Source organism: Tsuneonella sediminis (assembly GCF_051912845.1).
GTDB lineage: Bacteria > Pseudomonadota > Alphaproteobacteria > Sphingomonadales > Sphingomonadaceae > Tsuneonella > Tsuneonella sediminis.
The window spans coordinates 1,105,996-1,161,350 of record NZ_JBNCBU010000001.1 but is presented as its reverse complement, the minus strand read 5'-3'; the positions used below and the strand labels follow the sequence as shown (position 1 = coordinate 1,161,350).

General features: G+C 68.0%; 53 protein-coding genes. 27 read left to right on the top strand and 26 right to left on the bottom strand.

All coding sequences use genetic code 11. The annotated features are described in order from the left end of the window. Positions 1-72 precede the first annotated feature (72 nt). Both ACPV3N_RS05920 and ACPV3N_RS05915 read right to left on the bottom strand, forming a co-directional pair. Positions 73-537: a response regulator gene (locus tag ACPV3N_RS05920; protein ID WP_440115670.1), complete on the bottom strand. Its 465-nt coding sequence runs from the start codon at positions 535-537 to the stop codon at positions 73-75. Positions 538-669: 132 nt separating this feature from the next. Further along, a complete protein-coding gene (locus ACPV3N_RS05915) occupies positions 670-1,824 on the bottom strand; it encodes a GNAT family N-acetyltransferase (protein WP_440117450.1) in 1,155 nt (384 codons plus the stop codon). 107 nt (positions 1,825-1,931) lie between these two features. Between ACPV3N_RS05915 and ACPV3N_RS05910 the strand changes: the two genes are divergently transcribed. Next, positions 1,932-3,095, top strand: coding sequence for a fatty acid desaturase family protein (locus ACPV3N_RS05910; protein WP_440115668.1), 1,164 nt, complete (start codon positions 1,932-1,934; stop codon positions 3,093-3,095). Positions 3,096-3,162: 67 nt separating this feature from the next. Here ACPV3N_RS05910 and ACPV3N_RS05905 read toward each other — a convergent pair whose 3' ends face one another. From ACPV3N_RS05905 to ACPV3N_RS05875, 7 genes are all read right to left on the bottom strand, one after another. Next, positions 3,163-3,468, bottom strand: a complete 306-nt coding sequence (locus tag ACPV3N_RS05905) for a hypothetical protein (RefSeq protein ID WP_440115667.1) — start codon at positions 3,466-3,468, stop codon at positions 3,163-3,165. A gap of 14 nt (positions 3,469-3,482) precedes the next feature. Further along, entirely contained in the window at positions 3,483-3,725 is a 243-nt protein-coding gene (locus ACPV3N_RS05900) for a hypothetical protein (protein ID WP_440115665.1), read from the bottom strand. Between the two features lie 65 nt (positions 3,726-3,790). Further along, complete coding sequence (gene lptG / locus ACPV3N_RS05895) at positions 3,791-4,888, bottom strand: LPS export ABC transporter permease LptG (RefSeq protein WP_440115663.1); 1,098 nt, start codon at positions 4,886-4,888, stop codon at positions 3,791-3,793. Between the two features lie 9 nt (positions 4,889-4,897). Continuing rightward, positions 4,898-6,136 (bottom strand): LptF/LptG family permease, encoded by a 1,239-nt coding sequence (locus tag ACPV3N_RS05890; RefSeq protein WP_440117448.1) that lies wholly within the window; start codon positions 6,134-6,136, stop codon positions 4,898-4,900. 111 nt (positions 6,137-6,247) lie between these two features. Next, entirely contained in the window at positions 6,248-6,607 is a 360-nt protein-coding gene (gene clpS / locus ACPV3N_RS05885) for an ATP-dependent Clp protease adapter ClpS (RefSeq protein WP_440115661.1), read from the bottom strand. A 172-nt stretch (positions 6,608-6,779) separates the two neighbouring features. Continuing rightward, complete coding sequence (locus ACPV3N_RS05880) at positions 6,780-7,589, bottom strand: phasin family protein (RefSeq protein WP_440115659.1); 810 nt, start codon at positions 7,587-7,589, stop codon at positions 6,780-6,782. A gap of 109 nt (positions 7,590-7,698) precedes the next feature. Further along, the gene (locus tag ACPV3N_RS05875) at positions 7,699-9,561 is read right to left on the bottom strand and encodes a PHA/PHB synthase family protein (RefSeq protein WP_440115657.1); all 1,863 of its coding nucleotides are present in this window, start codon (positions 9,559-9,561) and stop codon (positions 7,699-7,701) included. Positions 9,562-9,680: 119 nt separating this feature from the next. Here ACPV3N_RS05875 and ACPV3N_RS05870 point away from each other — a divergent pair, with 119 nt between their 5' ends. The 5 genes from ACPV3N_RS05870 to ACPV3N_RS05850 all read left to right on the top strand — a co-directional run bounded on the left by ACPV3N_RS05870 (position 9,681) and on the right by ACPV3N_RS05850 (position 12,944). Continuing rightward, entirely contained in the window at positions 9,681-10,880 is a 1,200-nt protein-coding gene (locus tag ACPV3N_RS05870; protein WP_440115655.1) for an LL-diaminopimelate aminotransferase, read from the top strand. Between the two features lie 89 nt (positions 10,881-10,969). Continuing rightward, complete coding sequence (locus ACPV3N_RS05865) at positions 10,970-11,521, top strand: LuxR C-terminal-related transcriptional regulator (protein WP_440115653.1); 552 nt, start codon at positions 10,970-10,972, stop codon at positions 11,519-11,521. A gap of 29 nt (positions 11,522-11,550) precedes the next feature. Next, positions 11,551-11,889: a hypothetical protein gene (locus ACPV3N_RS05860; protein ID WP_440115651.1), complete on the top strand. Its 339-nt coding sequence runs from the start codon at positions 11,551-11,553 to the stop codon at positions 11,887-11,889. 18 nt (positions 11,890-11,907) lie between these two features. Beyond that, positions 11,908-12,420, top strand: a complete 513-nt coding sequence (locus ACPV3N_RS05855) for a hypothetical protein (RefSeq protein ID WP_440115649.1) — start codon at positions 11,908-11,910, stop codon at positions 12,418-12,420. Next, positions 12,360-12,944 (top strand): JAB domain-containing protein, encoded by a 585-nt coding sequence (locus ACPV3N_RS05850; RefSeq protein ID WP_440115647.1) that lies wholly within the window; start codon positions 12,360-12,362, stop codon positions 12,942-12,944. Before ACPV3N_RS05855 ends, ACPV3N_RS05850 begins: the two co-directional genes overlap by 61 nt. Here the strand turns inward: ACPV3N_RS05850 and ACPV3N_RS05845 are convergent. Further along, entirely contained in the window at positions 12,941-14,155 is a 1,215-nt protein-coding gene (locus ACPV3N_RS05845) for a UbiH/UbiF/VisC/COQ6 family ubiquinone biosynthesis hydroxylase (protein ID WP_440115645.1), read from the bottom strand. The two genes, ACPV3N_RS05850 and ACPV3N_RS05845, sit on opposite strands and share 4 nt — an antisense overlap. 28 nt (positions 14,156-14,183) lie before the next feature. Here ACPV3N_RS05845 and ACPV3N_RS05840 point away from each other — a divergent pair, with 28 nt between their 5' ends. Continuing rightward, positions 14,184-16,277: a protein-disulfide reductase DsbD family protein gene (locus ACPV3N_RS05840; protein WP_440115643.1), complete on the top strand. Its 2,094-nt coding sequence runs from the start codon at positions 14,184-14,186 to the stop codon at positions 16,275-16,277. Here the strand turns inward: ACPV3N_RS05840 and ACPV3N_RS05835 are convergent. From ACPV3N_RS05835 to ACPV3N_RS05820, 4 genes are all read right to left on the bottom strand, one after another. After that, the gene (locus ACPV3N_RS05835; RefSeq protein ID WP_440115641.1) at positions 16,207-16,803 is read right to left on the bottom strand and encodes a hypothetical protein; all 597 of its coding nucleotides are present in this window, start codon (positions 16,801-16,803) and stop codon (positions 16,207-16,209) included. The two genes, ACPV3N_RS05840 and ACPV3N_RS05835, sit on opposite strands and share 71 nt — an antisense overlap. Beyond that, a complete protein-coding gene (locus ACPV3N_RS05830; RefSeq protein ID WP_440115639.1) occupies positions 16,800-18,299 on the bottom strand; it encodes a S10 family peptidase in 1,500 nt (499 codons plus the stop codon). The genes ACPV3N_RS05835 and ACPV3N_RS05830 overlap by 4 nt, the downstream gene beginning before the upstream one ends. A 55-nt stretch (positions 18,300-18,354) precedes the next feature. Further along, entirely contained in the window at positions 18,355-20,550 is a 2,196-nt protein-coding gene (uvrB, locus tag ACPV3N_RS05825) for an excinuclease ABC subunit UvrB (RefSeq protein WP_440115637.1), read from the bottom strand. A gap of 61 nt (positions 20,551-20,611) precedes the next feature. Beyond that, positions 20,612-21,211, bottom strand: coding sequence for an ankyrin repeat domain-containing protein (locus ACPV3N_RS05820; protein WP_440115635.1), 600 nt, complete (start codon positions 21,209-21,211; stop codon positions 20,612-20,614). A 150-nt stretch (positions 21,212-21,361) separates the two neighbouring features. Here ACPV3N_RS05820 and ACPV3N_RS05815 point away from each other — a divergent pair, with 150 nt between their 5' ends. The 7 genes from ACPV3N_RS05815 (at position 21,362) to ACPV3N_RS05785 (ending at position 27,695) form a co-directional block, all read left to right on the top strand. Further along, the gene (locus tag ACPV3N_RS05815; protein WP_440115634.1) at positions 21,362-21,904 is read left to right on the top strand and encodes a DUF3617 domain-containing protein; all 543 of its coding nucleotides are present in this window, start codon (positions 21,362-21,364) and stop codon (positions 21,902-21,904) included. Positions 21,905-21,948: 44 nt separating this feature from the next. Further along, positions 21,949-22,734, top strand: coding sequence for an esterase/lipase family protein (locus ACPV3N_RS05810; protein WP_440115632.1), 786 nt, complete (start codon positions 21,949-21,951; stop codon positions 22,732-22,734). A gap of 114 nt (positions 22,735-22,848) precedes the next feature. Continuing rightward, complete coding sequence (locus ACPV3N_RS05805; protein ID WP_440115630.1) at positions 22,849-24,276, top strand: circularly permuted type 2 ATP-grasp protein; 1,428 nt, start codon at positions 22,849-22,851, stop codon at positions 24,274-24,276. Between the two features lie 16 nt (positions 24,277-24,292). Beyond that, entirely contained in the window at positions 24,293-25,237 is a 945-nt protein-coding gene (locus ACPV3N_RS05800; protein WP_440115628.1) for an alpha-E domain-containing protein, read from the top strand. A 14-nt stretch (positions 25,238-25,251) separates the two neighbouring features. Further along, positions 25,252-26,067, top strand: a complete 816-nt coding sequence (locus ACPV3N_RS05795; RefSeq protein ID WP_440115626.1) for a transglutaminase family protein — start codon at positions 25,252-25,254, stop codon at positions 26,065-26,067. A gap of 64 nt (positions 26,068-26,131) precedes the next feature. Continuing rightward, complete coding sequence (locus ACPV3N_RS05790; RefSeq protein WP_440115624.1) at positions 26,132-26,890, top strand: proteasome-type protease; 759 nt, start codon at positions 26,132-26,134, stop codon at positions 26,888-26,890. Between the two features lie 172 nt (positions 26,891-27,062). After that, complete coding sequence (locus tag ACPV3N_RS05785) at positions 27,063-27,695, top strand: response regulator transcription factor (RefSeq protein ID WP_440115622.1); 633 nt, start codon at positions 27,063-27,065, stop codon at positions 27,693-27,695. A 3-nt stretch (positions 27,696-27,698) separates the two neighbouring features. On the opposite strand, the gene ACPV3N_RS05780 is transcribed toward ACPV3N_RS05785, so the two are convergent. Both ACPV3N_RS05780 and putP read right to left on the bottom strand, forming a co-directional pair. Continuing rightward, entirely contained in the window at positions 27,699-28,376 is a 678-nt protein-coding gene (locus ACPV3N_RS05780) for an extensin family protein (protein ID WP_440115620.1), read from the bottom strand. A gap of 35 nt (positions 28,377-28,411) precedes the next feature. Continuing rightward, a complete protein-coding gene (putP, locus tag ACPV3N_RS05775; RefSeq protein ID WP_440115618.1) occupies positions 28,412-29,887 on the bottom strand; it encodes a sodium/proline symporter PutP in 1,476 nt (491 codons plus the stop codon). A gap of 85 nt (positions 29,888-29,972) precedes the next feature. Between putP and ACPV3N_RS05770 the strand changes: the two genes are divergently transcribed. Both ACPV3N_RS05770 and ACPV3N_RS05765 read left to right on the top strand, forming a co-directional pair. Further along, on the top strand, positions 29,973-30,515 hold the full coding sequence (locus tag ACPV3N_RS05770; RefSeq protein ID WP_440115616.1) for a PAS domain-containing protein: 543 nt from the start codon (positions 29,973-29,975) through the stop codon (positions 30,513-30,515). Between the two features lie 4 nt (positions 30,516-30,519). Next, complete coding sequence (locus tag ACPV3N_RS05765; protein WP_440115614.1) at positions 30,520-33,939, top strand: CheR family methyltransferase; 3,420 nt, start codon at positions 30,520-30,522, stop codon at positions 33,937-33,939. A 3-nt stretch (positions 33,940-33,942) separates the two neighbouring features. Here the strand turns inward: ACPV3N_RS05765 and ACPV3N_RS05760 are convergent, their stop codons facing one another. Together ACPV3N_RS05760 and typA are read right to left on the bottom strand one after the other, a co-directional pair. Next, positions 33,943-34,299 carry a response regulator gene (locus tag ACPV3N_RS05760; protein ID WP_440115612.1) on the bottom strand — a complete coding sequence of 119 codons (357 nt, stop codon included), beginning with the start codon at positions 34,297-34,299 and terminating at the stop codon, positions 33,943-33,945. Positions 34,300-34,367: 68 nt separating this feature from the next. After that, the gene (gene typA, locus ACPV3N_RS05755; RefSeq protein ID WP_440115610.1) at positions 34,368-36,197 is read right to left on the bottom strand and encodes a translational GTPase TypA; all 1,830 of its coding nucleotides are present in this window, start codon (positions 36,195-36,197) and stop codon (positions 34,368-34,370) included. A 261-nt stretch (positions 36,198-36,458) separates the two neighbouring features. Here typA and ACPV3N_RS05750 point away from each other — a divergent pair, with 261 nt between their 5' ends. Together ACPV3N_RS05750 and ACPV3N_RS05745 are read left to right on the top strand one after the other, a co-directional pair. Further along, a complete protein-coding gene (locus tag ACPV3N_RS05750; protein WP_440115608.1) occupies positions 36,459-39,131 on the top strand; it encodes a TonB-dependent receptor in 2,673 nt (890 codons plus the stop codon). A gap of 116 nt (positions 39,132-39,247) precedes the next feature. Next, positions 39,248-39,706, top strand: coding sequence for a DUF805 domain-containing protein (locus ACPV3N_RS05745; RefSeq protein ID WP_440115606.1), 459 nt, complete (start codon positions 39,248-39,250; stop codon positions 39,704-39,706). 58 nt (positions 39,707-39,764) lie between these two features. Here ACPV3N_RS05745 and ACPV3N_RS05740 read toward each other — a convergent pair whose 3' ends face one another. After that, positions 39,765-42,275, bottom strand: a complete 2,511-nt coding sequence (locus tag ACPV3N_RS05740; RefSeq protein ID WP_440115604.1) for an ABC transporter permease — start codon at positions 42,273-42,275, stop codon at positions 39,765-39,767. A 10-nt stretch (positions 42,276-42,285) separates the two neighbouring features. Beyond that, positions 42,286-42,981 (bottom strand): ABC transporter ATP-binding protein, encoded by a 696-nt coding sequence (locus tag ACPV3N_RS05735; RefSeq protein WP_440115602.1) that lies wholly within the window; start codon positions 42,979-42,981, stop codon positions 42,286-42,288. A 66-nt stretch (positions 42,982-43,047) separates the two neighbouring features. On the opposite strand from ACPV3N_RS05735, the gene ACPV3N_RS05730 reads away from it, so the two are divergent. The 4 genes from ACPV3N_RS05730 to ACPV3N_RS05715 are packed head-to-tail and all read left to right on the top strand — an operon-like array spanning position 43,048 to position 46,473. After that, positions 43,048-43,731, top strand: coding sequence for an arylesterase (locus ACPV3N_RS05730; RefSeq protein WP_440115600.1), 684 nt, complete (start codon positions 43,048-43,050; stop codon positions 43,729-43,731). Continuing rightward, positions 43,731-44,333 (top strand): DNA repair protein RecO, encoded by a 603-nt coding sequence (recO, locus tag ACPV3N_RS05725; protein ID WP_440115598.1) that lies wholly within the window; start codon positions 43,731-43,733, stop codon positions 44,331-44,333. The genes ACPV3N_RS05730 and recO overlap by 1 nt, the downstream gene beginning before the upstream one ends. Beyond that, positions 44,330-45,388, top strand: coding sequence for a 3-isopropylmalate dehydrogenase (leuB, locus tag ACPV3N_RS05720; protein WP_440115596.1), 1,059 nt, complete (start codon positions 44,330-44,332; stop codon positions 45,386-45,388). The genes recO and leuB overlap by 4 nt, the downstream gene beginning before the upstream one ends. Then, positions 45,385-46,473, top strand: coding sequence for a glycosyltransferase family 2 protein (locus ACPV3N_RS05715; protein WP_440115594.1), 1,089 nt, complete (start codon positions 45,385-45,387; stop codon positions 46,471-46,473). Before leuB ends, ACPV3N_RS05715 begins: the two co-directional genes overlap by 4 nt. 3 nt (positions 46,474-46,476) lie before the next feature. On the opposite strand, the gene ACPV3N_RS05710 is transcribed toward ACPV3N_RS05715, so the two are convergent. Beyond that, a complete protein-coding gene (locus tag ACPV3N_RS05710; protein WP_440115592.1) occupies positions 46,477-47,751 on the bottom strand; it encodes a glycosyltransferase family 39 protein in 1,275 nt (424 codons plus the stop codon). Between the two features lie 188 nt (positions 47,752-47,939). On the opposite strand from ACPV3N_RS05710, the gene ACPV3N_RS05705 reads away from it, so the two are divergent. From ACPV3N_RS05705 to apaG, 4 genes are all read left to right on the top strand, one after another. Further along, a complete protein-coding gene (locus ACPV3N_RS05705; RefSeq protein ID WP_440115590.1) occupies positions 47,940-48,152 on the top strand; it encodes a hypothetical protein in 213 nt (70 codons plus the stop codon). 146 nt (positions 48,153-48,298) lie between these two features. Beyond that, on the top strand, positions 48,299-49,522 hold the full coding sequence (locus tag ACPV3N_RS05700) for a trans-sulfuration enzyme family protein (protein WP_440115588.1): 1,224 nt from the start codon (positions 48,299-48,301) through the stop codon (positions 49,520-49,522). 165 nt (positions 49,523-49,687) lie between these two features. Continuing rightward, positions 49,688-51,031 (top strand): PAS domain-containing HWE histidine kinase family protein, encoded by a 1,344-nt coding sequence (locus ACPV3N_RS05695; protein ID WP_440115586.1) that lies wholly within the window; start codon positions 49,688-49,690, stop codon positions 51,029-51,031. 39 nt (positions 51,032-51,070) lie between these two features. Continuing rightward, positions 51,071-51,481, top strand: coding sequence for a Co2+/Mg2+ efflux facilitator ApaG/CorD (gene apaG, locus ACPV3N_RS05690; protein WP_440115584.1), 411 nt, complete (start codon positions 51,071-51,073; stop codon positions 51,479-51,481). Positions 51,482-51,538: 57 nt separating this feature from the next. Here the strand turns inward: apaG and ACPV3N_RS05685 are convergent, their stop codons facing one another. Beyond that, entirely contained in the window at positions 51,539-52,342 is an 804-nt protein-coding gene (locus ACPV3N_RS05685) for a lipid II flippase Amj family protein (RefSeq protein ID WP_440115582.1), read from the bottom strand. Between the two features lie 178 nt (positions 52,343-52,520). Here ACPV3N_RS05685 and ACPV3N_RS05680 point away from each other — a divergent pair, with 178 nt between their 5' ends. After that, positions 52,521-53,312, top strand: a complete 792-nt coding sequence (locus tag ACPV3N_RS05680) for a LysR family transcriptional regulator (protein ID WP_440115580.1) — start codon at positions 52,521-52,523, stop codon at positions 53,310-53,312. Here ACPV3N_RS05680 and ACPV3N_RS05675 read toward each other — a convergent pair. The 4 genes from ACPV3N_RS05675 to ACPV3N_RS05660 all read right to left on the bottom strand — a co-directional run bounded on the left by ACPV3N_RS05675 (position 53,299) and on the right by ACPV3N_RS05660 (position 55,222). Next, positions 53,299-53,919, bottom strand: coding sequence for a GNAT family N-acetyltransferase (locus ACPV3N_RS05675; RefSeq protein ID WP_440115578.1), 621 nt, complete (start codon positions 53,917-53,919; stop codon positions 53,299-53,301). The genes ACPV3N_RS05680 and ACPV3N_RS05675 overlap by 14 nt on opposite strands. A gap of 76 nt (positions 53,920-53,995) precedes the next feature. After that, positions 53,996-54,220, bottom strand: a complete 225-nt coding sequence (locus tag ACPV3N_RS05670; protein WP_440115576.1) for a hypothetical protein — start codon at positions 54,218-54,220, stop codon at positions 53,996-53,998. Between the two features lie 98 nt (positions 54,221-54,318). Further along, on the bottom strand, positions 54,319-54,531 hold the full coding sequence (locus ACPV3N_RS05665; protein ID WP_259962023.1) for a cold-shock protein: 213 nt from the start codon (positions 54,529-54,531) through the stop codon (positions 54,319-54,321). A gap of 253 nt (positions 54,532-54,784) precedes the next feature. Further along, positions 54,785-55,222, bottom strand: a complete 438-nt coding sequence (locus ACPV3N_RS05660; protein WP_440115574.1) for a hypothetical protein — start codon at positions 55,220-55,222, stop codon at positions 54,785-54,787. Between the last annotated feature and the right edge of the window lie 133 nt (positions 55,223-55,355).

The window sequence follows — 55,355 nt, the reverse complement described above, 5'->3', positions numbered from 1 at the left end:
ATGTTCCAGCGCCGCGCCGCGCCGCGCCGCGCCGCGCGACCGGCCAGGCGGTCCTCTCTGCCGGCCGCCGGGTCAGCCTGCCGCGGACGCGGCGCTCGGATCGTTCTTGGTGAGGGCTTCGCGCAGCCGGGCGACGAGGCCGTCGCGGGGCGGACGGCAAAGCGCGTCGACAAGCTGGGCATGGTCGTACGGCTTTTCGAGCACCGGGCCGAGTTCGGCGATCTGCGGAGGAATGTCCTGCGGCGCTCCGGTTGAGAACACGATTTTCGGGGGTCGGGGCCCGACCGAGCTGACAAGTTCGGCCAAGGCCCAGCCGTCGTCGCGGTCGGCAAGATGAACGTCGAGAACCAGTCCGTCGGGCTTGTTCTTGCGCAAAGCTGCCAGCGCATCGGCGGTGGTGGTGCAGATCGTCACGCTTTTCGCGCCCGCATCGAGCAGCGCCCCCTCGAGCGCGACGGCGATCGTCGCATCGTCCTCGACGAGGAGGACATGCCCGAGCTTGCGGGAACCCTTCTTGCTGGCTTCCGACCTCGCCACGTCTTTCCTGCTTTCTTCGCGGTCCGGCCCATGCGGCCACCCGTCAAGCTGCGAACGGAGCAGCCGCTTGCCGGGTTCCCGGCACGACACGCGATCGGCGGTCGGCGTGGCGTGCGCGCCACACGGACCGGCTCAGAGTGCCTTGCCGTATATCACGTATTCGCGGTTGACGTGGCTGTCGATAGCATCGGCGATCGCTATCATTCCCTGGTTGTCCTCGAGGATCCAGCCGATCTCGCCGCGGGTCGCACCATATCGCGTGACCGCCGCCCGCCTGATGTGCTCGATCATCATGAAAGCCAGCTGGCTCGCCATCCGCGACGACTGGAGCTTCTTCTTCACCCCCATCAGGGGGACGCGCATCGTTCGGACCCTCGGCCTGCGCAGCCACCACAGGAGCTTCGCCCAGCCGAAGGGGAAGAGGCGGCCCTTGAGGGGTGCGATCGCCTCGTTGAGGTCGGGGAGGGTCATCATGAATGCGACCGGCTCGCCGTCGTATTCGGCGACCATGATCAGGTCTTCGAAGACGATCGGCCTGAATTTCCTGCCCGCGTAGGCGATCTCGGCCTCGGTAAACGGGACGAAGCCCCAGTTGTCCGACCAGGCATCGTTGAGAATCTCGAGGATCAGGCGGGCTTCCTCGTCGAATTTCGCCTTCTCGACCTTGCGGATGCGAATGCGCTCGTTGCGCTCTCCGGCCGCGATGATCCGCTGGATCAGCGGCGGGAAATCCTTCCGGACGTCGAGCTCGTAGGTCAGGAGCGACTTTGCAGGCTCGTAGCCGCCGATGCTTTCGATCCAGTCGGCGTAGCGGCGGGGCTGGTGCCCCATCATGACCGTCGGCGGATGATCGTGCCCGCGCACGAGCTGACCGGGTTCCTCCCAGATCGACATGCTCAGCGGGGCAAGGACCCGCGTCGTCCCACGCTCGCGCAGCCAGGCCTCGGCGCGGGTGATCAGGGCGTGGGCCACGCCCTCGTCCTCCGCCTCGAGCAGGCCCCAATTGCCGGTACCCGGCCCCATGCCCTGTTCGGCCGGCTGGGCCAGCGCGAGGCGGTCGATGTGCGCCGAGATGCGCCCCACGACACGGCCGCCTTCGCGCGCGAGCATCAGTTCGACGTCGGCATGGGCGAAAAACGGATTGCGGCCCGGGGTGACGAGTTCGACCGCCTCGGTCCGCAGCGGCGCGACCCAGTTGGGGTCCGATCCATTCAGTCGATAAGCGAGATCGACGAATTCGCGGCGGTCGCGCTTGCTGGCGACGGGCGTGATCTCTATCTGGCGCATCAAGCGTACCTGACCTCGTTCATTTCGCATTTGCCGCAAATCCGCTATCGCGCGGCAGCAGTCGGCGCCGCCGGATAGGCCGCGCGCACGGTTCGGAAAAGCAGATTATGACCACATCGACCTCCACCACGGCCGACACGAAGGCCCTGCCGCCGGGCGGCCAGCGCTATTCGGGCGCCCGGGACGAGGACGACAAGGCGCTGCTGCGCGCGGCGGCCGAACTGACGCGCGACCTCTCCGTGGCCAGACCGGAGATATACTGGCCCGACATGCTCGGATCGGCGCTGTTGGGCTACGCCGCGCTCGCCGGGGCGATCCTGTCGCAGGTCCTGTGGCTCACCGTCCTGCTGGGCGTCGTCGCCACTCTGGCGCTGTACCGCGCGCTGCTGTTCATCCACGAGCTCACGCACCTGCACCGCGATGCGCTTCCCGGTTTTCGCACGACCTGGAACCTGCTCGTCGGCATTCCCATGCTCACCCCCAGTTTCATGTACGAGGACGGGCACACGATCCACCACTCGCGCAAGCGTTACGGCACGCCCGACGATCCCGAATACCTGCCGCTTGCCCTGATGAAGCCGTGGACGCTGCCCGCGTTCATCCTTGTCTCGCTGCTCGCGCCGCTCGGCCTCGTGCTGCGCTTCGGCGTGCTTGCGCCGCTTGGCGTGTTCATCCCGGCGCTGCGGCGCGCAAACTGGGCGCGGTTCTCGACCCTTGCCATCAACCCGACGTTCCGCCGCCGCCGACCCGCGGACGAGGACCGGCGCCGCTTCATCCTGCTCGAAGCCGGTGCCGCGATCTGGGCGCTCGTGCTGATCGCAAGCGTCCTGTGGCTCGGCTGGCAGCCGCTGCTGGTGGCGCTTGGCGTATTCTCGGCGGTGGCGGTGCTCAACCAGTTACGCACGCTGGTGGCGCATCTTTGGGAGAACGAAGGTGAGGCGATGAGTGTCACCGCGCAGTACCTCGACACCGTCAACGTCCCGCCTCCGGGGTTCGTCGCCGCGCTGTGGGCGCCGGTGGGCCTGCGCTACCATGCCCTGCACCACCTGCTCCCGTCGCTGCCCTATCATTCGCTGGCCGAGGCGCACCGCCGGATCGGCGCGCACGAACACGCGCGCGAGACGTACAACCGTGCGCATTATCGCGGGATGGCGCCGCTGGTCGGCCGGATCGCGGCGAGCACGATGCGCCGCCCGGGCGCCCGGATGGGGATGCACGAAAACGGGGCCGCCTCCATGGAGACGGCCCCGTGCAAGGCTCCGCGGAAATGATCATCCCGCGATAGCCTGCGTACGCCGGCCGCGGTTACCCGTGGACGCAGCGTGACGATCCTGCCCGTCAGTCCGTGACGGTGACGGTCTTTCCGCTCGTGTCGACCTTCACCCGGGTGTCGGCATCACCGACATCGGCCTTCACCCCGTCCGGACCGATCGAGACCCGGTCGCTGGTGTCGGTTGCAGTGTCGACGACGGCGGTCTCGGTCGCGGTCGGACCGGGAACGACGACCGTCGTGTCACCATCGGCCGCGGTCGCGGCCGTGTCCTCGGCCGCAACGTCGGCTCCTGCTTCGTCGGTTTCCCGCGCGCTGTCGCAGGCGGCAAGCGCGAGCGATGCGGCGAGGGCTGGGAACAGCAGCTTCTTCATTGCGATACGCTCCATCACATCGGGGTCGCGGTGGCGGTCGGCTCGGGCGCCTCGGTGCCGTCGGTCGGGGTCGCCATCGGGTCGGTGGGCGCCGCGGTGTCGGTGGCCATCGGGTCGGTCATCGCAGGGTCGGCCGGCATCGGCTCGGTCATTGCCGGCTCCGCGGTGTCGAGTGCGGCCTCGTCGGTCTCGGGCGCGCTGTCGCAGGCGGCGAGGGCGAGGGCGGCCGCAAGCGCGGGAAATGCGAACTTCTTCATGGCGTGAACTCCAGTTGTACTCCGGACCGCTCAACCGTCGAACCCTGCCAAGGTTCCGCCACATTTCACTCTTCGGTGCGAACCAGCACGGTCTCTCCGACGAGCGCGAACAGCAGGAACGGGGCCCACGCGGCAAGGAGGGGCGGGTAGCCCCCGAAATTGCCCATCGCGAGCGCGGCGTTGTCGACGACGAAATAGGCAAAGCCCAGCGCCATGCCGATCACCGCGCGGACGAACAGCTGCCCCGATCGCGCGAGTCCGAACGCCGCCACGGCGCCGAGCAGGGGCATCAGCACCGATGACAGGGGGCTGACGAGCTTGTGCCACCATTTCGAGCGGATCTCGGCAGTGCGCCGGCCGGCCGCTTCGTAGGCGGCGATGGATTCTCTCAACTCCCAGAACGACTGCGCGTCCGGGTCGACGCTGCCCAGCCAGACCTGGTCGGGGGTTATTGTCGAGGCGACGACGGTTTCACCGAGGTCGGCGCTGCGCGCGCCGGCGACCTCGAAGCGGACCGCGTCCTCGATCTTCCAGCCGTCGCCGGTCCACGTTGCTCGGCTGCCGCGGATCTGGTTCGCGATCGCGCCGCTCGGCGCGCGGCGGTACCAGGTCACGTTGGTGAGCTCGGTCGCGTCGCCCACGCCGGTGACGCTGCCCGCGGCAAGGATGTCGGCCCCGTCGCTGATGTATACGTTCGCCCGCACGCCGGAATCGCGCGGCACGGCCTTGAACTCGTTGGCGTCCCAGGCCTTGAGCGTGGCCGTCGCCCGGGTCACGACGCGCTCGTTGAAGGCGAAGCTGCCGATCCCGACCACCAGCGCGGTGAGCAGCAGTGGGGCCAGTACCTGGTGCGCGCTGAGGCCGGCGGCCTTCATCGCGATCACCTCGCTGTTCTGGTTGAGGCCGACGAGAGTGATGATCGTTGCCAGCAGCACCGAATAGGGCAGGAACCGCGCGACGAGCTGGGGCATCCGCAGGGTGGCATAGGTCCAGATTTCGTCCTGCCCGTTACCCGGTACCGCCAGGATCTTGCCCGTCGCGGTGAGGAGGTCGAGCATCAGCAGGACCAGGACGAGCATGACCAGCACCGCGAGGATGCGGACGGTGAACATCTTCGCGAGGTAGATGGTCAGGGTCCGCGAGGGGAAAAAATCGAACTGCATCGGGTGCGTCTACTCTGCGGGGGCGAGGGCCGGCACGCCCCGCGGACCCCGGCGGCGCAGGAGCCTGCGCAGCCGCTTGCCGAGCTTGGCGAAGGCGGTTTCAAGGGCACCGATCGCCTGCCCGCCCGGAACGTAGGCAACGCGCCAGTACATCCACAGGATCAGCGCGGCGAACAGCACGAACGGCACCCACAGGGCCAGCGTCGGGTCGACCCGGCCGAGCGAGGCATAGTCTTCCGCGTACTGGTTTATCTTGTGATAGGCGACGACCATCACGATCGACACGAATACGCCCAGCGCGCTGGTCGATCGCTTGGGCGGGATCGCCAGCGCGACCGCGAGCAGCGGCATCAGGAACATCATCACCACCTCGACGAGGCGGAAGTTGAAGCTTGCCTGGCTGCCGATCCGTTCGGCTTCGCCGGTCGCCGGCGCGTCGCCCCAGCCGATCCGCAGGAGCTCGGGCAGGATGAACTCGCGGGTGTCGTCTCCGCCTGCGCGCGCGCGGAACTTGGCCACGGTGGGCAGGTCGATCGGCAGGTCGTGACGGGTGAAGCTCAGCACGCGGGGGGTCTGCTTCCCGCCCATGTCCTGGATGATCGTGCCATCGGACAGGCGCAGGATGATCGTGTCGGGGTTGTCGGTCGTGGCGAGGAACGCGCCTTCGCGGGCCGAGATCGACAGGACCTGGCCCTTGTCGTTGGCCACCCGGGCGAAAATGCCCACCAGCCGCCGCCCGTCGTCCTCGCTGCGTTCGATCCTGAGCGCCATTCGGTCCTTCAGCGTGGTGAACTCGCCGACCTTGATCGATGCGCCGAGCGCGCCCGACTTGAGCTCGTACTCGAGCCGCTCGTACCAGTAGCGGCTGACGGGCTGGACGTAGAAGACCAGCGCGACGTTGATCGCAACGAGCACCAGCGCGATCGCGTAGGGGACCCTGAGCAGCCGCCCGTAGCCCTGACCGACCGCGCGCATCACGTCGAGCTCGCTCGATACGGCAAGCTTGCGAAAGGCCATCAATACGCCCAGCAGAAGTCCGAGCGGGATCGCCAGGCTGGCGTATTCCGGCATCATCGTCGCCAGCATCTTGAACACGACACCGATGGGGCCGCCCTGGACCGCCACGAAATCGAGCAGGCGGAGCATCTTGTCGAGAATCAGCAGCGAGGCCGCGAGCACGAACACCCCTACCATCGGGACGATGGTCAGCCGCAGGATGTAGCGGTCGATCGCGGGGAGGAAATTCAACACGGGGTCGGGCGGTCTCGTCTATCGTGGGCTGCGCCCTTAACGGCAAAAAGCGTCGCGGTCATGCCCCGTCAGGGAGCTCGCGCACGATGCGCGGTATCCCGCCCCCGGTCAGGCCTTTTCCAGCGTGCACTGGAGAGGGTGCTGGTTCGCCCGCGCGAAGTCCATCACCTGGTTCACCTTGGTCTCGGCGACTTCGTAGGGAAACACCCCGCACACGCCGACGCCGCGCTGGTGCACGTGGAGCATCACCCGTGTTGCCTGTTCGAGGTCCATCCTGAAAAACCGCTTGAGCACCATTACGACGAATTCCATCGGGGTGTAATCGTCGTTCAGCATCAGCACCTTGTACTGGCTCGGCTTCTTGGGCTTGGCGCGCGCCTTGGTGGCGATGCCCACCGCGTCGCCGGTGTCGGCATCGTCTTCGCGTCCGGCGCTGCGGACGGGATCGGCGGTTGGGGGCGTGATCATCGGGGTGGCAATATCGTATCGCAACTGGGGCAAGCAAGATGCCGCGGCGCGGTTAAACTCTCGCAAATGACTTCCGAACGGCAAACGGGCCGGATGGCTTGCACCATCCGGCCCGCTCGACGGGCGCGCATCCGATAAGACGGACACGTCCCGCTTGCGAAATGCAAAACGCTTACGCGGCGCTCTTCGAAACCTTCTCGACCGCGAGGCTCACGCGGTTCGACAGCGGCGCGAAGGCGTCGTTGGCGAGCTTCATCGAGGTCTCGGCATTCTTCGAATAACGCGCCACGGCGGCGTCGAAGTTGCGGCGGGCGATCTCGCCCTGCAGCTTGAACAGCTCGGCCGGGCTCTTGACCGCGGCCATCGCCTTGAGGTCGGCAGTGGCGGTTTCGAAGGCACCCTTGGCGGCTTCGACTTCGCCGCGCGCCATGTCCTGCACGCCAGCGCCGAGGATCTTGCCCGATTCGACCACGGCTTCGATGTTGCCCTTGGTGAATTCGGTCATCTCGCCGGCATAGGCCTGGAACTTGTCGTAAGCGGCCTTGGCGCGGGTCTGCGCGTCGGCGGCGAATTCCTTCGCCTTGGCGGTGTAGTCGGTGGTGGTGGTCTTGGCAGTGGCCATGATCTTGTCCTTCATCTGGGCAACCGCGGCAGCGCGCGGCGCGGGGGTCTGGGTGGCAGTCTTCTTGACGGTCTTCGCAGGCTTCTTCGCAAGCGCCTTGGCGGCCGGCTTCTTCGCCGGGGCGGCCTTGGCGGCGGCGGTCTTCTTCGGAGCAGCCGTCCTGCGGGCCTTGCGGGCCGGGGCAGCCTTCTTCGGTGCGGCCTTCACCTCGGCGACGGCGGCATCGATCTTGGCCGGGGCAGGCTTGGCCGCCTCGACCTCGCCCTTGGTCGCGGGAACGTTGCTGGCAGCGTCCGCATAAGCCTTCTCGGCGGCAGCGTCGGCTTTCGCGTTCACGGTATTGTCAGCGGCAGAGGCCATCGGACTTCGCTCCTATGTTGCAGTGCACAAAATAGGCATTGCAGCAGCGAAGTCAAGGATTTTTTTGTGCAGTGCACCATAACTGGCTCAGGCGAGCGATGTCAATGGCTTAGCGGGTCCTGACATAGCGTCCGGGAGCATCCTCGATCACCGTGTCGCCCTTGCCGCCCGGTTTGCGCTTGCCGGTTGCTGGAACCTGCTTTTCGCCCCGTTCGGACAGCCAGGAACGCCAGTGCGGCCACCAGCTGCCCGGGTGTTCGGTCGCGCCTTCGAGGAACTTCTCGAGGCTCGGCGCCGAGCTGTCGCCGGTCCAGTACTGGTACTTGCCCGCATCGGGATGATTGACCACGCCCGCGATGTGGCCCGAACCGGCGAGCACGAAAGTCGTGTCCCCGCGGACATGGCGTGTCATCCGCCAGACGCTTTCGGCGGGCGCGATATGGTCCTCGCGCCCCGCCTGGATGTAGATCGGGGTCTCGATCCGGGTGAGGTCGATCGGGGTTCCGTCGGCCTCCATTGCATCGGGCACCACCAGCTTGTTGCCGCGATAGAGATCGCGCAGATAGTCGCCGTGCCATTTTGCCGGCAGGTTGGTGACGTCGCCGTTCCAATGGAGAAGGTCGAACGCCGGGTAGTCCTCGCCGAGCAGGTAGTTGTTGACCACATAGTTCCAGATCAGGTCGCGCCCGCGCAGCAGGTTGAAGGTTGCCGCCATGTAGCGCCCGTCGAGATACCCTTCCTGTGACAGGTTGCCGATCAGCTCGAGCTGGCCCTCGTCGATGAAGTTCTTGAGCTCGCCCGCCTTCTCGAAATCGACCTGGGCAGTGAAGAACGTGGCCGAGGCGACAATGCCGGCCTCGCCGCGCCTCGCGAGGATTGCCAGTGCCGCGGCAAGCGTGGTGCCGGCGACGCAATATCCGATGGTGTGGACGGCCTTTACCCCGAGCCGTTCGCGGATCACCCCGATCGCCTCGATCTCGGCGCGGATGTAGTCGTCCCACACCACGTCCTTCATGCTCGCATCCGCAGATTTCCAGCTGGTGACGAACACGGTCAGTCCCTGGTCGACCGCCCATTTGATGAAGCTCTTCTTGGGCGTGAGGTCGAGGATATAGAACCGGTTGATCCACGGCGGGAAGATCACCAGCGGCGTCTCGGCGACCGTTTCGGTGCTCGGGCTGTACTGGATCAGCTGGTAGAGCGGGCCTTCGTGGACGACCTTGCCCGGCGTCGTCGCGATGTTTTCGCCAAGCCTGAACGCCTCGGCGTCGGTGTGGGTGAGTTGCCCGCGCTTCAGGTCGTTGATGAGGTGCTGCAATCCCTTCACGAGGTTCGCGCCCCTCGTCTCGATCGTCCGTTGCAGGACGACCGGGTTGGTGGCGAGGAAGTTGTCCGGGCTCATCGCCTCGACCAGCGCGCGCGTGGCGAAGGCGAGCTGCTCCTTCTTCTCCGCATCGACACCCTCGACCTGTTCCGCCGCGTCGAGCATGTATTCGGATACCATCAGATATGTCTGGTGCAGCAGCGCGAACGCCGGATGGTTGCGCCACGCGGGGTCCGAGAATCGCCGGTCCTTGCGGGGAAGCTCGGGGCTGGCGTCCTCGCCGCCGAATGCGCCGCCCATGACACCCTGCCACAGCTTCATCCCGTCTTCGAAAAACCTCTGCTGCGCGGCGATGCCGCTGCGGGCCGCCGATTGCCACGTCTGCGCCCACCCCTGGCTGAGCAGCATGAACTGCGCCGGGTCGAGCGCCGCCGCCCCTCCGGCCGCATCGCGCGCCTTCTCGCCGAGGAACTCGAGCCACATCGCCTGGAGCTTCTGCGCGGTTTCGCCCCACGCGGAGATTTCGCCCCAGTCCTTCATCACGGGCGCGCCGGAGGGCATGAACTGGTCCCACATCTCGCGCATGGTTTCGCCCTGCATGTCGAGGAAACCGGCGAACGGATCGGCGGGCTTGGTCTGGTCGGCCATCGGGAACCTTTCGCGAGCGTTGGCGCAACTTCTTGGCGTGGTTGCCGGTTTCGCGGCAAGGAATATTGCCCTACAGCAGCCGCTCCGCGGTCGCCACCCACACAAAAGCCGAAAGAACGATGAACGACGAATTCTACCGCATCAAGCGCCTGCCGCCCTACGTCATCGCCGAAGTCAACGGCATGCGGGCCGCCGCGCGGGCTGCGGGCAAGGACATCATCGACCTCGGCATGGGCAATCCCGACCTGCCGCCTCCCCAGCACGTCATCGACAAACTGTGCGAGGTGGCGATGAAGCCCGATGCGCACGGCTATTCCCAGTCGAAGGGCATTCCCGGCCTGCGCAGGGCGCAGGCGAACTACTACGGCCGACGCTTCGGGGTCGATCTCGACCCCGAGACCGAGGTGGTCGTCACAATGGGCTCCAAGGAGGGTCTTGCCAGTCTCGCCACCGCGATCACTGCGCCGGGCGACGTCGTGCTGGCGCCCAACCCGAGCTACCCGATCCACACCTTCGGCTTCATCATCGCCGGGGCGACGATCCGCAGCGTTCCCACGACGCCGGACGAGAACTACTTCCGCAGCCTGGAAAAGGCGATGCATTTCACCGTTCCGCGCCCAAGCGTGCTGGTGGTGAACTATCCGTCGAATCCCACCGCCGAGGTGGTCGACCTTGCCTTCTACGAGCGGCTCGTCGCCTGGGCGAAGGAGAACAAGGTCTGGATCCTCTCCGACCTTGCCTATTCCGAACTCTACTACGACGGCAACCCCACCCCGTCGATCATGCAGGTGAAGGGGGCGAAGGACGTCGCGGTAGAATTCACCAGCATGTCGAAGACCTATTCGATGGCGGGTTGGCGGATGGGCTTCGCGGTCGGCAACCGGACGCTCGTCGCGGCGATGACCCGGGTCAAGAGCTACCTCGACTACGGCGCGTTCACTCCGATCCAGGCGGCCGCCTGCGCAGCGCTCAATGGCCCGCAGGACATCGTCGAGCGCAACCGCCAGCTCTATCAGAAGCGCCGCGACGTCATGGTCGAGGCGTTCGGGCGGGCCGGCTGGGACATTCCCCCGCCCCCCGCCTCGATGTTCGCCTGGGCGCCGCTTCCGCCGGCCCTGAAGGACATGGGCAGCCTCGAATTCTCCAAGCAGCTCCTTACCCATGCGGAGGTCGCAGTCGCGCCCGGCGTCGGTTACGGCGAGGACGGCGAGGGGTTCGTGCGCATCGCGATGGTCGAGAACGAGCAGCGGCTGCGCCAGGCGGCGCGGAACGTGAAACGCTGGTTCCAGTCGCTCGGGATCAATGCGAGCGCGGCGTGAACCTGCCGGAAACAGGCGCGCCGATGCGCGTTGTCGTCATCGGGCCGTTCGGATAGTATAGGACGCCGCCAAAGGAACATGGACCCACGATGCCGGTCATGACCCGCCCCGAGCTCACCGAACGCGAACGCGCGATCCTCGAGGGAATCGATCGCCGCCTGCCGCTGAAGGCGATCGCGGTCGACGTCGGCGTGTCCGAATCGCGGGTAAACCAGCACGTTCGCGCACTGAAAGAGCGTTTCTCGGTCAATTCGCTCCCTGACCTTGTCGACGCGTGGCGCGGCGAGGACGCGGGAATCACGGGCGAAACCGATTACAGAAATTCTGCATGGAGAAATCCGCAGGTTTCCGGCGATGCCGGGCCGGGCGAAAGGGGTGGCCGGGTCGCACCCGGGGAGTTCGTTCTTTCCGACGCCGCGCTGTTTGCGATCGAGGCGCCGTGGTCGGTGAAGAACGAACCCCGGGTAGTCCCCGGGGTGCTCGATGGCGGCAACGCCGTCCTTTTTCGCCTCGCCGTCATCATCGGCATCGCATTCGGCCTTGTCGCCGCAATCGTGCTGGTGGTGACGGCATCGCTCTCGCTGAGCGAGGCTCTGGACGGTTTTTCGCTGGACCCGAACCCAACCCAGCCTGCCGGATGAGCGCCGGCGGGCTACCGCCGGAAATCCTCATGACCGACCAGATCCACCAGGACGCTCTTCACATCCGCAAGCTCATCCGCGAAGCCGAGGCCGTCAGCGACGAGGTGCTGATTGCCTGCGCCCGCCTCAAGCAGGCGATGGTGCGCGCGCGGCAGAACCCCAACGTCAACGTCGATGCCGGCCAGCGGGCACTGATGCGCCTGACCCAGGCCGAAAGCCAGGCGCTTTCGCTGTCCACGAGCCTCCTGCGCGTCCATGACGAACTCAGCAAGACCGCGCGCGAGACGATGGGCGGCGACGGCGATGGCAACACCCAGGTGGCGCCTTCTGCCATCGCCGAGGACGCTCCGGTCCTGGTCGCCGCGTAACCTGCTCATGGGACGCGAATGGACCTGAACCTTGCCGACACCCGCTTCTGGCTCCAGGCCGCGGTCTTCGGCCTCCTCGCCCTCGCCGCGTGGCGCGTGGGCGGGGGGCCCGAGCGGGTGCTCGCGGGGGTCCTGGTGTGGTTCAGCGTCGCCGATTCGCTCAACCATCGCCTGTTCGACGTCAATACCGATTACCTGACCACCGATACCGGCCACGTGATCATCGATGCGGTCGCGCTGCTCGTATCGCTCGCCGTCGCCCTTACCGCCAACCGGATGTACCCGCTATGGTTTGCCGCTCTCCAGCTCCTGGCCATGCTCGCGCATCTGTCGCGCGAGGTGACGCACGGCACGGCAGCGATAGCCTACCTCGTGATGTACATCGGCCCCTCGTATGGGCAGATTGTGGTGCTGGCGCTGGGCATCTGGGCGCACCACCGGCGCGTCCGGCGCCACGGCCGCTATCGGTCGTGGCGGAACTTCTCGAGCCATTTGCCGGGGAAGGCGCCCCCGACCTTGCGCAGCGGCTGATCGGCCGTTTCGGATCGCTCGCCCGCGTGATGGCGGCGAGCCCGGCGCAGCTGCGCGAGGCCGCCGGCGCGCACGAGGCCGCCTGCGCGGCGATAGCGGGCGCGCGGCGTCTGTGCGAGGCCGCGCTCGACGAGGATCTGGTCCGTGCGCAGGTCGATGGGGGGGACCCCTCGCTGCACCGTTACCTGCGCTCGCGCCTCACCGCCGGGGAGACCGAGCGGTTGCACGCCATCTACTGCGACGCCGGCCGAGGATATCTCGCCGACGAGACCGTGTGCGAGGGCACCCGCGGCCGGATCGTGGCGCGCGCCCGACCGCTGATAGAGCGTGCAATAGCGCTCGGCGCGGCGGGCTTTCTCCTCGCGCATAACCATCCTTCCGGCATCTGCCGCCCCAGCGCGGAGGACATCGCCGCCACGCGCCAGATCGGCAACATTGCGGCCGCTCTCGAGATCGACCTTATCGATCACCTGATCGTGACCCGGCGCAGCGTCTACAGCATGCGCGCAGGAGGCTGTCTCTAGCCCTTGAGAAGGTTTGGCAGGGCGCCCGATACGCCCCGGGCCTCGTCCATGAACCATGTCTTGAGCGGCGCCAGTCGCTGCACCCCGGCCATGCCGAGACGCCGCACCGCGCTGGCCGTTCGGCCCGGCACGCCGAACAGCCGCGTCAAGCCGTCGGTCGCCAGCGCCACCGAGAACGCATCGAGCCCGCGCCAGCGCTCGTAGCGGTCGAGCAGCTGCGCATCGCCCGGCTCGAGCCCGAGGCGCATCCCTTCCGCGATCACCTCGACCAGCGCGCCGACGTCGCGCAGGCCCAGGTTGAGGCCCTGGCCCGCGATCGGGTGAATTCCGTGGGCGGCATCGCCGACCAGCGCGAGCCGGTCGCCGACGATGCGGGCGGTATGGTGAAAACCCAGCGGGAACGACGAGCGCGGGCCGATCCCGCTCACCATGCCGAGCACATCGCCCATCCGCTTGACCACTTCGGCGTGGAACGCGCGCTCGCCGAGCTTGAGCGTGCCTGCGGCGTCCTTTTCGTCGACCGTCCAGACCAGCGCGCTGCGGTGCCGTCCCTCGGCGTCGTCCAGCATCGGCAGCAGCGCGAAGGGCCCGGCCGGCCAGAAGATTTCCCACGCGGTACCCTCGTGCGGGCGTTCATGAACCAGCGACGCGATGATCGCGCGGTGACGATAGTCCCATGTCGCGACGGCGAGACCGGCCTCCTCGCGCGTGGGAGACCGGCGCCCTTCGGCAGCGACCATCAGGCTGCCCGCCAGATCGCGCCCGTCGGCGAGCCGGACGGTGACGCCGTGCGGCCCGCGAACCCTTGCGACAACTTCGCTGCGCGGATGGAACGCGATGAGCGGTTCGCGCTCGGCGGCCTCGAAGAGGGCGAGCCGCAGGCGGCGGTTCTCGAACATCCGCCCGAGCGAGCCGTCCTCGGGCGCGGGCACGAAATCGATCCGGCCCGGCTTCAGCTGATCGCTGACCGCGATCCGCTCGATCGGGCAGGCGAACGGCTCGAGGCCTGCCGCAAGGCCGATGTTCGAGAACAGGTTCCAGCTCGCGGTCGAGATCGCCGAGGCCCGTCCGTCAAACCCTTCGGCGGTCAGGTCGGCCGGGTCCGCGCGGTCCACGACATGGCTGGAAATGCCTTTGCAGGCTGCGCTGAGTGCGAGCGTCATGCCCACCAGGCCACCACCGAGGATCACGAGGTCGCGCTTGTCGTCCATAGGCACGGGCCCTAGAGCGAGCGCCACGATGCGCGCAAGGACAATGCCTCTGCTGGCCGCGATCTGCGTGCTGCTGTGCGCGCTCGTCCCGGGGCTCGCCTTCGCGCAGGACCGGCCGACGCACATCGCGGCGGAGCTCGTGGCCGAAGGACCCGCGATCCCGGGCAAGCCGCTCACGCTTGCGATCCGGTTCGATCCCGAGCCGGGCTGGCACGGTTACTGGAAGAACCCGGGGGATGCCGGGTACGGAATGGAGCTCGACTGGGATCTTCCCGCGGGCTGGACCGCGGGCGAACCGCAGTACCCCGTGCCGACGAAGCTCGTGATCGGCGGGTTGATGAACCACGTGTACAAGGGACCTTACGCGGTGCTCGTCGACGTCGCGGTCGCTCCCGCGTCGGAAGCCCGCGCGTCCGCACCGGTCGCGGTCGACGCGCAGTGGCTCGCCTGTACCGACGAGATCTGCGTGCCCGAACAGGCGCGCCTGACGCTGGACCCGGCCAAGGCGTCGCCGGGACGCACGTTCGACACGTGGCGCGCGGCAATCCCGGCGCTGCTCGACCAGCCTGCGCGGTTTGCGGTCCGCAGCGGACGACTGACGATCGCGATCCCGATCCCCGCCTCGATGGCGGTCGGTCGGCCTCACGTCTTCGTCGGCGAGCGCGACCTAGTCGAGTATGCCGGGATCCAGACCTTCTCGACCGACGGGGACCTGCTGATCGCCGAACTCCCGCTCGCGCGCGAGGCCGTGGTGCCGGACGAGATCGGGGGAATCCTCGCGTTCGGTGACGGCGACGGCGTGCGTTTCGCCGCGCACGAGGGGCCCGTTCCGGCCGGCAGCGCGCCGCTGCGCCAGGCGGGTGGGCAGGAGAGCATCGCGCCGCTCTGGCTGCTTCTTCTCGGCGCGCTCGCGGGCGGGCTGCTGCTCAACGTCATGCCCTGCGTGTTCCCGATCCTCAGCCTCAAGGCGTTGAGCCTCGCGCGCGCGGGCGAAAGCGATGCCAAGGCCCGCGCCGAGGGGCTCGCCTATTCCGCCGGCGTGATCCTTGCGACCGTCATGCTAGGCGTCCTGCTGCTGGCGCTGCGCTCGGCGGGGGAGATGGTCGGCTGGGCCTTCCAGCTCCAGGAACCGGCGGTGGTCGTGGGCCTGCTCGTACTGGCGACCGCGATCACCGCGAACCTCGCAGGTCTGTATGAGCTGCCCGCGCTATCGATCACGCGCGGAGGAGAACCGGCGAGCGCGTTCGCGACCGGCCTCCTCGCCGCGTTCGTCGCGACCCCGTGCACAGGGCCGTTCATGGCCGCGGCGATGGGCGCGGCGCTACTGCTTCCGGCGATCGAGGCGATCGTGCTGTTCGCGGCCCTGGGGCTGGGCCTTGCCCTGCCGTTCCTGCTGCTCGGATTCGTACCTCCCCTCAGGCGGATGCTTCCGCGCCCGGGGCCGTGGATGGACCGCTTCCGCCGCTGGATGGCGCTGCCGATGGGGCTGACCGCGCTGGCGCTGGTATGGCTGTGCTGGCGGCTGGGAGGAGACGCGTTCGCCCTGCTCGCGCTCGCGCTGGCCGCGGCGTCGGTCGCCGTGCTCCTCTTCGTCGGCAGGCGCCAGCGGGCCGGCCGTCCGGTCGGCGGAACCGCTCTGGCGATGCTCGCTCTGCTAGTCGCGGGGTCGGTCCTTGCCCTGTCGCGGATCGACACCGGCGCTCCGGGAGCGGACAGCGGTCTCGAAGGCGAATTCATCGCTGCCCGGCCATTCAGCGAAACGCGCCTCGCCGCGGCGAGGGCCGGGGGCAAGCCGGTGTTCGTATGGTTCACCGCCGACTGGTGCCTCACGTGCAAGGTCAACGAGCGCGTGGCGATCGAGCGCGAGGCAACGAAAGCCGCGTTCGAAAAGGCGGGAGTGGTCGCGCTGGTCGGTGACTGGACGCGCCGCGATCCCGAGATCACCCGGTTCCTGTCGCGCCACGGTGCCGCAGGCGTGCCGCTCTACCTGTGGTATGCGCCGGGCGCGCAGGCCGAGGTCCTGCCGCAGGTCCTTGCCGCGGACGATCTCGTCAGGCTGGCGGGCGCGTCGTCGACTGCTCGGGAGGCAGGTCGGGCGCCTTGGAGGGCAGAGACCCGCTAGCCTCGGGCGAGCCCAGCCGGCGGCAGCGCTCGATCAGTTCACCCGGCCGCGGGCTTCCCGGCAGCGCCAGCGTGCCCGCGCCCGGTATCGTCAGTTCGAGTTTCCTGGTTCCGGTCAGCGCGTCGAGCCGCGGGTCGGCCGGCTCGAACCGGCCCTGCCACAGCCAGCCGCGCTGGCCGCCCACCTCGAGCGCGTCGACCTTGAGCCGTTCGACGTGTCCGTTGCCGATCAGCGCCATCATTCCTTTGGCACGCGCATCGGTCGGGGCGAACCGGGTGACCTTGACCAGGGCTCCGTCGCCCGCGCACTCGATCGCGAGCAGTGGCGGCTTGCCGGGGTGGCCGAAGACGATGCGCCCGGGTCCGCCGCTCGACGCCCATATGGCGCCCTCGGTATCGGGTGAGGTTTTCATGACCGTGGGTCCGGCGCGCGCGTCATCGAGCGCGATCCGCTCGACGTAGCGGTCGCTCGCGGGCGGACGGCACGCGGCGAGCGCGGCCAGGACAAGGAACGCTGAGTGTTTCACCGGGCGCGGATGAATGCGCGCAGGTCCGCCGAAAGCTTCCGGCGGTCCTCGTCGCGGATGTACATCATGTGACCCGAATCGTAGTACTGGTACTCGATGCGGTCCTGCGGGAAGCCGGTGCGGGAGAGCGCGTATTCGGCGGCGAAGAACGGGGTGGCGAAGTCGTACCAGCCCTGGCCCACGAAGATGCGCATCCCCGAATTCTCGCGCATGGCCCGGCCAAGATAGGGGGCCACCGTCAGGTAGGCGTTGGTGTCGCGCCCGCCGCGCAGGCGCCAGTCCCAGTCACCGACCCCGCCGATGGTCACGTACCGGCGGTCGGTCTTGTAGCCGATTCCGTCGCGCATCCACGCGTTGATCGCCGCGGTGTAGCCGGCGTCGATCCCGTAGAAGCTGGGGTCGTTGTCGGGTGTTTCGCCGGCGGCGTCGTAATCGGTTCCGGTATAGCGGCTGTCGAGCCGACCGACGGTCAACGCCCGGTCGCGCAGCAGCTCCTTGTAGAAACGCCCGCTCGATACCCGCAGGTCCGCACGGTCGAGAAACGTCTCGGACAGGCCGGTGAACCGCGCAAGTTCCGCGCGCACCGCGGCGCGCTCGGCAGCGGGGGCGTTCTGCCCCTTGAGCAGATACGTCGCATAGGGACCGATCGCGAACCGCCGCGCTTCCTCGACGAAGGCTTCGACCGACGGGGCACTCGCCTTGCCGTGGTAGAGCGCGGTCGCTGCCATGGTCGGCAGCGTGGTGATGTATCCGAGTTCGGCGCCCTCGGTTTCGGCTCCCGCGCCGAAGTCGAGCACGGTGGAGATCAGGATCACGCCGTTCAGCGCGACGTCGTTGTACCCGCCTTCGAGCTCGTTGACGACCGCTGCCGAGCGGGTCGTGCCGTAGCTCTCGCCGCCCAGGTATTTCGGGCTGTTCCAGCGGCCGTTGGCATCGAGCCACTGGCGGATGACCTGCGCGACCGACTTGGCGTCCTTGGTCACGCCCCAGTACTCCTCGCCCTTGGTGTCGCCGATCGTGTGGCTGAAGCCCGTGCCCACCGGATCGATGAACACGAGATCGGTGACGTCGAGCAACGAATCAGGGTTGTCGAGGATCGGGTAAGGGGGAGCGCCGTCATCGCGGGCGTCGCTGGGTATCGCCACCCGCTTGGGCCCGAACGCGCCCATCTGCAGCCAGACCGATCCCGACCCGGGGCCGCCGTTGAACATGAACGTGACCGGACGCGAGGGATCGCGCGGCTCGGCGACGTAGGCGGAAGTGACGATCGCGGCCTTGGGGATGTCCTGCTCGTCCTTGAGGACCTGCTCCTCGACCGTTGCGGTGTAGCGCATCGTGCGCCCGCCGAACGTGCCGCTGAGGGCCTTCGAGGCGCGGTTCGCCTGGTAGTCCTTTGCCGAGGAGGCAGCCTTTGGCTTGTCATCCTCGGCGGCCAGGCCGGTCGGGGGAAGGGCGATTGCGAGCGCGGCCGAAACCGCCAAGAGGCGTGGGAACATGGACGTCCCTATGGCAAAGCTGCCCCGCGCGGTCGATACCCTCGCCGCCCGCCGGTCAGGGTTTCCCGCCCATTCGCTTGTAGCGCGTCTTCCCATAGCGGGTCTTGCGGGTGCCGGGCTTGCCCTCGTTGCTGCGGCCGACGATCGGGGCCGCCTTCTCGCCGTCGGGAATCCCCAGTTCGTCGGCCTCGAGCCGGCGGATCTCGTCGCGCAGCCGTCCCGCTTCCTCGAACTCGAGGTCGGCGGCGGCGGTCCGCATCCGCTTTTCCAGGTCCTGGATGTAAGCGCGCAGATTGTGCCCGACGAGATTGTTGCGTTCCGGCTCGCCGGTGCCGACCAGCACGCCGTCCTGGCTGGCCGTGTGCGCGACGATGTCCTGGATGCCCCGGATGATCGTCTGCGGCGTGATGCCGTGCTCGGCGTTGTATTCCTCCTGCTTCGCGCGGCGGCGCTCGGTCTCGGCCATTGCCCGCTCCATGCTCCCGGTAATCCGGTCGGCATAGAGGATGACCTTGGATTCCACGTTGCGCGCGGCGCGACCGATCGTCTGGATCAGTGAAGTCTCCGAACGCAGGAAACCTTCCTTGTCGGCGTCGAGGATGCACACGAGGCCGCATTCGGGAATGTCGAGGCCCTCGCGCAGCAGGTTGATCCCGATCAGCACGTCGTAGACGCCCAGCCTGAGATCGCGGATCAGCTCGATTCTCTCGAGCGTCTCGACGTCGGAGTGCATGTAGCGCACGCGCACGCCCTGTTCGTGCATGAACTCGGTCAGGTCCTCGGCCATCCGCTTGGTGAGCGTCGTCACGAGGGTGCGATAGCCTTTCTGCGCGCTGGCCTTGCATTCGGCGATGCAATCCTGGACCTGGTCCTCGACCGGGCGGATCTCGACCGGAGGGTCGATCAGGCCGGTGGGCCGGATGACCTGTTCGGCGAAAACGCCGCCGGTCTGGTTCATTTCCCAGTCGCCTGGCGTCGCGCTGACCGCGAAGGTCTGCGGGCGCATCGCGTCCCACTCATTGAAGCGCAAGGGGCGGTTGTCGATGCAGCTCGGCAGGCGGAAGCCGTATTCGGCGAGCGTCAGCTTGCGGCGGTGGTCGCCCTTCGCCATCGCGCCGATCTGGGGTATCGTCTGGTGGCTCTCGTCGACGAACAGCAGCGCGTTGTCGGGCAGGTATTCGAACAGCGTCGGCGGCGGCTCACCCGGGAGGCGGCCGGTGAGGAAGCGGCTGTAATTCTCGATCCCCGCGCAGGAACCGGTGGCGGCAATCATCTCGAGGTCGAAGTTGGTCCGCTGCTCGAGCCGCTGCGCCTCGAGGAGCCGGCCCTCGGCGTGCAGCTCCTTCAGCCGCTCCTCGAGCTCGAACCTGATGGCCGCGCTCGCCTGCTTCATCGTCGGGCCGGGCGTGACGTAGTGCGAGTTGGCGTAGACGCGCACGGAATTGAGGCTGGCGCCCTTGGCCCCGGTGAGCGGGTCGAACTCGGATATCTCCTCGATCTCGTCGCCGAAGAAGCTGATCCGCCAGGCCATGTCCTCGTAGTGCGAGGGGAAAATCTCGAGGCTGTCGCCGCGCACGCGGAAGTTGCCGCGCTGGAAGGCGGCGTCGTTGCGCTTGTACTGGAGCGCGACGAGCTTGCGGATGATCTCGCGCTGGTCCTGCGTCTCGCCCTTCTTGAGGTCGAAGATCATGGCCGAGTATGTCTCGACCGATCCGATGCCATAAAGGCAGCTGACCGAGGCGACGATGATCACGTCGTCGCGCTCGAGCAATGCCCGGGTGGCCGAGTGGCGCATCCGGTCGATCGCCTCGTTCACCGAGCTTTCCTTCTCGATGTAGGTATCCGACCGGGGGACGTAGGCCTCCGGCTGGTAGTAGTCGTAGTAGCTGACGAAGTATTCGACCGCGTTGTTGGGAAAGAAGCTCTTGAACTCCCCGTAGAGCTGCGCGGCCAGGATCTTGTTCGGCGCGAGGACGAGCGCGGGGCGCTGCAGTTCCTCGATCACCTTGGCCATCGTGAAGGTCTTGCCCGACCCGGTGACGCCGAGGAGAACCTGCGTCTGCTCGCCGTCGCGCGCGCTCTTCACCAGTTCCGCGATCGCGGTGGGCTGGTCGCCCGACGGCTGGTACTCCGAGACGAGCTCGAACCGCCGGCCGCCCATCGACTTTTCCGGCCGGGCCGGCTTGTGGGGCACGAATTTATCGGAGGTGTCGGGCTCCTCCAGTCCCCTGCGAATGACGAGTTCGGCCATGCGCGCTATATGGGTGAGGGGCGTGCCGGGTTCCAGCCCGCCCCTCATCCGCGCGCCCCCGCTAGTAGTAGGACCCCGTCTTCAGGCAGGTCTGCCACTTGCGGTATTCGCGCATCTTGCATGTGCTGTCGGAACACAGCGCCTGGCTCGAATACCAGCGCTGCTGGCACATCTTCTCGCGCGGCGACTTGGTTGCCGGGGCGGCCTTGGGAGCGGTCGCCGCAGCCGCACGGGGCGCGGGCGCCGATGCTTTGGCGGCCGCGGCGGGCTTCATCGGGTTGACGCCGGTCCGTGCCTCGACAGCTGCGGCGATTTCGGCCTGGACCATCGTGCCAAGCGCCACCTCGTACACCGAGGAGCCTGAGTGGATTCTGGCGGTCGGATCGGCGCCCCGCGCGAGCAGCGCCTTGACCATGGCGAGGTTGCCCGCCTCTGCCGCGTAGTGGAGCAAGGTCCAGCCTTCGGGATTGGCCTGGTCGATCCCGAACGCCCCGCTGTCGACCAACTCGAGCGCCTCTGCATTGCTCTTGGTCTTGATGTAATATCGCGCGGTGTCGAACGGGTCGGCTTGGGCCAGCGCAGGGGCGGCCACGGGTGCGAAGGACTGGCCCGCAACAAGGACAAGGACCGCGAATGCCGCGGCAATCAACAGGCGTTTCATGCAGAAGATCTCCGAAAGGGTTTCGGCGGCTCCATTACGGCGCAAGTGCCTGGATGGATTGGACGAATGGGACGCGTGCGGGGTAAGCGGGTGACGATCCGGGGCCAGTGCGGTAAGGGGCGTGTCCGACCCTATGGAGGACACTATCCCATGTTTCGTCCGCTCCCCGTGCTGTTCGCGGCACTCGTACTCGCCTCGTGCGGCAAGGAACCCCCGGCGCCCAGGACTGCCGACGAAGTCATCGCCGAGGCGGGCAAGCTCGAGCAGCCGCGACCCGGCCTGTACGAAACACGGGTGGATCTCATGGAGTTCTCGATCCCGGGGCTGCCGGAAGAGCAGGCCAGCGCGATGAAATCGATGATGGGCCAGGCTTCGCAGCAGTCGAGTTCGTACTGTCTGACAGAGACGGAGGCCCAAAAGGGCTTCGAGGAATCGGTGCGCAAGATGACCGAGGGCTCGGGCCAGATGAAGTGCGATTTCGCCCGTTTCAGCGTCGACGGCGGCGATCTCGACGCGGCGCTGACGTGCGCGGGGCCGCAGGGGCTGACCTCCGAAATCGCAGTCGACGGAACCACCTCGGCGGAGGCGTCGGACCTGCATATGACGATGTTGCAGAAGGCGGCGATGATCCCCGGTGGCGAAATGCGCATCGAGATGCGGATGAAGTCCACGCGAACCGGCGACTGCAAATAGATGGCCGCGGTGAAACAAGCCTTCGTCTGGCGCGTTTCGCGGTCATGAACACATCGGGCATTCGCGAAAGGCTGGCCGGCGCTCCCGGCCTCGCCCCGCTTGCCGGTGCCCGTGATGCCTTCCTGCAACGGATCGCCATCGCGGCCGAGGACTGTCCCGAAGATGTCGCCGCCCCCCCGGTGCGGCGCATGCTCGGCGAACTCGAGTGGATGGTCGAACCGTTCCGCCGTATCGTGCGCCGGCACGTCGTGGTCCCTGCGCGGCGCCCCCGGACGGTCATGTTGCTGCCGGGTTTCGCCACGCACCCGGTGCGCATGCGCTACATGGCGAGGCGGCTCGAGGCCGCGGGCCACACGGTCAAGCGCTGGGGCCTCGGCTTCAACTGGGGACCGACCCGTGACAACATCGTCCGGCTCGAACAGCGGCTCGACGACCTGGCGAATCGTTACGGTGAGCCGGTGTTTCTTGTCGGGTGGAGCCTTGGCGGATTGTTTGCGCGCGAACTCGCGAAACGACGGCCCGCCGCGGTTGCGAAAGTGGTCACGATGGGTTCGCCGTTCTCGTGGAGTCCGCGCGCCAACAACGTCTGGCGCGCCTATCACTTCGTCACCGGGCACCGGGTCGAGGAACCCCCGGTCGAGATCGAGCTTGCCGCCAAGCCTCCGGTCGAAACGGTCGCGCTGTGGAGTCCGCGCGACGGCATCGTTCACCCGCGCAGTGCGCGCGGCGGACCGGGCGAGCGCGACCGGGCGGTGGCGCTGCGGTGCACTCACATGGGATTCGCCTACGACCCGCAGGCGATCGACGCAGTCCTGCGCGAACTCGACTAGCCGGCTGAAAATGTTCGCTCGTGGCGGGAAACCGGCGGGTCGCCGTTCGTTCGGGGCGCGAGGGGCGGCAATTGTGCTGGCCAATTGCGGCTTTGCGTTGCAGCGTGGGGGTCGATGAACGGTTCGTCCGACAATTTCGACGAGATGCGCGACCCGGCGGGCGCGGTGCGTCCGGCCTATGCCGGCTATGCGCAGTGGTTCAACGAGCAGGAGCGCGACTGGCTGAGGCGCAAGGACCGCGAGGCGGAAAACGTCTTCCGCCGCACCGGGATCACCTTCAACGTCTACAGCGAAGCCGAGGCGGAAGAGCGGCTGATCCCGTTCGACATGGTGCCGCGCATCGTCTCGGCGGCCGAGTGGCGCAAGCTGACCCGGGGCATCGAACAGCGCGTGCGCGCGCTCAACGCCTTCATCCACGACCTCTATCACCGGCAGGAGATCATCCGCGCCGGCCGCGTGCCCGAGCGGCTGCTGCGGAACAACGAGGCGTGGTTGCCCGAGATGGTCGGCTTCACCCCGCCAGGCGGGGTCTACACCCACATCGTGGGGATCGACCTGGTCCGCACCGGCCCCAGCGAGTTCATGGTGCTGGAGGACAATGCGCGCACGCCGTCGGGCGTCTCCTACATGCTCGAGAACCGCGAAACGATGATGGCGATGTTTCCCGAGCTGTTCACGCGGGTCGGGGTGGAAACCGTCAGCGACTATCCGCGCAAGCTTGCCCGCAGCCTCGCCGCCTGCGCCCCGCCCAAGTGCGAGGGCAAGCCCCGCGTCGCGGTGCTGACCCCGGGAATCTACAATTCCGCCTATTACGAGCACGCCTTTCTTGCCGACCAGATGGGCGCGGAGCTGGTCGAGGGCGGGGACCTGAGGGTAATCGACGGGCGGGTGGCGATGCGCACGACCGGGGGCTACGTTCCGGTCGACGTGCTCTATCGCCGGGTCGACGACGATTTCCTCGATCCGCTGAGCTTCAATCCCGACAGCATGCTCGGCATTCCGGGGATCATGGACGTCTACCGGTCGGGGGGGATCACCATCGCCAACGCGCCGGGGACCGGCATCGCCGACGACAAGGCGATCTATTCGTTCATGCCGGAGATCGTCGAGTTCTATACCGGCGAAAAGCCGTTGCTTCCCAACGTCGAGACCTATCGCTGCGCCGATCCGGAAAGCCTCAAGTACGTGCTCGACAACCTCGCCGATCTCGTGGTGAAGGAAGTGCACGGCTCGGGCGGCTACGGGATGCTCGTCGGCCCCACGGCGACAAAGCGCGAGATAGCGAGCTTCCGCCGCAAGCTGGAGGCGAAGCCCGACAACTACATCGCCCAGCCGACGCTGGCGCTCAGCACCTGCCCGGTCTTCACCCGCAAGGGCCTCAGCCCGCGCCACGTCGACCTGCGGCCGTTCGTGCTGGTGTCGCCCGACGGGATCGAGATCACGCCGGGGGGGCTCACCCGCGTCGCGCTCAAGAAAGGCAGCCTGGTGGTCAACTCGTCGCAGGGCGGGGGGACCAAGGATACCTGGGTGCTGAAGGACTGATGGCCAAGAACCGCTCATGCTAGGAAAGACCGCCAACGGGCTGTTCTGGATGTTCCGCTATCTCGAGCGGGCCGAGAACACCGCGCGCCTGCTCGACGCAGGCCTGCGCATGGCGCTTACCCGCGACGTCATCACCGCCGAGGAGGAATGGCGCTCGGTCATCCAGGCGTCGGGCCAGGCCGAGGCGTATCGCGCCAAGCACGGCACCTACACCGGCATCCAGGTCTGGAACCACATCCTGCGCGACGGCGACAATCCCGGCAGCGTGCGAGAGATGATGCGCCAGGTGCGGACCAACGCGCGGCTCGTCCGCAACGCGATTTCCGGCGAACTGTGGACCGTGGTCAACGAAAGCTGGATGCAGATCGACAGCGTCCTCACGCGACCGGTCGGGCAGGGCGCGGTGGGCGAAGTCATCGCGCTCGTCCGTCGCGCGGGCACGCTGGCACACGGGGCAATGGTCAATTCGATGCTGCGCGATGCCGGCTTCAATTTCGCCAACGCGGGCACGTTCGTCGAGCGGGCGGATAACACCGCGCGCATCCTGGACATGAAATACTACCTGCTGCTCCCCTCGCTCAGCTACGTCGGCACCACGCTCGACAGCGGGCAGTGGGACCAGGTCCTGCGGTCGGTCTCGGGCGACCGGGCCTATCGCTGGCTCAACGCCGGACAGGCCGATTCGCGCGGGATCGTCGAGTTTCTCGTGATGGACGAGCGCTTTCCCCGCAGCCTCGCCTTCAGCCACATGATGCTGCAGGCGAACCTCAAGTCGCTTGCCAGGATCCACGGCGGCGAGGGCGAGAGCGGCCGCTTGATCGAGAGATCGTGCGCCATGCTGGCGGATCTGACGATCGAGCAGGTGTTCGACCAGGGGCTGCACCAGTTCCTGACCGGTTTCATGCGCGGCAACGCCGACATCGCCCGCGCCATCGCCGACGATTACCGGTTCCTGCGGTGAGGAAGGGATAGCCAATGCGCCTCGCGATCCGCCACACCACGCGCTACACCTTTGCCCAGCCGGTCGTGCACGCGCTCCAGCGGCTGCGCCTGACTCCCAAGACGACGCAGGGGCAGGCGATACTCGACTGGTCGATGGAATACGCGAACGCGCATCGCGAACTCGAATACGAGGACCAGAACCACAACACCGTGACGCTGGTCGCGATCGAACCCGATGCGCGCGAAGTCGTGGTGACCTGCCGCGGCACGGTCGAGACGCAGGACCACGCCGGCGTGATCGGCCATCATGCCGGGCACCTGCCCTTGTGGAGCTTCCTCGGCCAGACCCGGCTGACCCGGCCCGGGCCGCGGCTGCGGCAACTGGTCCGCTCGCTCGAGTTCTCGGATCTGAAACGGCTCGATTTCCTCCACTCGCTGTCGCGGGCGGTGCGCGACGCGATCGATTACCGAACCGGCACCACCGGCGTTTCGACGACCGGCGAGGAGGCGCTCGAGGGCGGCTGCGGGGTATGCCAGGACCACGCGCACGTGTTCATCGGCGCCGCGCGCGAGGTGGGCGTGTCCGCGCGCTACGTGTCGGGCTACCTGATGATGAACGACCGCGTCGACCAGGAGGCGACCCACGCCTGGGCCGAAGCCCACGTGGACGGGCTCGGCTGGGTCGGCTTCGACGTGTCGAACGGGATCAGCCCGGACCCGCGCTATGTCCGCGTCGCGACCGGACGCGACTATCGCGATGCGGCGCCGATCACCGGGATCACCTTCGGCTCCGCGACCGAGGACCTGCACGTCGACGTCGCTGTGGAACAGCAGCAGCAGGAACAGTGACGCCCGCCACGCTTTGGTTACACTCGGGGCGCGTTTGACGAAGGCCGGGGGGCGGAGGGAACCGATGACCTATTGCGTGGGAATGGTGCTCGACAAGGGACTCGTCCTGATGAGCGACACCCGGACCAATTCGGGCGTCGACAACATCTCGGTGTTCCGCAAGATGATCCACTGGGAGCAGCCCGGCGAACGGGTGATCGCGGTCATGACCGCGGGCAACCTCGCCACGACCCAGGCCGTTATCAGCCAGCTCGAGGAACGCACCAAGACGCCGGGCGAACGGCGCAACACCGTCTACGACGCACCGACGATGTTCCAGGTCGCGACCGAGATCGGGCGCCTGCTGCGCGACACGATCGACGAACGCCAGGCGGCCAACGGCGCGCAGGGGCAGGGCCGCTTTACCGCCTCGATGATCGTCGCGGGCCAGATCAAGGGGATGGAGCCCCGGCTGTTCCTGATCTACCCCGAAGGCAACTTCATCGAGGCAAGCTGGGACACCCCGTTTTTCCAGATCGGTGAGACCAAGTACGGCCGGCCGATCCTGATCCGCGCCTACGACAGGGGCATGAGTTTCGAGGACGCGGTCAAGCTGCTGATGGTCAGCTTCGATTCGACGCTCAAGGCCAATCTCTCGGTCGGTCTGCCGCTCGACATGATGGTCATCGAACGCGACACGTTTGCCGCCAGTCACCAGCGGCGCGTGACGCATGAGGATCCCTATTTCCAGGCCATCTCGGCGGGATGGAGCGAGGCACTGCGAAGCGCATTTCACGAGCTGCCCGACTTCAGTTTCTATGCTCCGGACGACGAAAACGCCTGATCGCTCCGATTACGAGCATGCGGCTCCGCAAATACGCGTAGAATTGTCTCCGATCCCGAGCGATGCGATACAGTCGGCAGGGTGGCGTCTAGCGACAAATACTTAGGCAAATTCCTCCGTTTCGGAACTCTTGGCCGCTTGTATGTCCTGCTGGCGCTTGCAACTTGCCGGCATGGGTCAGCGGACGGTCATCCACTTCGTCGACGCGGATACGCGAATGCGGGCAGAACTGGCCCGCATCGCGTTCGGCATGGGGCATCATGCCGAGGTTTATGCCGATCTCGCCGAGCTATGCGACCATCCCGCCCACCGCGGGATCGTCGTCATCCGGGACGAGGCGCAGGAGGGGGAAATCGAGTCGGCGCTCGACCTGCTGGCACGCTGCGGGGTGTGGCTCCCGCTGGTGGGGATGAGCGAGGACCCGCCCACCTCGCGCGTGGTCGCGGCGATCAAGGCGGGCGCGATCGATTACCTCGCCCTGCCGCTCGACCCGGACCGGTTCTCGGCGATGCTCGACCGCGTCGGCGGCGAGGCCCGCGAGCACGCCGAGGCGCGCCGCAGGATGATCGAGGCCCGCGGCCGCCTGTCCAGCCTGTCGGCCCGCGAGCGCGAGGTGCTCGACTGGCTTACGCTCGGCAGCAGCAACAAGACGATTGCGCGCGAATTGCAGATCAGTCCGCGCACGGTCGAGATCCACCGGGCCAACATGATGACCAAGCTGGGCGCGAGCCATGCGGCGGAGGCCGTGCGCCTGCGCCTCGAGGCGCGGATCGACGGGCCGGCCATCCAGGCGCTGGCAGGCTGAAGCTCAGCGGCAGAACCCGTTGCCGCCGGACGACCGGGGCGCTTCAAGGTGAAAGTGGTCGCGGTGCGCGGCGTTGTAGTCCGGACCGAGGATCATCCCGAAGCGCCTGCATGCGCTCGCGTGGATCACCCGCAGAAACTGCCGTTCCGCATCGGTTCCTCCGTTCCAGCCGCCCAGGACGCTTATGCGGCGCCCGTCGGCAAGGACGAAACCGGCGACATCGATCGCTTCGGCCGTGGCATGCGCGGACAGGCGCGCGCTACCGGCGACGGTGCGGCAGTTGTAGCTGCCCATCGTCTCGATCCGGACAAGCGCGCTGCCGAGCATTTCGCGCGCGGCCCGATCGATGCCGAACCGGGCCCACGCGGCCATGGCATCGGCGAGCGGACACGAGACCGGCCCCAGGTTAGTGAGCTGGAACCGCGCCGCATCGCCCTGCAGTGCGGTCAGGCTGACGGTCCCGACGGTAGAACACCCCGCGCCGTAGTAGCGGTCGGGCACCGGGCTGAAGTTTGCGCCCGTCGCGCCGAGTTCGCTGAAACACGCGTTCGCCTGCGGACTGACCGCGACCGCACGCGGCGCCGCCTGCGCTTGCGGGCGCGCCGGTGCGCGTCCGTCGGGCACGAGGTTGCCGCAGGCGCCCAGCGACAGCGCGAGAAGGGGGACAAGCTTGCGAACCATGGCGGCGAGTGTCGCGCGCCATGGTTAACAGCGCCCTAATTCGCTGGCACGCTTTCCGCGGCTGGAGCCGGGGGCGCGGTGAACAGGCTGACGCCGACGATGGCGATGAAAGCGGCGAAGAAGCCCGGCAGGATCTCGTAGACGCCCTGCCCGCCGAGGAAGCCCGCGTCCCACCCTTGCGCGATCCACACGATGACGACGCCTGCGCCGGTGACGAGGCCCGCGAGCGCGCCCGCCCCGGTCATCCGCGGCCATGTCAGCGACAGGATGATCAGCGGGCCGAACGCCGCGCCGAACCCGGCCCAGGCGTGCGCCACGAGGCCGAGCACCTCGCTGTCGGGGTCTGCCGCAATCGCGATCGCGGCGACCGCGACGAGCGCGACGCTGATCCGGCCCACGGTCACCGCCTCGCGTTCGCTCGCGTTCTTGCGCAGGAATAGCCGGTAGAAATCCTCGGTCAGCGAGCTCGACGAAACGAGCAGCTGCGAGGAGATCGTCGACATGATCGCAGCCAGCAGCGCGGCGTAGAGGAACCCCGTGACGAGCGGGTGAAACAACAGGTTCGCCAGCAGGATGAATATCGTCTCGGGGTCCTCGAGCACCAGACCGTTGCGCTCCACGTAGGCGCGTCCGGCGAGGCCGACGCCCAGCGCCCCAACGAGGCACACCGCCATCCAGCCCATGCCGATCCAGCGCGCGGTCCTGACCGCCGCGACCGAGCGGATCGCCATGAACCGCACGATGATGTGCGGCTGCCCGAAATACCCCAGGCCCCAGGTCACCGCCGACAGCCAGCCGATCGCGGTCAGGTTGTGGCCGATGTCGAGAAATCCGTCCTGCGGGATCGCGGCGATGCTCCCGCCCGAACTGCCGCCTTCGCCGAACATCACGACGAGCGGCATGATGATCAGCGCGAGCAGCATGATCACGCCCTGCACGAAGTCGGTCAGGCTGACCGCGAGAAACCCGCCGACCACCGTGTAGGCGAGCACGACGAGCGCGGTAACCCACACCCCGGTCATGTAGCCGCCCCCGGTGAATTCGGCGAACGCGCTGACGAACAGCTTCCCCCCGCCGACGAGACCGGCGGCGGTGTAGACGGTGAAGAACAGGACGACGATCACCGCGCTGGTGACGCGCAGCGCGACGGCATGGCCGGGGAACCGGTTGCCGAGGAATTCGGGTATCGTCAGCGAATCGCCGAGTTCCGCGGTCTGTTTGCGCAGGCGCGGCGCGACGACGATCCAGTTGACCAGCGCGCCCACGAACAGCCCGATGCCGATCCACGCCTCGACGAGACCGCTGGCGTATAGCGCGCCCGGCAGGCCGAGCAGAAGCCAGCCCGACATGTCCGAAGCTCCCGCCGAGAGCGCCGCGACGCCCGGCGAAAGGTTGCGTCCCGCAAGAAGGTAGCCCTCGGTGTCTGCGGTCGATTTCCGCCACGCGTAGAGCCCGATCGCGATCATGAGCACGAAGTAGAGCGCGAGGCTGATGAGTATCCCTGTCTGCATGGCCGGGTTTGCTATCAGCCGAGAACGGCGCTGGCCAGCGCACGGATCATTTGACGCGGGCTTAACTATTTGTAGGTCGCACCGGATGACCTATTTCGACGAGTCGGCAGATTTGCCGCAAGGCATTGTCGACATGTTCGCCAGGAGCGGGGTGTCGCTGTCCATCGCCGACTACACCCGGCCCGACTGTCCGCTGGTCGGCGTCAACGAGGCGTTCCTGAAACTGTCGGGTTACCCGGCGCAGGAAGTGCTCGGCCGCAACTGCCGGTTCCTCCAGCCGGCGCGGGGGGCGGGGCCAGTGCGCCGGCGGATGCGCGAATTTCTCGACGATCCGGAACAGTCCGACGACAAGTTCGTCATCCCCAACGTGACCCGCGACGGCCAACCGTTCCTCAATCTCGTATATATGGCCAAGCTCGTGCGGGGCGGCCAGCCATCGCTCGTGCTCGGCTCGCAGTTCGCGATCGATGCGCCGGGCCGGCTCGACCCTGCTCTCTATGACCGCGCGCTGTCGGAAGACCTCAGGCGCCTCGACCTGCGTCAGCGGGAACCCGGCTGGTCGCTGCTTGGCAGCTTCGATGCCCTGTCCTCGAGCCTGTCCATCATTGCACGGGCGCGGCTGGACTGAGCGCGTGGCGGGCGGCGGCGATAGTTTCCCGATCGTCGGAGTGGGCGCGTCGGCGGGCGGGCTCGAAGCGCTGCGCGCGGTTTTCGGCGGCGATTCCGGGCGGACCGGGATGGCCTTCGTGGTCGTCCAGCACCTCGATCCCACGCACGAATCGCTGATGGCACAGCTCATCGAACGCTACACCGCGATGCCGGTAAAGCAGGCCTCGGGCGGCGAAACGGTCGAGGCGGACCACGTTTATGTCATCCCGCCGGGGCACGGGCTCGCGCTCAATGACGGGGTGCTCGAGCTTACCGAGTTCACCGATCCGCGCGGCATGCGCCGGCCGATCGACGACTTCTTCGAAAGCCTTGCCGAGGACGCGGGAACGCGGGCGGCGTGCGTGATCCTGTCGGGCACTGGTGGGGACGGCAGCCGGGGCCTGCGGGCGATCAAGGAACACGGCGGGCTGTGCATCGCCCAGGAACCAGAGAGCGCCGCCTACGACGGGATGCCGGCGTCCGCCATCGCGACCGGACTCGTCGACATCGTCGCCGCTCCCCGCGAGGTGATCGGGGCACTGCGGGATTTCTTCGCTCGCGCGACCGGCGGCGCGCCGGAAGGGGAGGCGCGCGAGGTCACCGACCATATCGACGAGTTGTGCGCGGTGCTGCGTGACGCGGTCGGGCACGATTTCTCGCTCTACAAGCGCAGCACGCTGACGCGGCGCATCGCGCGGCGGATGCAGCTGCTGGGGATCGAGGGCGCGGGCGAATACCTCGACCGGCTGCACGCCGATCCCGAGGAATGCCAGGCGCTGTTCCGCGATCTCCTTATCAACGTCACGCGGTTCTTCCGCGACCCTGAGCACTTCGACGCGCTCGAGCGGCTCGTCATCGACCCCATGGTGGCGGACTGTCCGTCGGGCGCGGAACTGCGCATCTGGGTCGCGGGCTGCTCGAGCGGCGAGGAAGCCTATTCGGTCGCCATGCTGGTCGCCGACGCGGCCGAGCGCCACGGCAAGCGGCCATACGTCCAGATCTTCGCCACCGATATCGATGAGAAGATGCTCGATATCGCGCGCGCCGGTGCCTATCCGCTTTCTGCGCTGGGCGACATTCCGCGGCCGCTGCGCGACCACTACACGGTCGGCGGCAGCGACAAGTTCATCATCGCCAACAAGATCCGGGACATGGTGCGGTTCAGCATGCACAACGTGGTGCGTGACCCGCCGTTCTCGAAGGTGGACCTGATCTGCTGCCGCAACCTGCTGATCTACTTCAACGAGGAACTCCAACGCCAGGTCGTGCCGATCTTCCATTTCGCGCTGGCCGAAGGTGGACACATGTTCCTCGGCTCGTCCGAGGCGGTCGGCCGCTACGAGGACCTGTTCGACGTCATCGACCAGGGCGCGCGAATATTTCGCCGACGTGAGGTTACCGGACGCTATTCGCTGCAGATCAGCCCGCCGCCGGTGCGACCGCGCGCGCTTCGCAGCATGCCCGAGGAGGAGAGACCACGGGTCAGCGGGACCGAGATCGCCGCGCTCAACCTCGTCGCGGAACGCTATGCCCCGGTCAGCCTGCTGGTCGATGCCGAAGGCCTCCTGCTCGAGCGCTGGGGCGCTGCGGGCCGCTATCTCGACTTTCCCGACCGGCTCGAACGCACGGTGCACGTGCCCTCGCTTGCCCGGCCGGGCCTTCGCGAGCTGATCGGGCCGCTGATCCGCCAGGTTTCCGAGACCGGCCGCCGGGCTGGAGCGAGCGGGGTCGAGATTCGCACCGCCTTCGGCACGCTGGAGGCGAAAGTGATCTGCGAGCGGCTGGCGGAGGGTGCGTTCCTCTTTGTCATCGAGGAGACGGGCCCCCTCGATGTGCGGGAAGAAGATTTCGACGAATTCGACATGGAGGACGGCCAGCGCCAGTTCCTCGAGGAAGAACTGCAAGCCACCCGGCACCGGCTGCGCTCGACGGTCGAGGAACTGGAGACGACCAACGAGGAGCTGAAGAGCTCCAACGAAGAAATGATGTCGATGAACGAGGAGCTCCAGTCGACCAACGAGGAGCTGACCACGGTCAACGACGAGTTGAAAAACAAGGTCGACGAACTCACCATCGCAAACGCCGACCTCAGGAACTTCTTCGACAGCACGCAAATCGCCGTGCTCGTCGTCGACGGCAAGCTTCGGCTGCGCAGCTTTACCCAAGCGGCGCTCGCGCTGTTTCCGATCGACCACGCCGATATCGGCCGACCGCTGGGGCACCTGGCGACAAGGATGGACGACCGGCCCTACCTCGCGCTCGCCGCGAAGGCGCAGCAGGGAGAGACGGTGGAAGAGCGGGTGCACGTCGCGGCGCTCGATGCCGAGATCATCGTGCGCGCCAATCCCTATACCCGCGGAGACGGCACCACCGACGGCGCTACATTGATCTTCACCGACGTGACCCAGGCGCTGTCGCTCGAACGCGACCTGCGCGAGGAGCGCGAGCGGCTGCAGCTCGCGCTCGACGTGGCGGGCATCGGGATCTGGGAATACGAGCCGGCGACCGACCGGGTCGTGCTCGACGAGACCGAGCGGCGGCTTCTGGCCGTTCCCGACGGCGATGACGGCGAGCGGATGGAGCCGATCCTGGCGCGGATGGACGCGGAAGACCGCGCCCGTGTCAATCAGGCGCTGCGCAAGGCCATCGAGGGCGGAGAGGACTACGACGAGACCTTCCGGGTCGAACACGGCGAGGGGGAGGTGCGCTGGCTGCGCAGCCTTGCCCGCCTGATCGACCATTCGGGCAAGCGCAAACTTATCGGGGTGACATTCGACGTGACCCCCGAACGCGCGCTGCTCGCCCAGCGCGAACTGATGATCCGCGAGATGAATCACCGGGTGAAAAACCTCTTCTCGGTGATCAGCGCGATGATCTCGATCGCCGCGCGCGAGAGCGACGACATCGAATCCTTCGCCGAGGATCTGCGCGGTCGCATCCACGCGCTCGGCCGCTCACACGCGCTGACCAGCCGCATCGAGAGCGGAATCCGCGCCGGCGGCGCCATCCCGCTGCGCCAGCTGGTCGAGACGGTGATCCTGCCCAGCCGCTCCTCGCAGCCGATCTCGATCGAGGGCGGCGACGTCGAAGTGCCCAACAGCCAGATCACCTCGATCGCGCTGATCCTGCACGAATGGGCGACCAACGCGGCTAAATACGGCGTGCTGGCGACCGACGCCGTGAAAGGCGGAGGCCGACTGGCGGTCGATTGGGCCGAGAAGGGCGGAAAGGTCGAACTCAACTGGGTCGAGAGCGGCCGCGCGCCCGATGACGACGCCGCCAGCGGGGGAGAAGGCTTCGGAACCCGGCTGGTGGAAACCGCCGCGCGCCAACTCCAGGGCGAGATCGCGGGCGAAGTCCGCCCCGACGGATTCGTGCGCCGACTGGTCTTCTCGCTCGCCTGACGATCAGGCGGCGGCCGCCAGCGCCTCCTTCAGCGCCTCGGTGATGTCGCGGCTGGAGGCGGGCTTGTCGATCACCCGGCAGTGGGCGAATTCGCCCTCGAGTTCCTTGTGCGCGTGGTTGGCGCTGACGAAGATCGTGGGCACGCCGCGCGACTTGAGTGCGCGCGCGAGCGGCCACACCGGGATGCCGCCGACGTCGATGTCCAGCAGCGCCGCGTCAGGCCGGCCTGTGCCGAGCGCCTGCATTGCATCGGCGACGCTCGTGCAGTCGCAGAACACGCGAAAGCCAAGGCCCTCGACCGTCAGGACGAGGTCGAGCAGCACGAGCGCCTCGTCGTCGACAATCATGATACGCTGCATGCACGAAGCCTCCCGTGGAAGGCCAAACCGGCGAGGTGCCGGTTCGGTTCCTGTCGGCCGGCGATTCCTCAGTCTGCCCGGCGGCTGGCCTTCTTGCGCTCGTGCGGGTCGAGGATCGCCTTCCTGAGACGGATCGACTTGGGCGTCACCTCGACCATCTCGTCGTCGTCGATGTAGGCGATCGCCTGCTCCAGCGTCATGACCTTGGGCGGGGTGAGCCGGATCGCGTCGTCCTTGCCGGTCGAGCGGAAATTCGTCAGCTGCTTCGATTTCATCGGATTGACTTCGAGATCGTCGGGCTTGGCGTTCTCGCCGATGATCATGCCCTCGTAGATCTTCGCCTGGGGGCCGAGGAACAGGATGCCGCGCTCCTCGAGGCTGTTGAGCGCATAGCCCACGGCCTCGCCGGTGCCGTTCGAAATCAGCACGCCATTCTGGCGGCCCTCGATCTGGCCCTTGTAGGGACCGTATTTCTCGAACAGGCGGTTCATGATGCCGGTGCCGCGGGTGTCGGACAGGAACTCGCCGTGATAACCGATCAGGCCTCGGCTCGGCGCCGAGAACGTGATGCGGGTCTTGCCAGCGCCCGACGGGCGCATCTCCGTCAGCTCGGCCTTGCGGCGCTGCATCTTCTCCACGACCGTGCCCGAGTGCTCGTCGTCGACGTCGATCACGACCTGCTCGTAGGGCTCGGTGCGCTCGCCGTTCTCTTCGCGAAACAGCACCCGCGGACGGCTGATGCCGAGTTCGAAGCCCTCGCGGCGCATCGTCTCGATCAGCACGCCGAGCTGAAGCTCGCCGCGCCCGGCAACCTCGAAGCTGTCCTTGTCGGCGCTTTCGGTCACGCGGATGGCGACGTTGACTTCCGCTTCGCGCATCAGGCGGTCGCGGATCATGCGGCTGGTGACCTTGTCGCCCTCGCGGCCGGCGAGCGGGCTGTCGTTCACCGCGAAGCGCATCGACAGCGTCGGCGGGTCGATAGGCTGGGCGGCAAGCGGCTCGCTCACGTCGGGCGAGGCGATCGTGTTGGCGACGGTCGCCTTCTCGAGGCCCGCGAGCGCGATGATGTCGCCAGCGCTCGCGCTGTCGACTGGCACCCGGTCGAGCCCGCGATAGGCGAGGAGCTTGGTCGCACGGCCCGCTTCGATGATCTTGCCATCCATGTCGAGCGCGCGGATCGGATCGTTGACCTTGATCGTGCCCGAGTGGACGCGACCGGTGAGCACGCGGCCCATGAAGTTGTCGCGGTCGAGCAGGGTGGCGAGGAACCGGAACGGCCCGCCGTCGTCGACCTGCGGCGCGGGAACATGGTCCACGATCTTCTGGAACAGCGGCGTCAGCGTGCCTTCGCGCAGGCTCGGGTCCTCGTTCGCATAGCCGTTGCGGCCCGAGGCGTAGAGCACCGGGAAATCGAGCTGGTCGTCGTTCGCGTCGAGGCTGACGAACAGGTCGAACACCTCGTCGAGAACTTCCTGGATCCGCTCGTCGGGCCGGTCGATCTTGTTGACGACGACGATTGGCCTGAGGCCGAGGGCGAGCGCCTTGCCGGTTACGAACTTGGTCTGCGGCATTGCCCCTTCGGAGCTGTCGACCAGCAGGATCACGCCGTCGACCATGCTGAGAATGCGCTCGACCTCGCCGCCGAAGTCGGCGTGGCCGGGCGTGTCGACGATGTTGATCCGCACCGTTTCGCCGCCGCCTTCGGGCGCCCATTCGACCGAGGTGGGCTTGGCGAGGATGGTGATCCCGCGTTCCTTTTCCAGGTCGTTCGAATCCATCGCGCGTTCCTCGACGCGCTGGTTCTCGCGGAAGGTGCCGGACTGGCGGAACAGCTGGTCGACGAGCGTGGTCTTGCCATGGTCGACGTGGGCGATGATCGCCACGTTGCGAAGGGACATCGGGGTTTCTCTTGGGTTGGCGCGGAGGGAGGCCCCGGCGCGAAAAGTCGGCGCGCCCCTAGCTTAGGAGGCGCGCGAACACAACCGGCGGTGACGCGGCGGAACATGTGTCTCCGATGCCACAGTGCGTTACCCGTTCAATCGCTTACGAAATGTCGCTTGAGCGCGGGATTGCGTAAGTTTATTCACCCCGATGTCAGTTAGGGGAGGGTAGCTGCCGCACGAAGCGGTCCGTCCTTCCCGCTCAGGAGAGGACGATTGATGATCAAGACGCGCACCGGATTCGCCGGCTCGGCCCGATTCACCCTTCTCGCCGGCGCCGCCGCCCTGGTTTTCCCGGGCATCGCCCAGGCGCAGGACGCTGGCGCCGAGGATGCCGCGGCGCAGGACGATTCCGCCGGCAACCAGATCGTCGTCACCGCGACCAAGCGCGAACAGACCCTGCAGGAAGTCCCTGTCGCGGTCAGCGTCACGACTGCCGAGACGATCGAGCGCGCGCAGATCCGCGACGTCACCGACCTCGCCTCGGTCGTGCCCAGCCTGCGCGTGACGCAGAGCCAGAGCCAGTTCGCGACTACTTACTCGATCCGCGGTTTCGGCACGAGCGGCAACAACCTGGGTCTCGAGCCGTCGGTCGCGATGTTCGTCGACGGCGTCTATCGCAGCCGCTCTGTCGCGCAGATTTCCGACCTTCCGGACATCCAGCGCGTCGAGGTCCTGCGCGGACCTCAGTCGACCCTGTTCGGCAAGAACGCATCGGCTGGCGTGATTTCGATCGTGACCAAGTCGCCGAGCTTCAACTTCGGCGGCAGCGTCGAGGCGAGCTACGGCAACTACGACGCGATGGTCGTGAAGGGATACCTGACCGGCCCGATCAGCGATACCGTGGCCGCCAGCCTCGCAGCGGGCTACAACAAGCGTGACGGTTACGTGACCAACCTTGCCAACGGCGACGACGTCAACGACCGCAACCGCTGGTTCACCCGCGGACAGGTGCTGTTCGAGCCGTCGGACACCTTCAAGTTCCGTCTTATCGGAGACTACGACAGCATCGACGAGAAGTGCTGTGCGACCTTCAACCTCCAGCGTTCGCCGCGCCCTGGCGCCACCGACGTGATCGAGGCGATCGGCGGCCGCGTGAACGACTTCCGCGGCGTTCCCGACGCCGACGTCATCTATTCCGACGTCGTGCCGTTCAGCAAGGTCAAGAACTGGGGCGTTTCGGGCCAGGCCGACTACGAGATGGGCGCGCTGACGCTGACCTCGATCACCGCCTACCGCGACACCAAGCTCAACGCCAACCAGGACGTTGATTTCACCAGCGCGCGGCTCGCCAGCGGCGCGAACATCGGGCAGGCGCACCTCAAGACCTTCACCCAGGAACTGCGGCTCGCCTCGGACTTCGACGGCCCGGTCAACTTCCTGCTCGGCGGATACTACTTCGACGAAACGGCCCAGACGAAGGACCAGATCGTCTACGGCCAGGATTTCCGCAACTACGTCGGCGGCCTGCTCGCCGGCCTCGGCGCGGGCAGCCCGGCAACCCTCGAGGCGCAGTTCAGCGCGCTGACCGGCCAGAACTACATCAACCGCTTCTGGCAGCCCGGTCAGGGCTTCTTCAACGACATGCGTCAGAAGAACGAGGCTTACTCGATCTTCGGCAACCTCGATTTCGAGTTCACCGACGGCCTCGTGCTCACGCTGGGCGCGAACTACACCCACGATGCCAAGGATGTCGTGACCAACTCGGTCAGCACCGACGTATTCTCGGGCGTCGACCTCAACGTGGTGCGCAACAACGCCTTCAACTTCGGCGTGGCGCAAGGTGTTGCGACCGTGCTGGGCAACCCGGGCGGCATCACGCTGGCCACCCCGGCGCAGATCCAGGCGGTCGCTTCCGGCGCATTCGGCCCGGCGGCGCAGGCGGCCTACAACAACATTGTGGTGCCGGGTGCGGCTGCCGCGGCCAACCCGATCCTCGGCCTGCGCGCGCTTCAGTTCCTGCCGCCGTTCCAGAACTGCCCGAACGCCGTCGAAAGCTGCAGCACGCGCGACAACGACGTCAGCTATACGGCGCGCCTCGCGTACGAGATCAGCCCGACGCTCAACACCTACATCTCCTATGCCACGGGCTACAAGGGCGCGAGCTTCAACCTCTCGCGCGACAGCCGTCCGACGCCCGCCGACGTGACGGCGCTGCGGGCTGCCAACCTCGCCGTGACCAACCTCGGCTCGGGTTCGCGCTTCGCGGAGCCGGAGGAAGCGACGGTCTACGAACTCGGCATCAAGGGCAACTGGGGTCTGGCGTCGGCCAACCTCACGTTCTTCCGCCAGTCGATCTCGAACTTCCAGACCAACACGTTCACGGGTACCGGCTTCGTGTTCGCCAATGCCGACAAGCAGACGACCGACGGGATCGAGTTCGACGGCATGGTCCGTCCCCGGGACGAGCTGACGCTGTCGCTGGCGATGACCTATCTCGATCCGAAGTTCGACAGCTTCCCCAACTCGCCGCTCGGCGACCTGTCGGGAACCACGATCGTCAACATCCCCAAGCTGTCGGCGGTGTTCGGCGCGCAGTGGGACCAGCCGATCGGCGATGACAACCTGATCATCCGGGGCGATTTCAGCTACCAGGCGCCGATTCAGGTCGAGCCCGGCCTGATCGGATTCGTCGGCACCAATCCCGACGGTTCGCGCAACTACGCCCCGGCGCGTGCCGCGGCGCGCCCGTTCCGCAACGAGGTCAACGACCTCAACGCATCGATCACCTACGCGATGCGGATGGGCCTCGAACTGACGGTGTGGGGCCGCAACCTGCTCGACGACCGGAACATCACCGGCATCTTCGATTCGGTCGCGCAGGCCGGGTCGATCTCGGGCTACACCAACCAGCCGCGCACCTACGGCGTGGCGGCGCGGTTCCGGTTCTGACCTGTCGCGTTATTCCAGTAATCGAAAGGGCCCCGCCTGCGGGGCCCTTTTTTGTTGCGTGGCAGGCGGTTGTGTGATTCCCTCGTCGAAGGGAAAGACAAAGGGGGACTAAAGACATGCATTGGATGATCCTGCCCTTCAAGCGCTACGCCGAATTCTCGGGACGGTCGCGCCGGATGGAATACTGGATGTTCACGCTTCTCAACGTGATCGTTCTTACTGTGCTGCTATTCGTCGTTCTCGGAGCGGGCGGCGCCGCGGGCGTGCTCGAGGCCGATGCGGCCGGTGATCCGTCGGCGGGCCTTGCCGCTCTGTTCGGGGGGATGGGTCTGCTCATCCTGGTGTGGGTCCTCGCGATCCTCATTCCCAGCATCGCGGTCACCGTGCGGCGTCTCCACGACCGCGACATGAGCGGCTGGTGGTACCTCGGCGCGATCATAGGCGGCATGATCCCGTACGTCGGGTTCCTCGTTTCGATCGCCTTCCTGGTGTTGATGGCGCTGCCGGGCACACCGGGACCGAACCGCTTCGGACCCGATCCGAAGGGCATGGGCGAGGCCGAGACTTTCGCCTGACGTTTGTCGGGAATGGCAATGAGGGCCCGCTTCCGCACTGGAAGCGGGCCCTTTTTCCTTAAAGCGCCCGCAGCGCTTGCGCGGGCTTGGCGCGCAACAGCGGCAGCGCGCCGATAAGCGCGAAGGCGATGACCAGCGCCAGCCCCGCGCCGAGCACGCCCGCAACGGCGCTCCAGCGCGGCAGCCAGTCGAACTCGAACATCTGGGTAACGACGTACCACGCCGCGCCGAGGCCCATCGCCAGCGCAACGCCCGCCAGCACCAGCGCCAGCGCGCCGTATTCGGCCAGCGCGAGAAGGAGCACCTGCCGGCGGCTCGCGCCGAGCACGCGCAGCACCACGGTGTCATACATCCGCTGCGCGCGTGCCGCGGCGATCGCGCCGAGCAGCACCGCAAGTCCCGCCAGCACCGCAACCGACGCGGCGGCGAGCGTGGCGAGGCCGACTTGCGCCAGAAGATCGCGCGCCTGCCGCAGCACCGGCCCGGTCTCGATCACGCTCGAGGAAGGAAACGCCCGAACCAGCGATTGCAGCAGCACGCCCTTGTGGGCCTCGTTGTCCAGCTCGATCGTCGCGGCGAGGTTGTGCGGCGCGTCCTCGAGCGTGTTGGGGCTGAATACGAGCACGTAGTTGAAACCCATCGTCTGCCAGTCGATCCGGCGCAGCGAGGCGATGCGCGCGCTGCGCTCGACGCCCAGCACGCCGACCGTCAGGTAATCGCCAACCGTCAGGCCGAGCACCCCGGCCAGTTCCTCGTCGATCGAGACCAGTGGCTCGCCGTCGTAGCCATCGGGCCACCATTCGCCTGCCGTTACCGAGTTGCCCGGCGGGACCGCGGCGGAATAGGTCAGCCCGCGTTCGCCGCGCAGGGCCCAGGCACCTTCGGGCAGGTCGTCGCCGAGGTCGGCCACGCGGGTCATCGCCTCCTTCGGGCCGTAGGCAAGGATCGCGCCGCGCAGCGCGGGCACCGTGCGCACGGCGGAGCCCGGCGCCTCGCGGTCGACGAGCGCGCGGAACTCGCCCTCCTGCGCCTTGGGCAGGTCGAGCACGAAGTAGTCGGGAGCCTGTGCCGGAACGCGCTTGGCCACCGTGCCGTCGATGCTCGTCTGCACCGCCGCCAGCAGGACGAACGCGGCGAGCCCGAAGCCGAGCGCGGTTACCAGCGTACCGGTTGCCGCACCCGGGCGGTGGAGATTGGCGAGTGCCGCGCGCCGCAGGGGGTCGCGCGGACGGGGAAGGGCGGCGGCGCCCCTGCGGATCGCCCAGCCGAGCGCCGCGAGCAGCGCCAGCGCGCCCGCCGCCCCGGCGAGGAAACCCGCGGTCAGCAGCGGCTGCCGGGCGGTCCCGAGCGCGAGCGCGACGATTGCCGCGAGGCCGAGCAGCACCGGCACCAGCGCGGCCCGGTCGCGCGCCAGCGGGCTCACCCGCTCGCGCATCAGCGCCATCGCTGGAAAGTGCCGCGCGCGCACCAGCGGGGGCGCGGCGAACACGAGCGCGACGAGCAGGCCATAGGCGAGCGCGGTCAGCAGCGCGGCCGGGGCGAACGCCACCCCGCTGCCCACCGGCAGCAACCCGTCGAGGGCGCGGGCAAGCAGGGGCGTGATCGCGACCCCGGTTGCGATCCCCGTAAGGCTGCCGACGAGCGCGGCGGCGCCGATCTCCAGCGCATAGATCCGCGCGATGTCGCCGCTCGTCGCACCGAGCACCTTGAGGGTGGCAATCCCCTGCCGCCGCGCGTCGAGGTAAGAGGCCACGCCTCCGCCGATGCCGATCCCGGCGATCACCAGCGCGGCGAGGCCGACCAGCGTAAGGAATTCGCCCATCCGGCCGACGAAGCGGTCCGCGCCCGGCGCCCCGCGGTCCCGGGTGCGGATCTCGAACCCGGCGTTGGGAAATCGGGCCTTCAGCGCATCCTCGGCCGCCTGCGCGTCGCGATCGGCCGCGAAGGCGACGTTGGCCTTGGTCCGGTACATCGCGCCGGGCGCTGTCAGTCCGGCGGCGGCCGGGACGCTGTCGCGCACGATCACCGTGGGGCCAAGCTGGAACCCCTCGCCGAGCCGGTCGGGCTCTTGGTCGAGAATGCCGCCGACCTTCAGGCTCGCGGTGCCGATCGAGAAGCTTTCGCCTACGCCGACTCCCAGCCGGTCCGCCGCGCCCTGCGCCAGCCAGGCCTGCCCCGCCGGCGGGGCGCCCACCGCCGCCCCGGCGGCAAGCGTGGCCGTGCCGTAGAGCGGCCAGTTGCCGTCGACGGCCTTCAATTCGACCGGGGCGGCTGCGGACCCGGTGGAAGCCATCGCCTGCATCCGCGTGCCCTGCGATACCGTGCCCAGATCGCGCAGAGCCTGGATTTCATCGGGCGCCAGCGCGCGCTGCCAGACGGCCACCTGCAGGTCGCCGCCGAGGAATTCGCGGCCCCGCTCGTCGAGTTGCTGTTCGATGGTACCGGTCAGCGTCCCGATCGCGGCAAGCGCCCCGGTGCCGAGAAACAGGCAGACCAGCAGCAGCCTGAGGCCGCGGAACCGCGCCGACAGGTCGCGCCGCGCGATGCGCCAGGCCGTGCCCCATGTCATCGGGGCGCGCTCACCGCGTCACGTCGCTGGCGATCCGGCCATCGCCGATGGTGATGACCCGGCCGCAGCGTTCGGCGAGTTCGCTGTCGTGGGTGATCACCAGCAGCGTCGCGCCGGTGTCGGCGGCCTGCGCGAACAGCAGGTCGATGATCGCATGGCCGGTGGCCGCGTCGAGGTTCCCGGTCGGTTCGTCGGCGAAGATCAGCGGCGGGCGCGGCGCGGTGGCGCGCGCGATCGCGACGCGCTGCTGCTCGCCGCCCGAAAGCTGGGCCGGGTAATGGTCCTTCCGATGCCCGAGGCCGACCGCATCGAGTTCGTCCGAGGCGCGGGCCCGCGCTTCGGGCATACCGGCAAGCTCCATCGGGGTTGCGACGTTCTCGATCGCGGTCATCGTCGGCAGCAAGTGAAACGCCTGGAGCACGATCCCGATACGGCCCCGGCGGGCGCGGGCGAGGCCGTCCTCGTCCATGCCCGAGAAATCGGCACCTGCGACCGTCAGCGAGCCGCCGCTCGCGCGTTCGAGGCCGGTCAGGACCGCCATCAGGCTCGACTTGCCAGAGCCCGAGGGGCCGAGCAGCGCGACGACCTCGCCCGGCAACATGTCGAGGTCGATGCCCTTCAGAATCTCCACCGGCGCGGCCGGAGTGCCGAGGGTGAGGGTGAGGTTGCGGGCGGAAATCGCCGCTTCTGGACTTGTCACGGGCATGCGATGGCATAGCTGGGGTGGGGCGGCAACGTTGCAATGGGAAACTGGTCGATGCGGATAGGTGGATTGTCGATTATCCTGGTTCTGGCGGCGCTGGCGGGCTGCAGGGACGAGGCCCCGGTCCCCGAACCCGCCGCTACGCCCGCCGCCTCTGCCGCGCGAGCCGAAGTCACCGGGCCCGAGGTGCGCGTGCTCGCGTTCGGCGATTCGCTGTTCGCCGGCTATGGCCTCGCCGATCCCGGGACGCAGAGTTACCCTGCCCGGCTCGAGACCGCGCTGCGGGCCGAGGGGCGCAACGTGCGGATCGCCAACGCGGGCGTTTCGGGAGACACGACGGCGGCGGGCCGCCAGCGGCTGGCCTTCACGCTCGATGCCCAGCCCGAGAAGCCCGACCTCGTCATCCTCGAGCTGGGCGGCAACGACCTCCTGCGCGGCCTGCCGCCCGAGCAGACCCGCGCCAACCTGTCCGCGATGCTCGACGAGTTGAAGGCGCGGGGCATCCCGGTGGCGCTCTACGGCCTCCAGGCCCCGCCCAACTACGGTTCCGAATGGCAGCGGGCATTCGACGCGATCTTTCCCGATCTCGCGCGGGAATACGGCGCGACGCTGGTGCCGTTCGTGACGGCCGAGGTCTTCACCGACCCGGCGATGCTCCAGCCCGACCGCATCCACCCTACCGCGCGCGGGGTCGAGGCCCTGGTCGCCGCGACCGGCGAAGCGGTGGCGGGCGCGTTGCCGGCGGCCGATTGATGCACCTGTCCTTCCCCGGCATCCTCGTCGCTGCCCGCCACCACGGCGAAACGGCGGTGATCGCGCGGGTGCTGTCGGAGACTTACGGGCTCGTCGCGGGCTACGTCGCCGGCGGACGCGGGCGGCAGCTGCGCCCGGTGGTGATCCCTGGCAACCGTGTCGCCGCCGAAGTCAGCGCGAAGAGCGACAGCCAGCTGCCGTTCCTCCGCCTCGAACTCGTCGAAAGTCGCGGGCCGTGGCTCGGCGAACCGCTCGCGGCGGGGGCGATCGGCTGGGTGACCACGCTGACCGCATTCGCCCTGCCCGAGCGCAATCCCTATCCGGCGCTCTACTCGGCGCTCGGCGCCACCCTCGATGCGATCTGCCACGCGCCCTCGGCCCGTGGCTGGCTGCGCGCGCTGGTCGGCTACGAGGCGCTGGTGCTGCGCGAACTCGGCTACGGCGGCGGTCCTCCGCCCGCCGAAGCTGACCTTGACGCGCTCCTGCAAATGTTTGCCCGTACCGCCGTCCCGCTCGAGCGCTACCTGCTTGCCGACCGGAAGGGCGATGCTATGTCGCAGCGCGTCATGCTGGGCGAGCGTCTGGAGAAGTTGAGGGCATGAAGGTCGCGGTCTTGCCCGGTGACGGGATCGGTCCCGAAGTCATCTCCGAGGCGCTGCGCGTGCTCGAGGCGCTCGATCTGCCGGGACTGACCCTGTTCGAGGGCGACGTCGGCGGCGTCGCCTACAAGCGCCACGGCCACCCGTTGCCGCCCGAAACGCTCGAAATGGCCCGCGCTGCCGATGCGGTGCTGTTCGGCGCGGTGGGAGATCCCGGTTGCGACGGGCTCGACCGCGCGCTGCGGCCCGAGCAGGCGATACTCGGTCTGCGTGCGGGGCTCGGTCTGTTCGCCAACCTGCGCCCGGCCACCACCTTTCCCGGCCTCGAGGCGATGAGCGCGCTCAAGCCCGAGATCGCGGCAAGGATCGACCTGCTGATCGTGCGCGAACTCAACGGCGACGTCTATTTCGGCGACAAGGCCCTCGATACGCTGCCCGACGGCCGCCGCCGCGGATGGGACATGATGAGCTATGCCGAAGACGAGGTGCGGCGCATCGCCCACGTCGCCTTCCGCGCCGCGCGGGGTCGGCGCCGCAGACTATGCAGCGTCGATAAGGCCAACGTGCTCGAAACCAGCCAGTTGTGGCGCGACGTGATCTGCGAGGTGGCGGCAGAATATCCCGACGTCGCGCTCGAACACATGTACGTCGATAATGCCGCGATGCAGCTGGTGCGCGACCCGGGCCGGTTCGACGTCGTGGTGACCGGCAACCTCTTCGGCGATATCCTCTCCGACCAGGCGAGCATGTGCGTCGGTTCGATCGGACTGCTCGCCAGCGCCTCTCTCGGCGAGCGGCAGACCCCGCACGGCACCTTCGGCCTCTACGAACCGATCCACGGCAGCGCGCCCGATATCGCCGCGCGAGGGATCGCCAACCCGATGGCGACGATCCTGTCGGCCGCGATGATGCTGCGCCATTCGTTCGGCCGCGAGGACGCCGCCGCGCGGATCGAGGCGGCCGTCGCGCGCGTGCTTGCAGACGGCGTGCGCGGGGCCGACCTCGGCGGCGACGCAGGCACTTCCGCCATCGGCGACGCGGTGCTCGCCCGCCTGTGAGCCTGACGCTCGGCATCGTCCTGCCCACGCGCAACGAGCGCGACAATCTCGCCCCGCTGATCGGGCGGATCGAGGATGCGCTCGGGCCGGAGGGATGGGAGGTGATCGTCGTCGACGATGACAGTCCCGACGGCACCGCCGATGCCGCGCGCGACCTCGCCCGCACCGATGCCCGCGTCCGCGTGCTCCAGCGGTTCGGCCGCCGGGGGCTGGCGAGCGCCGCGATCGAGGGCATGTGCGCGACCGCCGCACCGTTCGTCGCGGTGATGGACGCCGATCACCAGCACGATCCGGCGTTGCTTCCGGCGATGCTGGCGGCTGTCGAGGCGGGCGATGCGGATGTTGCGGTTGCGAGCCGGTTCGTCGCGGGCGGCAGCGCGGCAGGTCTGCCCAGCGAAACGCGCGAGAAGGGCAGCCGGCTGGCCAATCGCCTCGCGCGGCGGATCACGGGGGTGGAACTGACCGATCCGATGAGCGGGTATTTCCTCCTGCGGGCGGAGACCTTGCGCGTGGCGGCCCCGAAACTGTCCGGCATCGGTTTCAAGATCCTGCTCGACCTGCTGGCGACCGCCGAACCGTCGCTAAGGGTAAGGGAATTCCCGCTTGCCTTCGCCGAGCGCCGCGCGGGCGAGAGCAAGCTCGACAGTGCGGTCGCGTTCGAATTCCTCGTCGGGCTCTACGACCGCAGTTTCGGCCGCGTCGTGCCGAGCCGTTACGCGCTGTTCGGAACCGTCGGTGCGCTGGGGGTGGCGGTGCACATGGCGGTGCTCACCGTCCTCTACCGCTTGGCGGGCGAAGGCTTCGCGCTGGCGACGGGGTTCGCGACCCTCGCGGCGATGACGTTCAACTTCTGGCTCAACAACCGGCTCACCTATCGCGATGCGCGGCTCAGGGGATTACGGGTGCTGCGAGGCTGGGCCGGTTTCTGCGCGACCTGTTCGGTCGGCGCGCTCGCCAACGTCGCCACCGCAACGCTGCTCGAAGCGCGCGGCGTCTTCTGGGTCCTCGCCGCGCTTGCCGGGATCGTCATCGGGTCGGTGTGGAACTACGCCCTGTCGAGCCGGTTCGTCTGGGGCCGGTTCTGACCGCTAGCGCCAGCCGTCGAGCCACATCCACTTCTCGAACCCGCGCTCGTCCGGCAGCGCGGCCGCGCTGAGGATTGGGAAGAACCACGCGAACACCGCGAGGCTTCCGGCCAGCATCGTCCCCGACAGCCAGGTCCGGCCGCGCTCTCGCAGCGCGTCGAGCGCGAGCGCGAGCGCGGCGAGCAGCGCCATGCTCGGCACGAAGTAATGGTAATAGAACTGGATCGGCTTGGCCGCGACGAGCCAGATGCCCAGGCTTGCCGCGAAGACGAGGGCGGTCGCCAGCGCGTCCCATCGGCGGTGCCTGATGCCGGCCCATGCCGCCCAGCCGAGCGCGGGCAGCCCGGCGAGCATCGTCAGCGGGTTGCCGATCAGCAGCACCCCGCGCTGCGCGCCGTCACTCGGCTCGTAGAAGTACCAGATCGCCCGCCGGTCGATCACCCAGTCGGTCCACACGCTCTGGTAGGGGTGGGGCTTGGTCACGCTTTCCTGCATTCGCAGCATCATTTCGTGCAGGCCGATGAAGCCGCCCGGCGGGAGGCTGTCCGCCGCGATCAGCCAAGCCGGCGCATAAGTCGCCGCGTAGACCGCTAGCGGCACGATGCCGAGCCAGACCGCCGCCTCGGGCAAGCGCACTCCCGGCACCGGCGCGCCGCGATGCCCCACGAGGCCCTTCCACCCGGTCGCATGGAGGCGAACCGCGAGGAAGGCGAGGCCCGGCAGCGGCGCGACGGGCACCGCGTTCCACTTCGCCCCCACGGCGAGCCCCAGTGCGACGCCCGCGAGCGCGAGGCTGCGGCGCCCGTGCTCGGGCTCGCGCACCGCGGCGGCGCATTGCCAGAACGCGACCGCGAGCGCGGCGACCATAAATACGTCGAGCATCGCGATCCGCGCATGGACGAACAGGATGAACCCGCTTGCAAGCAAGAGGCCGTAGGCAAGCGTAGCGTAGCGCCGGAGCGAGGCGAACCACAGCGCGCGCATCGACGCCCACAGCGCCAGCGTGCCCGCGAGCGCGCTCATGATCCGCCAGGCCCACGGCCGGTCGCCGAACAGCGCGATCCCCGCCGCCAGCATCTCCTTGCCGAACATCGGGTGCTCGCGGTTGAGCCAGTCGCTCTGTGCCAGCAGCGCGCGGGCCGCGGGCAGGTAATGGATCTCGTCGAAGTAGGGACGCGACGGAATACCCAGGCGGACCAGTGCGAGCGCGAGGAAGCCGAGAGCGATGGCGGCGCACCAGCGGACGGGGTCGCGGGGATGGTGCGGCGCGGCGCTCATGCAACCGGGGCCTTAGCGGCGCGATCCGTGCGAGGCTAGCCTTCGCCGGCCCCATTCCAACCGCAGCAGACCAACGCTTCGTCGCGTTGCGCGGCGTGCGGCTTGCGGCCGCTCGCTCTTGCCTTTAGTCAATCGAATCAAGGGGAGGGCGGGTCACACCGTATGTGTCCGAGCTCGAGGGAGATGAAATGAGATATCCGAAAATAGCATCCGCGCTGGCAGCGGTTTCGCTTCTGGCTGCGCCTGTCGTTGCGCAGGCAGCACCGGCCGAACGCGCGTCGGCTCCCGCGATGGAGGAGAACGAACTGGGCGGCACGCTTCTGCTCGTCTTCCTCGCTATTGCAGCGGCGGTCGCGGCAATACTCATTTTCGACGACGACGACGATCCGGTCAGCCCGTAAGTCGGCTGAACCAGTTTCACGCGAAGCGGGGCCCATGCGGCCCCGCTTTTCGTTGGGGCAGGATCGCAGGGTCGGCAGGCGGCTTTCTTGCTGCGCAATCCTTTTTGTTTGCCACCGCGCGCGCCCCGCCCCTAGACGCGCAGGCGATGAAGAAGACCACCGGCATCGACCGCGCCGTGACCGCGAACTGGCGCCCCGCGACCCGTGCCGTGCGCGGGGGCATCTGGCGCAGCGAGCACGGCGAGACGAGCGAGGCGCTGTTTCTCACCTCGGGCTACACCTACGACGACGCGCAGACCGTCGCCGACCGGTTCGCCGGCGAGGCCGAGGGCATGACCTATTCGCGCCTGCAGAACCCGACCGTGGCCATGCTGGAGGAACGGATCGCGCTGATGGAGGGCGCCGAGGCGTGCCGCGCGCAGGCGAGCGGGATGGCGGCGATGACCGCCGCGCTGCTGTGCCAGCTGTCGGCCGGTGACCACGTCGTCGCCGCCCGCGCGGCGTTCGGCTCGTGTCGCTGGCTCGTCGATCACCTGCTGCCCCGTTTCGGGATCGAGACCACGGTGATCGACAGCGCGGTCGACGGCGAATGGGACGCCGCGATCCGGCCCAACACGAAGGTCTTCTTTTTCGAGACCCCGGCCAACCCGACGCTCGACGTGGTGGACCTCCGCTACGTCTGCGATCTCGCACGAGCGCACGGCATCACCACGGTGGTCGACAACGCCTTCGCCACCAGCGCGCTCCAGCGCCCGCTCGAATTCGGCGCCGACGTGATCGCCTACAGCGCGACCAAATTGATGGACGGACAGGGCCGCGTGCTCGCCGGCGCGGTCTGCGGTTCGCATCAGTTCATCGACGAGGTGCTGCTGCCGTTTCAGCGCAACACCGGCCCGAACCTGTCGCCGTTCAACGCCTGGGTCGTGCTCAAGGGCCTCGAGACGCTCGACCTCAGGGCAAGGGCGCAAAGCCGCGCCGCGGTCGCGCTCGGCGAATTCGTCGAGCAGCGGCTTGCCGCGCGCGGCGGCCGGATGCTGCACCCCGGCCTGCCCAGTCATCCGCGTCACGACCTGGCGATCCGCCAGATGCCCGGCGGGACGGGACCCATCTTTGCCTTCGAGGTGCCGGGGGGCCGCGCGCAGGCCTTCGCGGTCCTCGATGCGCTGGCGCTGATCGACATTTCGAACAACATCGGCGACGCGCGCAGCCTGATGTGCCATCCGGCCAGCACGACTCATGCCGCCATGGGGGCCGAGGCGCGCGAGGAAATGGGGGTGACCGAAGGCCTGCTGCGCATCAATGTCGGCCTCGAGGATACGCGCGACCTCGAGGAGGACCTGGACCGCGCGCTCGCGGCGGCGGGCCTCTGAAACGAATGCGGAGGTTTCGGCGGAACCTTCTCCGCTACTAACGAATTGTAACCCCAACGGGGGTTTACGCGTGGGCTCTAGACTTCATCCGGGACGGGATCGCGCACGGCTCGATGCGCGGCTTCCGGTGCGCCTGCTGCCTGACCACGCTTCGGAAAGGCACCGATGAATCCCCAGGACCATTACACCGCGCTGATCCAGTCTTCGGGCGACGCGATCGTCGCCAAGGACCTCGACGGAAGGATCCTCAGCTGGAACCCGGCCGCGGAAAAGCTGTTCGGCTGGACGAGCGAGGAGATGGTCGGCAACTCGATCCGCCGCCTGCTCCCGGACGACCTGCAGAACGAGGAAGATCTCATCCTGGCGCGGATCCGCGCGGGCGAGAGCATCGGGCTGTTCATCACGCGCCGGGTGCACAAGGCCGGCCACGAGATCCACGTCGCGGTGACGATTTCCCCGGTGCGCGATGAGACTGGAAAGATCATCGGCGGCAGCAAGATCGCCCGCGATGCCAGCGTCCACGTGGCGATGGAGGCGCAGCTGCGCGAGAGCGAGGAACGCTTTCGCATGCTGGCGGAAAACATCGCCCAGCTGGCCTGGATCGCCCGCGCCGACGGGGACATCTTCTGGTACAACCAGCGGTGGTACGATTACACCGGCAGCGATTTCGCCGCGATGGAAGGGTGGGGCTGGAAAGCGGTCCACCATCCCGATCACGTCGAGCGGGTCGAGCAGAAGTTCCGCGCCGCGCTTGCCGAGGGCGAGCAGTGGGAAGACCTGTTTCCGCTGCGCAGCGCCAGGGGCGAATGGCGCTGGTTCCTCAGCCGCGCGAAGCCGATCCGCGACGACGACGGCAACATCGTCTGCTGGTTCGGGACCAATACCGACATCACCGAACAGCGCGAACAGTCCGAGCAGATCGCCATGCTGCTGCGCGAGGTGAACCACCGGTCGAAGAACATGCTCGCCAAGGTGCAGGCGCTCGCGCGCAGCAGCATCGAGGGCGACGAGGCGCTGGTGAAGCGGTTCGAGGAACGGGTCGGCAGCCTGGCGGTCAACCAGGACATCCTCGTGCGCCGCGACTGGCGCGAGGTGCCGGTGGAGGAACTTGTCCGGCTCCAGCTCAAGTTCATGGACGGGACGATCCGCCAGATCGCGATAAGCGGGCCCGACTGCGCGCTCGTGCCCCGCGCGGCGGAGATCATCGGCATGGCGCTGCATGAACTGGCGACCAATTCGCTGAAGTACGGCTCGCTTTCCACTATCGAGGGCCGGGTCGAGATCGACTGGGACTGCGGGGACGACCGGTTCTCGATGACATGGCGCGAAAGCGGTGGCCCGCGAGTGGCAAGCCCCGTGCGCAGGGGTTTCGGCAGCCAGCTGATCGAGGACATTCCCCGCCGCGCGCTGGACGGAGAGGTGCGCTACGCATTCGAGCCGGACGGGATCGAGTGGTCGCTGTCGATCCCGGTCGACCTGCTGGCCGACGGGGTACGAACCATTGCCTGACCCTTGCGCAGCCGCGCGCACTTGCTACCTTTCAAAGCGATGAAACAGCTTTTCCAGCACGCCGCGATTACCGAGGGCATCACCGTGCGGGTCGCGGTGAATTTCCTGCCCGAACAATCGCGTCCGCAGGACGGCAAGTGGTTCTGGGTCTATCATATCCGGATCGAGAACGGCAGCCACGAGCGGGTGCAACTGGTCAGCCGGCACTGGCGGATCACCGATGGCCGGGGCATGGTCAGCGTGGTCGACGGCGAGGGCGTGGTGGGCGAAAAGCCGGTGCTAGAACCGGGCCAGAGTCACGACTACGTTTCGGGTTGCCCGCTGGCGACCCCGCACGGCACGATGGAAGGGTTCTACACCTTCCACCGCCTGTCCGGCGCAAAATCCGGCGGCGAACCGCTCGAGGTGCGCATCCCGTTCTTCCCGCTGGCAGCACCGGCCGAGGCGTAGGGCCTTGGGCGAGTTTCAGGAGCGCGCAGGTATTCCGGCGTCCTTTTCGACAGCGGCTTAGATCATGTCAGCCGCCCATGCGATCGCGACGGCGGCGGGGACGAACAGCGCCTGTGCCAGCAGCGTGCCGGCAAGTCGGCTGCCTGAAATCCACAGGATCGCGCGGCGGAACGCCGGTTCGCTGACCTGGCCGTCGACCACGTCGTCGGTCAGGACCGACAGCTGCGGGTCGATGACGAGGAACAGCAGGATCGTGGCGAAGCCGTTGATCAGCGCCGAGAGCTGCGAGGCGGTCACCCGGTACTCGGGAACGAGATACCCGGCGTAGATCGAGGCGAGCACGCCGACCACCAGGATCGCCTGCGCGAGGCAGTTGGCGCCAAGGATGCCCCAGCTCACCTCGGCAGGGCGGGTGTATGAGCGCAGCGACGCAACCGACGGGATGGTGACCGAGTCGCGCAGCGTACGCAGTCCCGCCGGGGTCACGCTGCGCAGCGCCAGCTCGGCAAGCGATTTTCTCGCCTGCATCCCGCCGATGACCCGTGCGAACAGCCGCTGCGTGCTCGGCACCAGCGCGATGCCGACGATCACCCCCACCGTGGCCGCGCCGATGAACAGGCGGAAATCGCCGAGCAGCCTCTCGCCGCTCCCGCTCGCGAGCGCCTGCTCGACGCGATTGGCGATGAGCGGGCCGAGGAAGCCGTTCGAGAGCCGCGAGACCAGCACCAGCGCGTTGAACAGCGCGAAGCTCATCGCGATCCGCCGCGTGCGCACGCCGGCGATCCGCGCTGCGTAGGCAAGCGTTCCGATGAGGTTGATCACCACCGTGAGGGTGAGGATCGCGGCGAGCTGTGCGTCCATTAGGGCTGTCCCGGCTGCGGCCAAAGGCGGCCGGCTGCCTCCGCGCGGTAATCGCGCGGGCCTTTGCCGCCAAGCCCTTCATGGCTGAGTCAGCGCGCGGTTTCCTGACGCGCTACCGCTTCGCTACGTGAGCGCAGGGACTTCCTAATGCGCCACCGCTTCGCTACGTGAGCGCGCGATGAAGCGCACGCACCTGCCCCTCAACGCCCTGCGCGTGTTCGATGCCGCGGCGCGGCACCTCAGCTTCACGCGCGCGGCGGACGAGCTGGCGGTGACCCCCGCGGCGGTCGGCCAGCAGATCCGCGCGCTCGAGGATCACCTCGGCACCGTGCTGTTCCGGCGCACGAGCAAGGGGCTCGAGCTGACCGACGAGGCGCTCGCCGGACTCGACGCGCTGCGCGAGGGCTTCCTCAAGTTCGAGGAATCGGTCCAGGCGATGCAGGCCGGGCAGGCGAGCGACCGCTACACGATAGCCGCCCCGCGCGAATTCTATGCCCAGTGGCTCAGCCACCGCCTGGCAAAGTTCGTCGAGGGCAATCCGGGCGTGCGGTTCAACCTGATCGCCGACGAGAACGCCGACTTCACCGAGACCAACCTCGACGTCGCGATCCGGCTGGTCGACGGTCCGGGCGACCTCGAAGGAGTCGAGCTCGCGCCCGCGCGCCGGGTCGTGGTCGCCGCTCCGGGCGCGGCCGACCAGTGGATCCAGTGGCCTGGCGCGCCGCTGCCCGACGGCGCCGAGGCGATGGTCCAGGTCGCCAATCCCGGGCAGGCGCTCTCGAGCGCGGTCGCGGGCCTCGGCAGGGCAGTCATGCCGCTGCTGCTGGTGGAAGAGGCGATCGAGGCCGGCCGGCTCGAGATTCTCGAAGGGCCGGACGAAGGGCGCCGTGCCTACTGGCTGGTCGCGCCGCTGCCGCAGTGGCGTCAGAAGAAGGTCAAGGCGCTGGTCGCCTTTCTCACGGCGCCCTGAACGCGCGAAACACGTCGGCTAGACCCGGCGGGTCGCATTCTGCGCGCAGGGCCTCGATCGCGCCGGGGACCGGCAACCGATATTCGAGGGTCGCTCCGTCGCGGCCCACCAGCGTCGCGCCGAGCGCGCGGATGAAGCCGATCGCGCGGGTGTTCTCTGCCAGCGTCCACGCCTGGAACTCGTCATAGCCCGCATCCGCCGCGTCGAGCAGGATCGTCGCGGTGAGCAGCCGGCCGAGGCCGCGGTCGTGGAAGTCGTCGATCACCGCGACCGAGAACTCGGCGCGGCCCGGCTCGCTATCCTCCGCCACTGCGTGGACCGCGCCGATCGCCGGCTCGCCCGGCAGGTCGCTGGCGATAGCGCCCCACGCGATGTGCTGGTCGCCGTCGGCATCGAGCAGCCGGTCGATCACCTGGGGCGGGGGAACGCTGAGGCCGGTGAAGAAGCGCAGGTAGCGCGAGCGTTCGCTCATCCGCGCGATGCCCTCGCGCATGCGGGCCTCGTCGTCGGGGCCGATGGTGCGGATGCACACACGGGTCCCGTCCTCGAGCCGGGTGTGGATCTGCCGCTCGTCGGGGCGGGACGAGGGGGCGGCGCGCTCGCTCATCGAAAGTGTCTCCGGCCGCGACCCGGGGGCGAGCGGCGGGACTAGCACGGCGGTGAGCGCCGGGGAAACCGCCGCGTCAGTTCGCCGCTGCGGCCGCCTCGGCCTCCTCGGCGCGGCGGGCGGCCTTCTCGGCCTCGGTCTTCTGCCGGTCGACCGTAACCTTGCGCGCCTGGTCGGCAAGCGCGCGCCAGGTCTTCTCGGCGCGCAGGTTGCGCTCGCGCACGTTGTCGAGCGTCGCGGCGTCGGCTTCGGCCGCGGCCTGGTTGGCGCGGGCATCGTAGAATTCGAAGGTCTGGCTCATCGACGGTCTTTCGTGGCGATCGGGTGATTGCGCGGGGGGGTGCCGCTCCCGCGCGCGGCCTGAGGCGCGCGCGGGAGAAGCGTAAGCGGGCCTTCCGCTCAGTCGGCGGCCGACAGGTTTACCGCGCTGGCCTTGCCGTTGCGGCCGGTCTCGACCTCGTAGTTCAGGCGCTGCTCCTTGTTCAGCGTGTTCATCCCCGCGGCCTGGACGGCGGTGATGTGAACGAAGCTGTCGGGAGTGCCGTCGTCGGGCTGGATGAAGCCATAGCCCTTGTCGAGGTTGAAGAACTTGACGGTTCCGGTCTTGCTCATGGTGTTTCCTTTCGAAGAAACGCTTGGGTGTGCCCCGGGGCGGAAGTGCCCGCGAGGCCGTGCGTCGGGTCGTCTCGTGAAAGGAAGTCGTCGTCTGGGCAGCGCCGGGACCCTGCACCGTCAGGGCGGCAGGGAGGGCCGGCACGTCGTCAAAAGCCGAAGTCCGTCGCAAAATTCGACGTCAGCGGCGGAGCCACTAGCACGGCTTGGGCCAAACGCCTAATCGCGCCCCGGAAGGGCGCCCGCCCAGGCGTCAGGTGTTCGCTCCCGGCGACGCGTCGGTTTCGAGCCAGCCCTGTTCGCGCGCGATGCGCTGGCGCTCGGCCATGCGCTCCAGCTTCTCGATGATGGAGGCGTGGATCGCGTCCTCCTCTTCCACGCTGCGGATGGCCTTTTCCCTGAGAACCTCGGCCTTGATGCTTTCATAGACCGGGTGGCCGGGGCGGATCTGCTGCACGCCGTAGCGCGTCGGCATCCGGTATTGGAGGAGGAAGCGCAGCAGCGCGTTGTCGGGCTTGTCCCACCAGCCGAGGATCTCCCCGCCCGAGACGATCGGGGTCGCGGTGCCCTTCAATGCGCGTTCGAGCGCGCAGTCCTCCAGCCGCTGCACCCCGCGCTCCAGCGCCGCGTCCCACGCGGAAGCAAACCCTTCGGCGCCGGGCCGGTGCCGCAGCTTGTAAAGCGCCTCCATCGACTTGCCGATCGAGCGCGCCGCCTGGGAGACGATCCCGGTCGCCGCGAGCGTGGCGACAACCTGCTAAGGAGCGATCACGTCACCGAGGAGGACGCAGAGCTCGTGCCGAATCCCCCTAAAGGCGCCGCCA

Excerpts from the sequence above, each read along its gene's own strand:
- ACPV3N_RS05845 (WP_440115645.1), bottom strand. The coding sequence starts at position 14,155 with ATGGACGACAAGCGCGACCTCGTGATCCTCGGTGGTGGCCTGGTGGGC.
- ACPV3N_RS05855 (WP_440115649.1), top strand. The coding sequence starts at position 11,908 with ATGGACCTGAACCTTGCCGACACCCGCTTCTGGCTCCAGGCCGCGGTC.
- clpS (WP_440115661.1), bottom strand. The coding sequence starts at position 6,607 with ATGATCACGCCCCCAACCGCCGATCCCGTCCGCAGCGCCGGACGCGAA.
- ACPV3N_RS05900 (WP_440115665.1), bottom strand. The coding sequence starts at position 3,725 with ATGAAGAAGTTCGCATTTCCCGCGCTTGCGGCCGCCCTCGCCCTCGCC.
- ACPV3N_RS05910 (WP_440115668.1), top strand. The coding sequence starts at position 1,932 with ATGACCACATCGACCTCCACCACGGCCGACACGAAGGCCCTGCCGCCG.
- recO (WP_440115598.1), top strand. The coding sequence starts at position 43,731 with ATGCACCTGTCCTTCCCCGGCATCCTCGTCGCTGCCCGCCACCACGGC.
- ACPV3N_RS05670 (WP_440115576.1), bottom strand. The coding sequence starts at position 54,220 with ATGAGCCAGACCTTCGAATTCTACGATGCCCGCGCCAACCAGGCCGCG.
- ACPV3N_RS05875 (WP_440115657.1), bottom strand. The coding sequence starts at position 9,561 with ATGGCCGACCAGACCAAGCCCGCCGATCCGTTCGCCGGTTTCCTCGAC.
- ACPV3N_RS05695 (WP_440115586.1), top strand. The coding sequence starts at position 49,688 with ATGAATCCCCAGGACCATTACACCGCGCTGATCCAGTCTTCGGGCGAC.
- ACPV3N_RS05705 (WP_440115590.1), top strand. The coding sequence starts at position 47,940 with ATGAGATATCCGAAAATAGCATCCGCGCTGGCAGCGGTTTCGCTTCTG.
- ACPV3N_RS05685 (WP_440115582.1), bottom strand. The coding sequence starts at position 52,342 with ATGGACGCACAGCTCGCCGCGATCCTCACCCTCACGGTGGTGATCAAC.
- ACPV3N_RS05860 (WP_440115651.1), top strand. The coding sequence starts at position 11,551 with ATGACCGACCAGATCCACCAGGACGCTCTTCACATCCGCAAGCTCATC.
- ACPV3N_RS05660 (WP_440115574.1), bottom strand. The coding sequence starts at position 55,222 with ATGGAGGCGCTTTACAAGCTGCGGCACCGGCCCGGCGCCGAAGGGTTT.
- ACPV3N_RS05790 (WP_440115624.1), top strand. The coding sequence starts at position 26,132 with ATGACCTATTGCGTGGGAATGGTGCTCGACAAGGGACTCGTCCTGATG.
- ACPV3N_RS05745 (WP_440115606.1), top strand. The coding sequence starts at position 39,248 with ATGCATTGGATGATCCTGCCCTTCAAGCGCTACGCCGAATTCTCGGGA.
- ACPV3N_RS05785 (WP_440115622.1), top strand. The coding sequence starts at position 27,063 with ATGGGTCAGCGGACGGTCATCCACTTCGTCGACGCGGATACGCGAATG.
- ACPV3N_RS05830 (WP_440115639.1), bottom strand. The coding sequence starts at position 18,299 with ATGTTCCCACGCCTCTTGGCGGTTTCGGCCGCGCTCGCAATCGCCCTT.
- ACPV3N_RS05675 (WP_440115578.1), bottom strand. The coding sequence starts at position 53,919 with ATGAGCGAGCGCGCCGCCCCCTCGTCCCGCCCCGACGAGCGGCAGATC.
- leuB (WP_440115596.1), top strand. The coding sequence starts at position 44,330 with ATGAAGGTCGCGGTCTTGCCCGGTGACGGGATCGGTCCCGAAGTCATC.
- apaG (WP_440115584.1), top strand. The coding sequence starts at position 51,071 with ATGAAACAGCTTTTCCAGCACGCCGCGATTACCGAGGGCATCACCGTG.
- lptG (WP_440115663.1), bottom strand. The coding sequence starts at position 4,888 with ATGCAGTTCGATTTTTTCCCCTCGCGGACCCTGACCATCTACCTCGCG.
- uvrB (WP_440115637.1), bottom strand. The coding sequence starts at position 20,550 with ATGGCCGAACTCGTCATTCGCAGGGGACTGGAGGAGCCCGACACCTCC.
- ACPV3N_RS05840 (WP_440115643.1), top strand. The coding sequence starts at position 14,184 with ATGCGCGCAAGGACAATGCCTCTGCTGGCCGCGATCTGCGTGCTGCTG.
- ACPV3N_RS05700 (WP_440115588.1), top strand. The coding sequence starts at position 48,299 with ATGAAGAAGACCACCGGCATCGACCGCGCCGTGACCGCGAACTGGCGC.
- ACPV3N_RS05795 (WP_440115626.1), top strand. The coding sequence starts at position 25,252 with ATGCGCCTCGCGATCCGCCACACCACGCGCTACACCTTTGCCCAGCCG.
- ACPV3N_RS05760 (WP_440115612.1), bottom strand. The coding sequence starts at position 34,299 with ATGCAGCGTATCATGATTGTCGACGACGAGGCGCTCGTGCTGCTCGAC.
- ACPV3N_RS05780 (WP_440115620.1), bottom strand. The coding sequence starts at position 28,376 with ATGGTTCGCAAGCTTGTCCCCCTTCTCGCGCTGTCGCTGGGCGCCTGC.
- ACPV3N_RS05870 (WP_440115655.1), top strand. The coding sequence starts at position 9,681 with ATGAACGACGAATTCTACCGCATCAAGCGCCTGCCGCCCTACGTCATC.
- putP (WP_440115618.1), bottom strand. The coding sequence starts at position 29,887 with ATGCAGACAGGGATACTCATCAGCCTCGCGCTCTACTTCGTGCTCATG.
- ACPV3N_RS05770 (WP_440115616.1), top strand. The coding sequence starts at position 29,973 with ATGACCTATTTCGACGAGTCGGCAGATTTGCCGCAAGGCATTGTCGAC.
- ACPV3N_RS05820 (WP_440115635.1), bottom strand. The coding sequence starts at position 21,211 with ATGAAACGCCTGTTGATTGCCGCGGCATTCGCGGTCCTTGTCCTTGTT.
- ACPV3N_RS05865 (WP_440115653.1), top strand. The coding sequence starts at position 10,970 with ATGCCGGTCATGACCCGCCCCGAGCTCACCGAACGCGAACGCGCGATC.
- ACPV3N_RS05665 (WP_259962023.1), bottom strand. The coding sequence starts at position 54,531 with ATGAGCAAGACCGGAACCGTCAAGTTCTTCAACCTCGACAAGGGCTAT.
- ACPV3N_RS05800 (WP_440115628.1), top strand. The coding sequence starts at position 24,293 with ATGCTAGGAAAGACCGCCAACGGGCTGTTCTGGATGTTCCGCTATCTC.
- ACPV3N_RS05905 (WP_440115667.1), bottom strand. The coding sequence starts at position 3,468 with ATGAAGAAGCTGCTGTTCCCAGCCCTCGCCGCATCGCTCGCGCTTGCC.
- ACPV3N_RS05815 (WP_440115634.1), top strand. The coding sequence starts at position 21,362 with ATGTTTCGTCCGCTCCCCGTGCTGTTCGCGGCACTCGTACTCGCCTCG.
- ACPV3N_RS05680 (WP_440115580.1), top strand. The coding sequence starts at position 52,521 with ATGAAGCGCACGCACCTGCCCCTCAACGCCCTGCGCGTGTTCGATGCC.
- ACPV3N_RS05735 (WP_440115602.1), bottom strand. The coding sequence starts at position 42,981 with ATGCCCGTGACAAGTCCAGAAGCGGCGATTTCCGCCCGCAACCTCACC.
- typA (WP_440115610.1), bottom strand. The coding sequence starts at position 36,197 with ATGTCCCTTCGCAACGTGGCGATCATCGCCCACGTCGACCATGGCAAG.
- ACPV3N_RS05880 (WP_440115659.1), bottom strand. The coding sequence starts at position 7,589 with ATGGCCTCTGCCGCTGACAATACCGTGAACGCGAAAGCCGACGCTGCC.
- ACPV3N_RS05805 (WP_440115630.1), top strand. The coding sequence starts at position 22,849 with ATGAACGGTTCGTCCGACAATTTCGACGAGATGCGCGACCCGGCGGGC.
- ACPV3N_RS05750 (WP_440115608.1), top strand. The coding sequence starts at position 36,459 with ATGATCAAGACGCGCACCGGATTCGCCGGCTCGGCCCGATTCACCCTT.
- ACPV3N_RS05710 (WP_440115592.1), bottom strand. The coding sequence starts at position 47,751 with ATGAGCGCCGCGCCGCACCATCCCCGCGACCCCGTCCGCTGGTGCGCC.
- ACPV3N_RS05810 (WP_440115632.1), top strand. The coding sequence starts at position 21,949 with ATGAACACATCGGGCATTCGCGAAAGGCTGGCCGGCGCTCCCGGCCTC.
- ACPV3N_RS05915 (WP_440117450.1), bottom strand. The coding sequence starts at position 1,824 with ATGCGCCAGATAGAGATCACGCCCGTCGCCAGCAAGCGCGACCGCCGC.
- ACPV3N_RS05740 (WP_440115604.1), bottom strand. The coding sequence starts at position 42,275 with ATGACATGGGGCACGGCCTGGCGCATCGCGCGGCGCGACCTGTCGGCG.